This is a genomic window from Pseudomonas sp. NPDC089408, assembly GCF_044749445.1.
Classification (GTDB): domain Bacteria; phylum Pseudomonadota; class Gammaproteobacteria; order Pseudomonadales; family Pseudomonadaceae; genus Aquipseudomonas.
Window position 1 is genome coordinate 1 of the sequence record NZ_JBIVHY010000013.1, and the last position, 57,671, is coordinate 57,671.

Consider the following 57,671-nt stretch of genomic DNA (forward strand, 5'->3'; position numbering starts at 1 on the left):
CACAGGATGGACTGGCCCGAAACAAACGTAGGAGCGGCTTTAGCCGCGAAGCGCCGCGCGGGCGGCGCTCGATCTCATAGGCGCTGAATGTGTTGTGGCGGACACCTCTCAAACCCAACGCTATTTATAGACAGGCACACCGCCCCCCCACACCACAGCACCCGCAACAACCAAACCCAAACCCCAAAAACAAAACGGGGAGACCTCCCGGCCTCCCCGCTTCACCCTCAGGCCTTATTAAAGGCTAGGAAACGCAAACTGCGAAGCCTCATGACTGGCCCGCTGCGGCCAGCGCTGGGTAATCGCCTTGCGACGGGTATAGAAGCGCACCCCATCCGGCCCATAAGCATGCAGGTCACCAAACAGCGAACGCTTCCAGCCGCCGAAGCTGTGGTAAGCCACCGGCACCGGCAGCGGTACGTTCACACCCACCATGCCCACTTCGATCTCATCGCAGAACAGGCGCGCCGCCTCACCGTCACGGGTAAAGATGCAAGTGCCGTTGCCATACTCGTGATCATTGATCAGCTGCATGGCCTGCTCCAGGCTGTTCACCCGCACCACGCACAACACCGGGCCAAAGATCTCTTCTTTATAGATGCGCATTTCCGGGGTCACCTTGTCGAACAGGGTGCCACCGACAAAGTAGCCATCTTCATTACCGGCCACACGGAAACCGCGGCCATCGACCACCAGCTTGGCGCCTGCAGCAATACCGTCATCGATATAACCCACGACCTTGTCACGCGCAGCGGCAGTTACCAGTGGGCCCATGTCCAGGCCGCACGAGGTGCCAGCACCAATCTTCAACGCCTTGATCTGCGGTTCCAGCTTGGCAATCAGCGCATCTGCTACCTGGTCACCTACGCACACCGCCACCGAAATGGCCATGCAACGCTCACCGCACGAACCATAAGCCGCGCCCATCAGTGCGCTGACGGCGTTGTCCAGGTCGGCGTCCGGCATCAGTACCGCATGGTTCTTCGCACCACCCAGGGCCTGCACGCGCTTGCCGCGCTTGGTACCTTCGGCATAGATGTACTCGGCGATCGGGGTCGAACCCACGAAGCTCAGTGCTTTCACTTCCGGCGCTTCGATCAGCGCATCCACCGCTTCCTTGTCGCCGTGCACCACGTTGAGGATGCCCTTTGGCAGGCCGGCTTCCAGCAGCAGCTGGGCAATGTACAAGGTCGAGCTTGGGTCACGCTCGGATGGCTTGAGGATGAAGGCGTTGCCGCAGGCAATGGCCAGCGGGTACATCCACAGCGGCACCATGGCCGGGAAGTTGAACGGGGTGATACCTGCAACCACGCCCAGCGGCTGGAAGTCGGACCAGGCATCGATGTTCGGGCCGACGTTGCGGCTGTACTCACCTTTCAACACTTCAGGCGCGGCGCAGGCAAACTCGACGTTCTCGATGCCACGCTTCAATTCGCCAGCGGCGTCTTCCAGGGTCTTGCCGTGCTCTTCGCTGATCATCTGCGAGATCTTGGCTTCATTCTGCTCCAGCAGTTGCTTGAAGCGGAACATCACCTGGGCGCGCTTGGCCGGTGGGGTATTGCGCCAGGCCGGGAAGGCAGCCTTGGCGGAGTCGATCGCTGCCTGCACGGTCGCGCGGCTGGCCAGCTCGACCTTGCGTACCGCCTGGCCGGTGGACGGGTTGAAGACATCGGCGGTGCGCTCACCCTTGGTAACCAGTTCGCCGTGAATCAGGTGCTGAACAATGCTCATGCAAAACTCCAGATAAAGAAGGTAGAGGCCGACGCACGAGGTGATCACGCGCCGGGCATCAAAATCGGAAAGATCAGTCGATCAGGTTCAGGGTTTCGCCGACGGCATCGAACAGGCGGTCCAGTTCCTGCGGCGTGGTGTTGAAGGTTGGGCCGAACTGCAGGGTGTCGCCACCGAAGCGGACATAGAAGCCCGCCTTCCACAGTTTCATCGCCGCTTCGTACGGGCGGACGATGGCATCACCGTCACGGGCGGCGATCTGGATGGCACCGGCCAGGCCGTAGTTACGGATGTCGACGATGTTCTTGGTGCCCTTCACGCCGTGCAGCAAATGCTCGAAGTGTGGCGCCAGCTCGGCGGCGGACTGCACCAGGTTTTCCTTCTGCAGCAGGTCCAGTGCGGCGATACCGGCGGCACAGGCGACCGGGTGGGCCGAGTAGGTGTAGCCGTGGGGGAATTCGACGGCGTAATCCGGGGTCGGCTGGTTCATGAAGGTCTGGTAGATCTCGCTGCTGGCGATCACTGCGCCCATCGGGATGGCGCCGTTGGTCACCTGCTTGGCGATGCACATCAGGTCCGGGGTGACGCCGAAGGCTTCCGAGCCGGTCATTGCGCCCATGCGGCCGAAGCCGGTGATCACTTCGTCGAAAATCAGCAGGATATTGTGCTGGGTGCAGATTTCACGCAGGCGCTTCAGGTAGCCCTTCGGCGGCGGCAGTACACCGGCAGAACCTGCCAGCGGCTCGACAATCACCGCAGCAATGTTGGAAGCGTCGTGCAGCTCGATCAGCTTGAGCATCTCATCAGCCAGGGCAATACCGCCCTCTTCCGGCATGCCCTTGGAGAACGCGTTCACCGGCAGCACGGTATGAGGCAGGTGGTCGACATCGAGCAGCTGGCCGAACATCTTGCGGTTGCCGTTGACCCCACCCAGGCTGGTACCGGCAATGTTCACACCGTGGTAACCACGGGCACGGCCGATGATCTTGGTCTTGGTGGCCTGGCCTTTCAGGCGCCAGTAGGCACGCACCATCTTCAGCGCGGTGTCGGCGCACTCGGAACCGGAGTTGGTATAGAAGACGTGGTTCAGGTTGCCTGGCACCAGATCGGCAATCTTTTCTGCCAGCTGGAACGACAGCGGGTGGCCGAACTGGAACGCCGGGGAGTAGTCCAGGGTAGCCAGTTGGCGGGTCACCGCGTCGGTGATTTCCTTGCGGGTGTGCCCGGCGCCGCAGGTCCACAGGCCGGACAGGGCATCGAAGATCTTGCGCCCTTGGTCATCGACCAGGTAGTTGCTTTCGGCCGCCACGATCAGGCGCGGGTCGCGCTGGAAGTTACGGTTGGCGGTGTAGGGCATCCAGTGGGCATCCAGCTTGAGCTGGCTGGCGATACCGGCGGTAGCGGTTTCGGGCATGTTCATCGGCGGTTCCTCGAAAGACGATTAGGCAACGATGGATGTTGTTGCAGCTAAATTGGCACGCGGATAAAGTCTGAAAAAGCCTACATTTCTAATCTTCAGACAGGCCCTGACTAAACTAATGAGCCGACGCCCCGATCCACTTGCCCAAGTCAGCGATTTCGACATCCGCCTGCTGAAAATCTACCGCAGCGTGGTCGAGTGTGGTGGTTTCTCAGCCGCTGAGAACGTGCTGGGCATTGGCCGTTCGGCCATCAGCCAGCAGATGAACGACCTTGAGCAACGCTTGGGCCTGCGCCTGTGCCAGCGTGGCCGAGCCGGCTTTTCGCTGACCGAAGAAGGCCGCGAGGTCTACCATTCGGCGCTGCAACTGCTTAGCGCGCTGGAAAGCTTCCGCACCGAGGTCAACGGGCTGCACCAGCATTTGCGTGGCGAGCTGAACATTGGCCTGACCGATAACCTGGTGACCCTGCCGCACATGCGCATCACCCACGCCTTGGCCGAGCTCAAGGACCGCGGCCCCGATGTGCGCATCCAGATCCGCATGATCGCCCCCAGCCAGGTTGAACATGGCGTGCTCGACGGCAGCCTGCACGTTGGCGTGGTACCGCAGACCAGCCCGCTGTCGGGCCTGGAGTACCAGCCTTTGTACAGCGAGCGCTCATTGCTGTACTGCGCGGTTGGCCACCCGCTGTTCTACGCCGATGACCAGCAGATCGACGAAGACCGCCTCAACAGCCAGGAAGCCATCACCCCCACCTTCCGCCTGCCAGCGGAAATCCAGGCGCATTACCAGGCGCTGAACTGCACGGCCAGTGCTTCGGACCGCGAGGGCATGGCCTTCCTTATCCTTACCGGGCGCTACATCGGCTACCTGCCCGACCATTACGCTACCTTTTGGGTACAACAGGGCCGCTTGCGCGCACTCAAGCCACGGGAACGCTTTTATGACCTGAGCCTGAGCTGGGTAACGCGCAAAGGCCGGCGGCCCAACCTGGTGCTGGAAAGCTTCCTCGAAAGCCTGGCTGCGACACGTTGATGCCAGTCTCTGCCGCAAATGCTTGTCACTTGGGCACAGGCAGGTAATCTTGTCCGACAGCCGCAGCCACTGACCCGTACGGAATCGTCCATGACCCTAGAAGTCCCTGCGCACCGCCTCTCTGCCTCGGGCAAGCCCGCGGGCCGCATCCGCCAGAAAAACGAGCAGGCCATTATCCAGGCCGCCGAAGACGAGTTCGCCCGCCATGGCTTCAAGGGCACCAGCATGAACACCATCGCCCTCAAGGCGGGGTTGCCCAAGGCCAACCTGCATTACTACTTCACCAACAAGCTGGGCTTGTACATTGCCGTGCTCAGCAACATCATCGAGTTGTGGGACAGCACCTTCAACGCTCTGAGTGTCGAGGACGACCCCGGTGAAGCGCTAAGCCAGTACATCCGCACCAAGATGGAGTTCTCGCGGCGCAACCCGCAAGCCTCGCGGATTTTCGCCATGGAAGTGATCAGCGGCGGTACCTGCCTAACCGAATACTTCAGTGCCGACTACCGCGAATGGTTCCGCGGCCGAGCGGCGGTGTTCGAGGCCTGGATGGAGGCCGGCAAGATGGACCGGGTCGACCCGGTCCACCTGATTTTCCTGTTGTGGGGCAGCACCCAACACTATGCCGACTTCGCCACCCAGATCTGCCAGGTTACCGGCCGCAGCCGCCTGACCAAGCAGGACATGGAAGACGCGAGCAACAACCTTATCCACATCATTCTGAAGGGCTGCGGCATCAAGCCGGCTGCCTGACGGTCATTTATGCCTTCTACCTTGCTCGACCTGTGCGAATACCGCGAAGAAATCCGAAAGAGTCGCTTCATCACCTTGGCCGGGCCCATCAGCAGCCCCGCCGAAGCGATGAGTTTCATCGAACGCCACAGCGACCTGGCCGCTACCCACAACTGCTGGGCCTGGAAGCTCGGCGCGCAGTACCGCAGCAGCGACGACGGCGAGCCTGGTGGCACTGCCGGGCGGCCGATCCTGGCGGCCATCGAAGCGCAGGACTGCGACCAGGTGGTGGTGCTGGTGATCCGTTGGTACGGCGGCATCCAGCTCGGTACCGGCGGCCTGGCCAGGGCTTACGGTGGCGGCGCCAACAAATGCCTGCAACAGGCGCCCAAGCGGCTATTGGTGCAGCGAAGTGAATTTTCCTGCAGCTGCAGCTTCAGCGAGTTGGCGCTGGTGAAACTGCGCTTGGCCGAGGTTGATGGCCTGGTGCTGGATGAACAATTCACAGCCAACGGCGTAGACCTGCTGATTGCCTTGGGTGAGGCTCACCTGGCGCCATTGCAGCAACAACTGGCCGACCTGAGCCGTGGGCGCATTTTGCTGGAAGCACGCTGAACATTGCCCACAACAACTGTGGGCCTGGCTGTGGATAAGCTTGGGGCACTTGCTTGTAGGCCAATGGTTTCAAGGCCCGCAGAGCTTTGATCATTTTTTGATCACTGTTTGATGACAGCTGCAAACTGCTGAAAGGTGGAGAGTTATCCCCAGCACGAGGCCAGACGAGTCTGCCGGCCCCGCCAGGGCTTGCACACAATAACTGTGGACCAGCCTGTGGATAACCCGTGCGCTAACAGACGAATCGCCCGGGCGGACAAGGGCGCGGCACTGCTGATCGTTTTTTAGCCAAACAGTGGGCAAGGCTTGAAATCGCTGGGGCTGCTTTGCAGCCCATCGCGACACAAGGCCGCTCCTACATGGGATCGCGTACTTCTGTAGGAGCGGCCTTGTGTCGCGATGGGCCGCAAAGCGGCCCCCGATTGCACTATGCTCAATTCCTTTTTCCTGAATCGATAAAGGAATGTTGCTATGGCTAACTCAAAAACCGCACTCATCATCGGCGCCTCACGCGGGCTTGGCCTGGGCCTGGTACAGCGCCTGCACGAAGACGGCTGGAACATCACCGCCACCGTGCGCAACCCGCAGCAGCCTGGCGCCCTGGCGGATGTGGCAGGCGTGCGTATTGAACAACTGGAAATGAACGACACCGCCCAGCTCGATGGCCTCAAGCAACGCCTGCAAGGCCAGGTTTTCGACTTGGTGTTCGTTAACGCAGGCGTTATGGGCCCACTGCCGCAAGATCTGGAAACCGTACAGAACACAGACATCGGCGACCTGTTCATGACCAATGCCGTGGCACCTATTCGTGTGGCCCGCCGCTTGGTTGGCCAGGTACGCGAGGGCAGCGGCGTGCTGGCCTTCATGAGTTCGATCCTGGGCAGCGTGACCATCCCCGACGGCGGCGAGATCTGCCTGTACAAAGCCAGCAAGGCGGCGTTGAACTCGATGATCAACAGCTTTGTGGTCGAGCAGCAGCGCCCCGACCTGTGCGTGCTGGCCATGCACCCGGGTTGGGTGAAAACCGACATGGGTGGCGAAAACGCCGAGATCGACGTGCACACCAGCACCCGCGGCATGCTCGACCAGATCAATGCACAAAGCGGCAACGGCGGCCTGCGCTTCATCAACTACAAGGGCGAACCCTTGGTCTGGTGATTCACCCGGTCGCAGCCTGGTCGGGCGCAATGCCCGGCCAGCCCCTGTAGAATGGCGGCAACCGTACCTGATTGAGATAACCCCCTATGTATGACTGGTTGAACGCCCTGCCCAAGGCCGAACTGCACCTGCACCTTGAAGGCTCGCTGGAGCCCGAGCTGCTGTTCGCCCTGGCCGAGCGCAACAAGATCGCCCTGCCCTGGGCCGATGTAGAAGCCTTGCGCGGTGCCTACGCCTTCAACAACCTGCAGGAATTTCTCGACCTGTATTACCAGGGCGCCGACGTGCTGCGCACCGAGCAGGACTTCTACGACCTGACCTGGGCTTACCTGCAGCGCTGCAAGGCACAGAACGTGATTCATACCGAACCGTTCTTCGACCCGCAGACCCACACCGACCGCGGGATCCCATTCGAGGTGGTGCTCAACGGCATCAACCAGGCACTGAAGGATGGCCGCGAGCAACTGGGCATCAGCAGTGGCCTGATCCTCAGTTTCCTGCGCCACCTCAGCGAAGATGAAGCGCACAAGACGCTCGACCAGGCGTTGCCGTTCCGCGATGCATTCATTGCCGTAGGCCTGGACAGCTCGGAAATGGGCCACCCACCCAGCAAGTTCCAGCGCGTGTTCGACCGCGCCCGCAGCGAAGGCTTCGTCGCCGTTGCCCACGCTGGCGAAGAAGGCCCGCCCGAATACATCTGGGAAGCCCTCGACCTGCTGCAGATCAAACGCATCGACCACGGCGTACGCGCCATCGAGGACGAGCGCCTGATGCAGCGCATCATCGACGAGCAAATCCCGCTGACCGTGTGCCCGCTGTCCAACACCAAACTCTGCGTGTTCGACCACATGAGCCAGCACAACATCCTCGACATGCTAGAGCGTGGCGTGAAGGTTACAGTCAACTCGGACGACCCGGCCTACTTCGGCGGCTATGTCACAGAAAACTTCCACGCCCTGCACACCCACCTGGGCATGACCGAAGACCAGGCCCGCCGCCTGGCGCAGAACAGCCTGGACGCGCGGCTGGTCTGATTGATGCAGCGACGTTGCGTTCAACCGACCTGCAACGTCGCCACGCGGGCTATGCGATTGATCTGCTGGATGCCCAGCGCCGAGATATGCAATGCCCGTGTGTCCTCGGCCTCACGCATCCAGCCAGACTGCAGGAACAGCCTGAACAGGGCCTGGCCCAACACCCCTCCCAAATGCGGCGCCTGGTCATTCCACTCGGTGCAGCGGCAGATCACGCAACCGCGTTGCTGGTGTGGCGCCAACGCGTCGATGTAAACACCCACCAGGGCCAACTGCGCCCGCCCCTCATCACTGACCATCAACTGGCGGCCACTGCCTTCCAGCCAGCCGGCCACCACCATGCGGTGGTACAACTCACTGGCCAGTTCCCCGCCCAGATGATCGCCACAGCGACGCGCCCGGCGCATCGACATGGGCAGCGGTGATACCGGCGCCTTGGCCTGCTCGCCCCTGGCACTTTCCAGTTGCACGCTGGCCAGGGCCTCGACTGCCGCACCGACCTGCGGGGTGGCTAGGCGGAAGTAACGTTTGCGGCCACGTGCTTCGTGCCGGAGCAGGCCGGCCGATGACAGCAACGACAAGTGCGCACAGGCCGACGACGACGTCAGGCCGGTCATTATCGCGAGCTCATTGGCCAGCCGCGGCGTGCCATCGATCAATGCCCACAACATGGCACTGCGCTTGGGGTCGGCCATCAGGCTGGCGATCTGGCTGATACTGCTGGCTGCGTTCATGTCCCTGTAACTCCCTGCAAGTTCACTGAGTGGATGCGATGGCCAACCCTGGCAGGGAAACGCCTCTCGCTGGCACTGGCCTGGGTGGGCAGTATAAGCCGCAAAAAAGCCCATTCAGGCAGCGCCGCACTGCTACGCCCTGGCCGAAAAGCCACTGGGTATGCCTACCCATGGCATGTGCAGAAACAGTGCTTGCCGCCCGCCCAAAACCCAGCCAGCAAGCGCTGTGGCATACCCGGGCAGGGGCACAGGGAATTCGTCAGGAAAAAAACCTGCTGCAACTTCAGATGTGGCCGACAAGCACTTTCCTGAAGTAGCGCAAATCAAAGCGAAGGTTCTGCGTGCTTAGCGGCATTGCACCGCAAGCAGGAAAAGCGCTGAAACAGGTTACGTCAACCGTCAGTCAGAACGCCGACGTGGGGCATGGCAACCAGGAAGACCAGCGCTACACTTGAGCCGCTCCCCCCTTCTGGAGGTATGCCGCGATGAAAATTATCGTCAGTGCGTCGAGCCGAAACCCCGCCTGCCCCTGGCAGGTCCAGCTCGATCAACACGTGGTCAGTTTCCGCAGCGAGGCCGAGGCACGCGCCTTTGTCGCCACGCTGGAAACCCGCCTGCAGGCACCTCACCCGCTCACGCGGGAGCCTTGGCCTGCAAGCGTCGGGTCAACAGCGCGACACTGACCACCAGTGCCCCGCACAGGCTGATCACCAGCGCCATGGGTACCGCACTGCCATCGTGCAGCAGCCCGACCAAGGCCGCCGCACCTGCGGCAACGCTGAACTGTACGCAGCCCATCAGTGCCGAGGCACTGCCAGCCCGCGCCCCCTGCCCGCTCATGGCGCAGGCCGAGGCATTGGGGATGATGCAGCCAAGGCTGGCGATGCAGATGAACAGTGGCACCAGCAGCGGCCACAATTGCGCTGGTTTCAGCGCCGCCACAGCCAGCAGCACCAGGCCGGCCACCAGGTACAGCCACACTGCACGCGCCAGCAGGAAAGCCGGCCCGCGCTTGGCCAGCAAGCGGGCATTTACCTGTGCCACCAGGATAAACCCCGCCGCGTTGGTGCCAAACAGCCAGCCATAGTGCTCGGCCGGCACGTCATAGAGCTTGATGAACACGAAGGGCGAGCCGGCGATATAGGCGAACATGCCGGCAATGGCGATACCACCGGTCAAGGCATGGCCAAGGAATACCCGGTCAGCCAGCAGGCGCAGGTATTGGCGCAAGGCGCCGGACAGCGGCTGACGCGGCATGTGCTCAGGCAGGCTTTCCGGCAGGCCCAGGCTGACCGCCAGCAGGCAGCCGGCGCTGAACAGGCTCAAGGCAAGGAAAATTGACTGCCAGCCGGCCACGTTCACCAGCACGCCGCCCAGCATCGGGGCCAGAATCGGTGCCAGGCCCATGACCAGCATCAGTTGCGAAAACACCTTGGCCGAGGCCACCGGGTCGCACTTGTCGCTCACGATCGCCCGCGACAGCACCATACCGGCACAGCCACCCAGCGCCTGGACGAAACGCGCCAGCACCAGCGTATCGAGATTGGGGGCATAGGCGCAGGCCAGGGAGGCCAAGGTAAACAGGGTCACGCCGAACATCAGCGGTATACGCCGACCAAAGCGGTCAGCCACCGGCCCATAGGCCAGCTGGCCGATGGACAGGCCGAGGAAGTAGGCGGCCAATGTGGCCTGAACGTGTTTTTCATCGGTGGCGAACGCCTGCGCCATGGCCGGGAAGGCAGGCAGGTAAAAGTCGATCGCCAAGGGCCCGAACGCACTGAGTGCGCCCAGGATGAGTACCATTCGCAGGTTCATCAGGAATCCATAGCAGGCTAAGCAAGTGTGCAATACTACCTGCTGTGGACCCTATCGATGTGAAAACATTTGCAACAATCCCAACAGCTGGCGCGGTCCCTGTAGGAGCGGCCTTGTGTCGCGATGGGCCGCAACGCGGCCCCATATTCTTAGGGTTGCGCATGTATTGCAGAGGGCCGCGTTGCGGCCCATCGCGACACAAGGCCGCTCCTTCAGATCAGCGCAGGGTCAGGTCAAGCCACCTCAGCCTGATAACCTTCATCACGGATAGCCGTCAGAATCTGCTCCTGCGCCAATTCACTCTGCACCCGCACCTGCTTCGCCGCCAGATCGATCTCGACCTTGGCCGCTGCATCCTGCTCCTGCACTGCGCGGGTCACGGCTTTCACGCAATGGCCACAGGTCATGCCTTGTACGTTGAACACTTGCATGGGGTTGTCTCCTTCAGGTTTTCCACGAGTCTCAAGCTTGCCATCAGGGCAAGGTCAAGCCCTCCTGCAACACCCGGGGTGGAAATCCGCGCCCGCGTCGGCCAAGCTGCGCCTTTGGATGTCAGGCAAGCAGGAGATTCATCATGTTCAGGGCAGCATTGGGCGTCGTCGGGCTATTGAGCGCACTGGCTGCAGTGCCACCGGCCAGCGCCGAGGGCAACTCGGCCTACAGCGTACTGATCATTTCCCGGGAGCGCCTGGAGGTGGCCACCAGCTGCGAAATCGGCGTGTACCTCAACGACCAGCTTTCCGGGCGCGTGTTCCAGGAACAGTCCACCTCGTTCAACCTGCCGCCTGGCCCGGTGGATGTACGCCTGCGCCTGCTGCCTGGGCAAATGCCAGGTTGCGCTGCGGGTATCGAGGACCAACGCAGCACGCGTTTGAACCTGCAGGCGGGCCAGATCAACAAATACCGCATCGCCATGGGGCAATATGGGCTGGAGTTGAAGCGCGCCGATCTGGGCTATTGACCTTCCCTGCGTGGCAAGCTTGATGCTGGGGCCCTGTCCAAGGAGGAGAGCCATGCCCGCATCCACCACCTACGACCTGCCGATCTCCGGCATGACCTGCGCCAGCTGTGCTGGCCGGGTCGAGCGCGCCCTGCGCAAGGTCACCGGCGCTGAACAGGTCAGCGTCAACCTTACCACTGAAAAAGCCCGGGTCCAGGCCCCGGCCAACAGCCTGCCGGCCTTGGTCGACGCCGTACGCGAAGCCGGTTACGGCGTGCCTACCCGCACCGTCGAACTGCAGGTCGGCGGCATGACCTGCGCCAGTTGCGCGGGCCGTGTAGAGCGCGCCCTCGGCAAGTTGCCTGGGGTCGAGCAGGTTAGCGTCAACCTGGCCAGCGAGCGTGCGCACCTTGAGGTGCTCGCGGCCCTCGACGACAACCTGCTGATCGAAACGGTACATAAAGCCGGCTACAACGCCAGCCTGCCGCAAGCCGACAAAGACGACCAAGGTGCTGCCCAGCGCCGCTTGCGCAATGAGCGCCTGGCCGTCGGTGCCGCGTTGCTGCTGGCGCTGCCGCTGGTGCTGCCGATGCTGGTGCAGCCCTTCGGCCTGCACTGGATGCTACCCGCCTGGGCGCAATTCCTGCTGGCTACGCCCGTGCAATTCATTCTCGGCGCACGCTTCTATGTCGCTGCCTGGAAAGCCGTGCGCGCTGGTGCCGGCAACATGGACCTGCTGGTGGCCCTGGGCACCAGTGCCGGCTATGGCCTGAGCCTGTATCAATGGGCACAGGCCCCCGCCGGCATGGCCCCGCATTTGTATTTCGAAGCCTCGGCCGTGGTGATTGCCCTGGTGCTGCTGGGCAAGTACCTGGAAAGCCGCGCCAAACGCCAGACCGCCAGTGCCATTCGCGCCCTTGAGGCCCTGCGCCCGGAGCGCGCCGTACGCGTGGTCGACGGCCAGGAAGAAGACGTGGCCATCACCCAGCTGCGCCTCGGTGACCTGGTGCTGGTCAAACCCGGCGAGCGCTTCCCGGTCGATGGGGTGGTCGAGGACGGCAGCAGCCATGCCGATGAGGCCCTGATCAGCGGCGAGAGCCTGCCGGTGCCCAAGCAACCCGGCGACAGCGTCACCGGTGGCGCCATCAATGGCGAAGGCCGGTTGTTGGTTCGCACCGAAGCGCTGGGCACCGAGACCGTGCTGGCACGCATCATCCGCCTGGTCGAAGATGCCCAGGCCGCCAAGGCGCCGATCCAGAAGCTGGTCGACCGGGTCAGCCAGGTGTTCGTGCCGGCCGTGTTGGTACTGGCACTGATTACCCTGGTTGGCTGGTGGCTGGCCGGCGCGCCGCTGGAAACCGCACTGATCAACGCCGTCGCCGTGCTGGTCATCGCCTGCCCTTGTGCCCTCGGCCTGGCGACGCCTGCGGCGATCATGGCCGGCACCGGCGTCGCTGCCCGCCACGGCATTCTGATCAAGGACGCCGAAGCGCTGGAGCGTGCCCATGCCGTCAACCGCGTGGTGTTCGACAAGACCGGCACCCTCACTTCCGGCAGCCCACGGGTGGTCCACAGCCAGGCTCAGGATGGCAACAGCGCCGACCTGCACCGCCTGGCGGGTGCCCTGCAGCGTGGCAGTGAACACCCACTGGCCAAGGCCGTACTGGATGCCTGTGCCGAGCAAGGGCTGGACGTGCCTGATGTTACCGACAGCCATTCGCTGACCGGGCGCGGCATAGCCGGGCGCGTCGAAGGCCGCGAGCTGGCGCTGGGCAACCGCCGCCTGCTCGACGAAAGCGGGCTGCTTCCGGGCGACCTGGCCGCCAAGGCCCAGGCCTGGGAAGCCGAGGGGCGTACCCTGTCGTGGCTGATCGAACGCGGCAGACAACCCCGGGTGCTGGGCCTGTTCGCCTTTGGTGACAGCCTCAAGCCCGGCGCCGCTCAGGCCATCGATACCTTGCATGCGCAACACATCAGCAGCCATCTGCTAACCGGCGACAACCGCGGCAGTGCCAAGGTGGTGGCCGATGCCCTGGGCATCGACGATGTGTATGCCGAAGTGCTACCCGCCGACAAGGCCGCGACAGTGGCAGCACTCAAGCAGAACGGCGTGGTCGCCATGGTCGGCGACGGCATCAACGATGCACCAGCACTGGCTGCCGCCGACATCGGCATTGCCATGGGTGGCGGCACCGACGTGGCCATGCAGGCGGCCGGTATCACCCTGATGCGGGGCGACCCGCGCCTGGTGCCTGCCGCGCTGGAAATCAGCCGCAAGACCTACGCTAAAATCCGCCAGAACCTGTTCTGGGCATTCATCTACAACCTGATCGGTATCCCGCTGGCTGCGCTGGGCTACCTCAACCCGGTACTGGCTGGCGCCGCCATGGCCTTGTCCAGCGTCAGCGTGGTCAGCAATGCGCTGTGGCTGAAGACGTGGAAGCCCACCCGCAATACCCAGGAGACGCCATGAACATCGGCCAGGCCGCCCGCCGCAGCGGGCTCAGTACCAAGATGATCCGTTACTACGAATCCATCGGCCTGCTCAAGCCGGCCACGCGCAGCGACAGCGGCTACCGCCTGTACCGTGACGAAGACTTGCACAGCCTGGCGTTCATCAAGCGCTCTCGCGACCTGGGCTTTTCCCTTGAAGAGGTCGGCAAGCTGCTGACCCTGTGGCAGGACCGCCAGCGCGCCAGCGCCGACGTGAAGGCGCTGGCCATGCAGCACGTCGATGAGCTGAACCGGCGCATCGAAGAGTTGGTGAGCCTGCGCGATACCTTGAGCGAGCTGGTTTCACATTGCCAAGGCGACGACCGCCCCGACTGCCCGATACTGAAGGACCTGGCCAACGGCGCTGCGCGCAATTGCTGCCATTGAAGCGTTCGCCGTGTTTTGGTATGCCATATACGACCAAACGCGACCGATTAGTCACTAGCTGCGACTTTCTCCAACAAATAAGGGCGTTTTCCTACATAAAACCCGGAAGCTGCCGACACAAAAGCTACCTGCCTCGTGTGTCTACAAATAAAAAATTCCGGGAGCGTCGATGAACATCAAACAGAAACTGACCTGGGCATTCGCGGTCATCGCCGGCTTGCCCATCGTCCTTGTCGCCACGCTGGTAGTGGTCAACCTGCGCGGCGAAGCCCGCGATGGATTCCTTGACGGCAGCAGCCGGGAAATCCGCCAGGTGAGCAACGCGATGAACATCTTCTTCCAGGGTATCAACCAGAACGTCGAGTACATGGCAGCACAGCCGCTGGTGGCGGCTACCGGCGGCGAGCTGAACAAATACATGAGTGCTACGCCGGATTACCGGCTGGGTGACCATGCCAGCAAGCTGTTGGAGTTCATGACCCGGCTGGCCACTTCGCATCCCAGCTACGCCTACCTGTCCTACGGGGTGAGCGACGGCGGTTACGTCGGCTGGCCCGCCGGGCAGAAATTTGTCAGTTACGACCCACGCACCCGCCCCTGGTACCAACTGGCCATGGCCAACCCTGGCAAGACCTTGCGTACCGGCGCGTACTACTGGGCTGCCGATGACGCCGTGCTGGTCAGCACTGTGCGTACCGTCGCCAACCAGCTGGGCAACCCCGGCGGCGTAGTCAACGTCGACGTCTCGCTCAAAGGCCTCACCGAGATCGTTCAGCAGATCAAACTGGGTGAGAGCGGCTACGTGCTGCTGGTGGAAAAAAACGGCAATGTGCTGGTTGACCCACGAGACGCCAAGCATAACTTCAAACAGCTCGCCAGCTTTGGCGACGGTTATGCCGAACTGGCAAAGCAGGGTAAGGGGCTCGTCGAGGTGGAACTGGATGGCGTGCGCTACATGGCCAACATCTACCCCGATGAACAGCTGGGCTGGACCCTGATCGGCCTGATCGAACAAAGCGAAGTGATGCAGACCACCACCCGGCTGACCTGGCTGATCGGCATCATCGCTGTGGTCCTGGCGGCGCTGTTCGCCGTGGTCGGTGCGGCATTCGCCAAGCTGATCGTGCGCCCGATCAACAGCGTCACCCATGGCCTGGAAGACATTGCCCAGGGTGAGGGCGACCTGACGCGCAACCTGGAAATCCGTGGCCGTGACGAAACGGCGCAACTGGCCAGCTGGTTCAACCAGTTCCTTGGGGCCATTCGCAGCCTGATCCAGCACATTGGTGCGGCCGCCGGCAAGATCCTCAGCACCTCGACCAGCTCGACCCGCGTGTCCAGCGACATGGCCGAGGCCGCTGGCCGTCAACGCGAAGCCGTGGACATGGTGTCCACCGCCTTCCACGAAATGGTTGCCACCGCCAACGAGGTCGCCCGTTCCTGCAGCCAGGCGGCGCAATCCGCCGACAGCGGCCAGCAACAGGCCCGCGAAGGCCAGCAGCAGATCGATGCCGCGGTACACAGTGTCGACCGCCTGAGCCATGAGATCGAGCAGTCGGCGCAGTCGATCCAGCAGCTGGAACGCGACAGCAACGCCATCCAGTCGATCCTCGGCACTATCCGCTCGATTGCCGAGCAGACCAACCTGCTGGCACTGAACGCTGCCATCGAAGCGGCTCGCGCCGGTGAACAGGGCCGTGGCTTTGCCGTAGTGGCTGATGAAGTGCGGGCGCTGGCAAAGCGCACTGCCGACTCCACTGCAGAAATCGACGGGTTGCTGGGCAACCTGGCCAGCCGCACCGCTGAAGTGGCCGAGCAGATGCATGCCAGCCTGGAGGTTTCGCAGCAGTCGGTGAGCCGCATCGGCCTGGCACGCGACAGTTTCGGGCAGATCCGTGAGTCGGTGGATGTGATCCGCGACATGAACACGCAGATTGCAACGGCGGCGGAGGAGCAGCACCAGGTGGCCGAGGACATCAACCGCCACATCAGCCAGATTCACGGCGATGCGCAGCTGGTGGCCGAACTGGCCCAGGCGGCGCGCGTGGACTCGGAGAGCCTGGCGGGGTTATCCAATGAGCTGGATGCGCTGGTGCGCAGGTTCCGTACCTGATGTGTGGCCTGCGCTGGCCTCTTCGCGGCTAAAGCCGCTCCTACATGGGTTCGCGTTACCTTGTAGGAGCGGCTTTAGCCGCGAAGGGGCCGGCACAGGCAACCCATCCCTAAAGCTTCAACTCCCCAGGCGTCGCCCCAAACAACTGCTTGAACGCCGCAATATAGGCCGACGTGGAGTCATACCCACACCCTAACGCCGCTTCGGTCACATTCTCCCCCGCCTCCAGCAACGCCAGCGACGACAACAGCCGCATGCGCTGGCGCCAGTTGCGAAAGCTCAACCCCGTTTCACGCTGGAACAGCCGCATCAGCGTCTTTTCCGAACACCCCAGCTCCCGCGCCCATTGCTGCAAGGTCTGCGGCTGGTCCGGTGCGGCGATCAAACCATTGCACAGCGCCAGCAACCTTGGGTGGCGGGGCAACGGCAGCGAAAAGCCCACCTCCGGCAAGGTGCGCAACTGATCGAGCAACACCGCCACCAGGCGCGCCTCGGCGCTGTCGCCCTCCGGGTAGTCAGCTGGAAACAGGCAGAACTGCTTGATCAACTCACGCGCCAGCGGGGTCACTTCCAACACCCGGCATTGCTCTGCGGCCCATGGGCAGGCGTCACGGCGCACATACAGGCTGCGCATCTCGGCCTGCATCGAAGTGACCACTTCGTGTTCGGCATCAGCCGGGATCCACACCCCCCACTGCGGTGGTGCGAAGTAACTGCCTTCGTCGGTGTACACACCGAGTACGCCGCTGATGGCGTAGGAGAACTGCACCCAGTCATGCTGGTGGCGGGTGGTCCAAGACCCGGCGCCGAGGCTTTCGGCGCGGGCATACAGGGGCCTGGGCAGGTGGTCCAGTTCAGGGATGGGACGGGGCTGTCCGATGATCGGCATGGCGGTTTCTTGTAGTTCTGAGCAGACAAGCCTAACAGCTGGGGGTAAGCCTGCGAGATCTGTGTGGCCTTCTTCGCGGGCAAACCCGCTCCTACAAGTGAAGCGCCGACCTCAAGGACAGCGCAGTCCCTGTAGGAGCGGGTTCACCCGCGAAGAAGGCCACACAGATCTAACAGGCAATCAACGCTCAACGATGACAGTGACCCCCTGCCCGCCCGCCGCACAGACTGAAATCAGCCCCCGCCCCTTCCCCGCCGTAGCCAGCAACTTCGCCAGGTTGGCCAGTATCCGCCCCCCAGTCGCTGCAAATGGGTGCCCGGCCGCCAGCGAGCTGCCCTTGACGTTGAGCTTGTTGCGGTCAATCGCCCCAAGCGGTGCGTCCAGCCCCAATTTCTCCCGACAGTAATCAGCATCCTCCCAGGCCTTTAGCGTGCACAGCACCTGGGCAGCGAAGGCTTCATGAATTTCGTAGTAGTCAAAATCCTGCAACGTCAGGCCGTTGCGCGCCAGCAAACGCGGCACGGCATACACCGGCGCCATCAACAGCCCTTCGCGGCCAGAAACGAAGTCCACCGCTGCCGTTTCGCCATCGACCAGATAGGCCAACACCGGCAACCCTTGCTGTGCCGCCCATTCCTCACTGCCCAGCAGCACCAGCGAAGCACCATCGGTCAGCGGCGTAGAGTTGCCTGCAGTCAGCGTACCCAGGCCGCTTTTATCGAAAGCGGGCTTGAGTTTGGCCAACTGTTCAAGGGTCAGGTCCGGGCGCAGGTTGTTGTCGCGGGTCAGCGACAAGAACGGTGTCAGCAGGTCGTCCTGCCAACCCTCGGCATACGCAGCAGCCAGCTTCTGGTGGCTGTGCAACGCCAGTTCATCCTGCTCGGTGCGGCCTATGTGCCAGGCCTGGGCCATGCGCTCGCAATGCTCGCCCATCGATAGCCCGGTGCGCGGCTCACCGTTGCGGGGCAATTCGGGTTTCAAATGGTGCGGGCGCAGTTGCAGGAAGGGCTTGAGCCGCTCACCCAGGCTTTTGCCACGATTGGCCTGCAGCAGGATGTGACGCAGGCCTTCGTTGACCGCAATCGGCGCGTCGGAGGTGGTGTCGACACCGCCGGCAATACCACTGTCGATCTGCCCCAGGGCAATTTTGTTGGCCACCAGCAGCGCCGCCTCAAGGCCCGTGCCGCAGGCCTGCTGGATGTCGTAGGCGGGGGTCTGCGGCGCCAGGCGCGAACCCAGCACGCATTCACGGGTCAGGTTCATGTCACGCGAATGCTTGAGTACTGCGCCCGCCACCACCTCGCCCAGGCGCAGCCCATGCAGGCGATAGCGCTCGATCAGCCCTTCAAGGGTCACGGTCAGCATCGCCTGGTTGCTGGCCGTGGCGTAGGCACCATTGGCGCGGGCAAAAGGGATTCGGTTGCCGCCCAGGATCGCAACCCGGCGAAGTGAACGCATGTGCTTGTTCCTCCTGAAACAATTTGAACCGTACAGCCTAGGTGTTTTTACCCAGGGCGAACGACCTTGCCACAAAGTTGGTCCACACTTTCAAGCTTGCCTCTGCGGAGACCCACTCATGAGCGATCGCTACCTCGGCTTTGCCAACACCAACCTCGGCCGCCGCCTCGTGGATGCCCTTGGCCTGCCACACCTGGCGCCGCTGGAGCGCTGGCAGGCAGGCCGCCTGCGCCCGGTGGAAGGGGCACTGGTACTGGGCGGCGGACCACTGGCGGGCCAGGTAGAAGCCATCGCACAGCGCCTGACCGACGAGGTCTACCGTTTCAATACCGACAACCTGCAGGCCGAAGCCTGGGTGGCCGGCCTTGGGCCGAAGATCAAGGCAGCAGTGTTCGATGCCAGTCATCTTTCCGACAGCGATGCCTTGAAGCAGTTGCGCGAATTTTTCCAGCCGCTGCTGCGCAGCCTTGCCCCTTGCGCCCATGTCGTGGTGCTGGGCCGTGCGCCGGAAAGTCTCGACAACCCACTGGCCAGCATTGCTCAGCGCGCCCTTGAGGGCTTCAGCCGCTCGCTGGCCAAGGAACTGCGCAATGGCGCAACTGCCCAGCTACTGTATGTCGGCCAAGGCGCAGAAGAGCAACTGGAAGGTGCCTTGCGCTTCTTCCTCTCGCCCAAGAGTGCGTTTATCTCCGGCCAGGTGCTGCGCCTGCAAGCATGCGCCAACCAGGTCGAAGACTGGACTCGCCCGCTGGGTGGCCGCCGCGCCCTGGTCACCGGCGCTGCACGCGGTATCGGCGCAGCCATCGCGGAAACGCTGGCACGTGACGGTGCCGATGTGCTGCTGCTGGACGTGCCACAGGCCAGCCAGGACCTCGACGCACTCGCGGCCCGGCTAGGCGGTAAAGCGCTGCCGCTGGATATCTGCGCCAGCGACGCAGCCACACAATTGCTGGCTGCCCTGCCCGACGGCATCGACATCGTCGTGCACAACGCTGGCATCACACGAGACAAGACCCTGGCCAACATGACGCCGGAATACTGGGACGCGGTGCTGGCGGTGAACCTCAAGGCGCCGCAGGTGCTGACCCAGGCGCTGTATGACGGCGGCGCACTGGGCGAAAACGCGCGCATCACCCTGCTGGCTTCGGTCAGCGGCATCGCCGGTAACCGCGGGCAGGCCAACTATGCCGCAAGCAAGGCCGGGCTGATCGGCCTGGCGCAGGCTTGGGCGCCGCGCCTGGCCGAACGCGGTGGCAGCATCAATGCCGTGGCACCCGGCTTTATCGAAACCCACATGACCGCAGCCATGCCCATGGGCCTGCGCGAGGCAGGCCGACGCTTGAGCTCGCTGGGCCAGGGCGGTCGCCCGCAAGATGTCGCCGAAGCGATCGCCTGGCTCAGCCAACCGGGCTCCGGGGCGGTCAATGGCCAAGTGCTGCGGGTCTGCGGCCAGGCATTGATGGGGGCCTGAGCATGAGTCGACCATGGCACGACCTGCACAGCCCGGCGGACCGGGCCAGCCTGTACCTGCGTGCGGCCAGCAAGCGCAAGATAAGCGGTGACCGCTTGCCGGACGCAGGCCTGCGCTGCTTCATCCGGGTTCAACCGGATAACCTGGCGGCCTACCGCAAGCTCTGCCACTTCCCTGATGATGGACGCTTACCGGGTACTTATCCCCATGCCATGGCGTTCACCCTGCAGTTGCAGTTGATGACGGCGCACGACTTCCCCTTCCCGCTGCTGGGCCTGGTGCACCTGCACAACCGCACCGAGGTACTGCGACCGCTGGGCGCTGTCGAAGGGCTGCGCTTGGCGGTGTACGCACACAACCTGCAGCCACATGCCAAGGGGGGCACCTTCGACCTGGTGACCGAGGCCGAAGACGGTATCGGCCTGCTCTGGCGCGAAACCAGCCGCATGCTGGTACGTGGGCTGAAGCTGGATGGGGAGCCCGGTGGGCGTGCTGACGATGAGCCTGAAACCTTGCCAGAGGCCACCCGCTGGTACGCCGACAGTGACATCGGCCGGCGTTATGCCAAGGTGTGCGGGGACTACAACCCGATCCACCTCAGCGCTATGAGCGCACGGTTGTTTGGCTTCCCCACGGCCATTGCCCATGGCATGTGGACCAAGGCCATGGCCCTGGCAGCGTTGCGCGGGCACCTGCCGCACAGTGGTTATGCCTTTGAGGTGGATTTTCGCAAGCCGGTGAGGTTGCCGTCGGAGGTGGTGCTCAGTGCCAGTGAAGCGGGGCCTACGGGGGTGCTGCGGCTGGATGGGCATGGGGGGGTGTTGCATATGTCAGGAAAGTGGGAGCCCCTGTAGGAGCGCCTGTCATGGCAGCAGGCGCTTGCTTTGCATCGGGCCTGGGCAGAAGCTATGCAGCATTAGGAGACCCCGATGAACCTGCAAGAACTCACCCAACGCCTGCACCAGATACGTGACAACAATGACTGGCGCGGCTTCCACAGCCCGAAGAACCTGGCCATGGCCGCCAGCGTCGAAATGGCCGAACTGGTAGAAATCTTCCAGTGGCTGAGCGAAGACCAATCGCGCCAGCTACCTGCCGACAAACTGGCCCACGCTGGCCAGGAAGTCGGTGATGTGGTGCTCTACCTGTTGCTGCTGTGCAGCGAACTGGGCCTGGACATGGACCAGGTGGTGCGGGCCAAGCTGGCCGACAGCGAGAGGCGCTTCGCCCGATGAACGACCGTCATTTCGATGAGCTGGCCACCCGCTTTGCCGAGAAGATCTACGGCGGCGCCAAGGGTGCAATCCGCCTGGCCGTCCTGCAGGCCGACCTAGCCGAAGCACTGCCCGACCGCCCGTTGCGCATCCTCGACATCGGCGCTGGCTTGGGCCACATGGCCTTGTGGCTGGCCCAGCGCGGCCACCAGCTGACCCTGGCCGAACCCGCCGCACCCATGCTCGACGGCGCACGGGCACGCTTTGCCGAAGCCGGCCAAACGGCCACGTTCATCCAGGCCCCCTGGCAAGACCTGCTCGGCCAACTGACCGAGCCCTACGACCTGGTGCTGTGCCACGCCGTGCTCGAATGGCTGGCCGAACCCGAAAGCATCCTGCCCGTGCTGCACCAACTCACCGCCTCCGGTGGCTGGTTGTCGCTGGCCTTCTACAACCGCGATGCGCTGGTCTACCGCAACCTGCTCAAGGGCCATTTCCGCAAGTTGCGCAGCAACCGCCTGGAAGGTGAAAAGCAGAGCCTGACCCCGCAAAAACCGCTTGATCCACGCGAACTCAAGGCGCAACTTGAACCTATGTGGCAGGTAGAAAGTGAAAGCGGCGTGCGGGTGTTCCACGACTACATGCCCAAGGAATTCCAGGGCAAAGCCGAACTGCTCGACCTGCTGGAAATGGAATTGGCCCACCGCCGCCACCCCAGCTTCGCCGGGCTTGGCCGCTACTTGCACTGGGTTTGCCGCCCTCGTTGATCCACCCGCCGGGAGGAATACATGCCGTACCGTCTGTTGTGCCTGGCACTGCTGCCATTGGCACTGGCTGGCTGCCAGGGCAGCAACCCGTATGTGGCCAGCAGCCGGCCATTGCCACCGGCCCCTGCCCAGGCGGCTACTGCCTTCGATGCCAGCGCCTACCCGGCGCCAGCCCGTGACTACGGGCACTACCGCAGCTGGAGCTGGCGCGATAACCAACTGCCCACCGGCTCGGCCAATGCCGACCCCGCGCAGTTGGCCGATGCCGTCAGCGGCGTACTCGACCAGCACGGCCTGCGCCCCGCCCGCAGTGGCCCCGGCGATTTGCTGGTGAGCGCCGACATGCGCCTGGAAAAACGCTTGCGCCAGGTGCGTGACTACGACACCTACGACCCCTACTACGGGCCCTATGGCGGCGTTGGCTATGGCGGTTACCGCAATGGCTACGGCGGCTATGCCAGCGTGCCCATCGTGCGCACCTATGAAGTGGAAGTAATGGTGGTGCGTATCGACCTGTACGACGCGCGCAACGGCCAAGCGGTATGGAGCGCCAGCGCCGAAAGCGGCAGCGACAAGGACTCGCCGCGCGAACGCGAAAGTGCCTTGCGCGATTCTGTGCACAAGGCGCTCAGCGGCTATCCTCCCAGTTAACAGCTAACGGAGAACCATCATGTTGCGCCGTCTCGTTCTACTGTCATTCGCATTATTGCTGGCGGCCTGCTCCAGCAATAACGTCCAGCAGGATTTCGACGCCAGCCGCGATTTTGCCGCCTACCGCAGTTGGGCATGGCAAGAACCGGGCCTGCAGTACCGCCCGGATGACCCACGCATCAAGAGCGACCTCACCGAACAGCGCATTCGCCAGGCGGTCGCCGACCAGCTCGACCAGCGCGGCCTGCGCCCGGTGCAAGGCGGCGCGCGGCCTGACCTGACCGTACGCACCTACCTGATCGTCGAACAGCGCCAGCAGCAGATCACCACCAACTACGGCGGTGGCTGGGGTGGCTATTGGGGCGGCTACTGGGGCGGCCCGATGTACAACGAAACCCGCAGCGTCGACTACAAGGTCGCCACCATTCAGGTCGACATGTTCGATGGGCGTGACGGCAAGCTGGTATGGCGCGGCAGCGCCGAGCAGATCATGAACAACTACCCGCCAAGCCCCGAGGAGCGCAACAGCGCCATCCACAACACCGTGGCCAAGGTGTTGGGCAATTACCCGCCGGGTAGCAAGAAATAAGTTGTAACGCAGTTTCTGAAGGTGCTGCGCAAACTTGTGGGAGCGGGTTTACCCGCGAAGAAGGCCCCGCGTTGCATGGCACCGGCTTCGCCGGTGTTCGCGGGTGAACCCGCTCCCACAGGGAACGCGCAAAAAATTCAACCGCAAGAACCTGTGTCAGCTACGACAAAATCCATTCCGAGTACGCCTTTTTCCGTTGCAAGCCCTACTCCCTCGCACGTTCGCGTCTATCTTCAGTTAAGGAAACCTGACTGACCGGGTAGAAGTGTTCAACTTTTGGGAAAGGCGACCTGCCAATGCAAAGCATTGTTCTCCTGCTGTGGCTTGCCTTGTGCTCCGAACAGGATGTGCGCCAACGCCAGATCTCCGACATGCTCACCTTGGGGGTGGCCACCTGTGCCCTGGTCTGGCTGTTCGCCACCGGCCACAGCTGGATCGGCGCCGATGCCAGCGATGCCGGATGGGCGCTGGCGATTGTCATGCTGCTGACCCTGCCCGGCTACATGCTCGGCCGCTTCGGCGCCGATGACGTGAAGCTGATGGGCGCACTGGCCTTGGCCACCAGCCCGCAATACGTACTTGGCACGTTCATTGGGGCCGGTGTCAGTGTGCTGGCCTGGCTGCTTACCCGCCGGCGCCTGTGGCTGCTGCTCAACCCCAAGGTAAAGAAGCGTTTGCAGGCCCTGACCGAAGAAATGGGCGATAAGCAGGCGTTCGTACCCTATGTGCTCGCGGGCTTTCTTCTGACCGCCGTATGGATCCAATAACCCTTCCTGCGGTCCGATGCCTTGTACAGACCTTGTACATATCCGCTTCGTGCGTCTACTTTTAATACTGCCAGAGCGTCTGGCCCGGGAGCAGGGCCGCATACGAACAGGGAGTTGATCGTGTCGAGACCAGTGAGTGAAGTGAAGGTGTTGGTGGTGGATGACCAGACGGTCATCGTCGAACAACTGTGTGAATTCCTCGAAAACAAGGGCTATGCCTGCGTACCCGCACACTCTACTGACGAAGCCATCGAGCGCTACATGGCAGACCCGGCCATTGGTCTGGTCATCTGCGACCTGCACATGCCGGAGCGGGACGGCATTGAACTGGTGCGCGCCCTGAAAGAGGTCAACGGTAGCCAGCGCCTGTTCGAGGCCATCATGTTGACCGGGCGTGCCGAGAAACAGGACGTAATCCGCGCGCTGCGCGAGGGCTTTGCCGACTATTACCAAAAGCCGATGGACCTTGAGGAACTGCTCGAAGGCGTACGCCGACAGGAAGAAGCCTTGCTCGAGCGCAGGCGCAACTTCCGTGACCTGGGCGGGTTGAACCAGCGTTTGCAAGAGCTGGCGGATTCAGTGGACGAGTTGTACCAGGACCTGGAAAAAGCCCGTGGGCAGGGCATGCATCGTCGTGCCACCGATGTGGAGGAAAGCGAGAGTGAGCTGCCGGCGGCGTTCGAGAAGCTATCACCTCGGCAGTTGGAGGTGGCTCGCCTGGTGAGCAAGGGCAAGACCAATTACCAGATTGCCTGTGAGCTGGGGATTACCGAGAACACCGTGAAACTGTATGTATCGCAAGTGCTGCGCCTGACACATATGCATAACCGGACCCAGCTGGCACTGGCGCTGACGCCCAGCTCGTCGCCGGTGCATCAGCGTTTTACCACTCACTGAAGGGTTGGACATTTTGGGGCTGCTTTGCAGCCCGATCGCGACACAAGGCCGCTCCTACAGGAGACCGCGTACATTCTGTAGGAGCGGCCTTGCGTCGCGATTGGGGCGCAAAGCGCCCCCTACATTTGAAGACCAAAACTCAAGGTAAGCCGAGGCCCACGGTCCAGGCTGTCCAATGCCACATCCGCCAGCGGTTTGGCGAGCTCCAGCGCCACATTGAACCAGCGCTCATCCGCCACCCGCACACCCAGCGCCGCCGAAGCCAGGTGGGCATCCTGCACCGGCCCACGGTTATGCCAGGCCTGCGCCGTATCCACCACCGCATAGGGCTGCAATAGCCAGCGACCACGCACGCTGTAATTCACCTCGTAAGCCACACCCCAGCCCTTGTCCCCGTCCGCCTGGTCACGCGGGTAGCCTCGCCCGAAGTGCTGCCCGCCAAAGCCCGCCCGTTCGCTGTCGGGCAGCCGGTCATCACTCCAGTACAACGCCCCAGACACCACGCCCTGCCAGTTGTCCGCCAGCGCGTCGCTCTGTAAACCCGAAAGCCGCAGACGCAAGAAGTCCAAGTCGTAGTCGGCATCGCTGCGCGCCCCCAGGTACTCCAGGCCCTGATAGACCCCGGCACTGACGATGCGCAAACGCCCCGGCTCGACCTTACGCCAATCCCCTTCGAACGACAGCGCACGTACGTAGGTGTCGTAATCCTGATTCGAGGGCAAGTCCTCATCGTGCTCACTGACCGCATACACGTGCCCCTGCACCGCCAACCACTCATCCGCCTTGACGATCACCGGCTGGCGCAGGCCGATCGCATAGCGCTCGCTGTCGCGCTTGCGGGTGATGTCACGGCCATCGTCCAGGCGTATGCGCGTGCCAGGCTCGCTGCGGTAGCGCGAGGCCGACAGCAACAGCTGGCTAGCAGCGGCGTCCAGGTACTGGCTGTAGTCCAGCCGCTGGTATTTCACCTGGTCATCACCCGGTGGCAGCAACCAGCTGGCGGTGAGCTGTTCGCCGTAGCGGGTCTGGGCATTGCTGCTAGCCGTGAACAACGCCTGCACATCGTCGCGGTTGGCATCGGCTACAGTGAGAGCCGCGCTGAACGGCTTGCGCCGCACATGAAGGGTCAGTTGGGCAGCCCCCTCAGCCGCTTGTGCGGTAGTCAGTTCGGCGTCTATCGCCAAACCAGGCATACGTGCGGCCAGGCCCAGGTAGTGCTCCAGCGTTTCGCGGGTCAGTGGCCGCTCGGCCCCAAGACGCGCCAGCAACTGCTGCAGATACTCGCCGGCCGGGCCGATATCGCCGTCTACACGGTAATCACGGATGTACCCTTCGACCAGCACCACATTGGCCGTGCCGTCGGCCATATCTTGGACCGGCAGGTAGGCATACGACAGCAGGTAGCCCTCCTGCCGGTAGCGTTGGCTCAGGCGGTCAGTGTACTGCTGCAGTTCGCCCAGCGTGGTTTCACGCCCGATCAGTGGTTGGTAGTGCTCGCGCAGGTCGCTCAGGGGAAATACCGTGCCGCCCTCGAAGCGCACCTTGTGCAGCACCAGCCGGGTCTGGGCGGGCAACCCACCGGAGGCATCGAGGCTCGCGCCGGCCAACCGCAAGCTGGGATCAAGCGGGCGATAGGTGTCTATGGGCAAGTTGTCGCCGGGCAGGCGCCGTTCATACTCATGGCTGTCGAAAAAGCCCGGCAACGGCCCGGCCTGGGCCGCAAGCACCCAGGGCAACAACAGCAGGGGCACGGCCAGAGGACGCATAGGGCGCTCCATGTTCCCATGGGTTGCGCGGCATCGGCCGGCCACACCCGTTACTGGCAAGCGTAGGTGCTGGCCCGGCTGCCGTCGAACGCCTACTCGCTGACCTGGAATGCCACCCGCGCCGTCTCGCCGCTTTCGTCCAGTGCACTGAGTTCGGCCTGCCCGACCTGCGGCAAACGCAGCAGCAGGCTGTCCTGCCCCTGGGTTTCGCCCAGCGGCTGGCCGTTCAGGAACCACCAGCGTCGCCCACCGCCACCCAGCGCCGAGACATGCAATTGCAAAGGCTCGCTGCTGGTAGCCGGGCGCCGCAGGTTGTCGCCTGGGCGCACGCCAACAATAGACAGCGGTGGAGCGCTGGCGGGTACCTGCGGCGCGCAGCCCGGGTCGATGGCCGGCAAGCGCGCTGCACGTCGCTCGACACGTGGCAGCCAAGGTTCCAGCGGTGCCGGCCACAGGGCAACATCACGGGCCGTTGCGCCCGGGCAGCCACCCTCCACGCGCAGTCCCTGCCGGTTTACCCACACACGTTCGCGCAAACCCAGGCCCAGCGGCTGATCGGCAGCCTGCAAGGTGGGTGGTGTGGTGCCGTCCAGGGTCCAGGCAAAGCGCTGACGTCGACAGTTGGGGTCTTGCTTGTTCAGTGGCTGGCCCAGCGGCCAACAGATCGCTGCCACGCCGACATTCGACGGCACCCGCTCCACCGGCACGCTGATGCCACGCTGGCTGTCGCGGTTACTGAGCAGGTCATGCACCTGCAGCATCAACGGCGCTGCCGAAGCCAGGCCGAACTGCCCGGGCACCGGCGTGCCGTCGGGGCGGCCGATCCATACGCCGATCAGGTAGCGCGGGCCCACGCCGATCGACCAGGCATCGCGAAAGCCATAACTGGTGCCGGTCTTCCAGGCCAGTTGCGGGCGCTGCACCAGCTCGGCATGTGGGTCGCGGTCGGGCCGCGCCTGGCCACTGAGGATGCGCCGGATGATCCATGCCGCGCCCGGCGACAACAGGCGCCGCTCTACCAGCGGGTCCTGCGGCTGCAAGCGTACCCGTGCACTGTTGCCGCCCCGTGCAAAGGCCGCATAGCCGCCAACCAGCTCTTCCAGGCGGCTGCCGGCGCCCCCCAGAATCAACGACAGGTTGGGCTCGGCCAGTGGCGGCAATATCAGCGGCATGCCTGCCATGCGCAGTTGCGCGGCAAAGCGTTTCGGGCCGTAGGCCTCCAGCAACTGCACCGCCGGCAGGTTGAGTGACAGCGCCAGCGCCGAGCTGGCCGACACCGGCCCGCTGAAACCCATGGAGAAGTTGCCGGGGCGGTAGTCGCCATAGCGGCGCGGCACATCTTGCAGCAGCGATTCGGAATGGATCAGGCCATCGTCCAGCGCCATGCCGTACAGGAACGGCTTGAGGGTGGAACCCGGCGAGCGCAGCGAACGCACCATGTCGACATGGCCAAAGCGGCGCTCGTCGGCCAGGTCGATCGAGCCCAGGTAGGCACGCACCGCCATGGTTTGCGCCTCGACGACCAGAATGGCCGCGGAGGTGCGCTCCGGCAGCCGTGCGCGCCAGCCCAGCAGCAAGTCTTCGAGGCGCCGTTGCAGTGCCGCATCGAGCGTGGTGCGGATCAGTGGCGGGCTGTTAGCGCTGTTCAGGCGCCGCGCCAGCAGTGGCGCCAGCGCCGGCTCCTGACGGGGTGCCAGCACCAGCGGCTCCTCGGCGGCTTCACGAATTTGCCGTGCCGGCCATACCTGATACTCGGCCAGGCGCTGCAACACCTTGTCGCGGGCACGCTGGGCACGCTCGGGGTGGCGGTCCGGGCGCAGGCGGCTGGGTGCCTGGGGCAATACCGCCAGCAGCGCCGCTTCGGCGGGGGTCAGGTGCAGCGGCGACTTGCCCAGGTACGCCCAGCTGGCCGCCGCTACGCCCTGCAGCGTGCCGCCGAAAGGCGCGCGGTCCAGGTAGATTTGCAGGATCTCGCGCTTGGACAGATGCCACTCCAGCTGCAGGGTGCGCCAAAGCTGGCGCAGTTTGCCCGCCAGCGTGCGGTCATGCGGGTCAAGCAGACGGGCCACCTGCATCGACAACGTGCTGCCGCCCGACACCACGCGCCCGCCGCGCAGGTTCAGCCAGGCCGCGCGCGCCAGGGCCAGCGGGTTGACCCCGGGGTGGCGGTAGAACCAGCGGTCCTCGTAGGTCAGCAATGCTTGCAGGTACAGCGGCGACACCTCATCGGGGCTGACCGGGTAGCGCCACACGCCATCGGCATCGGCAAAGCGCCACAACGGCGTGCCATCCTCGGCCAGCACTACCCGGGCCAGATCATCGCCCGGCATGGGCAGCGGCCAGATGCGGTCCGCCAGCCACAACAGCCCGCACAGCACCAGCAGGCCAAGCACTGTGGTGCGCAACAACCTGCCCGCGCGGCTACGTGGCCGCGCTAAGCTTGGCATCGGGAACCGACCTGGCCAGCTAATGGCCAAAGGCTTTGGGACGGCAACCTCGCCGATTCGTACATCAGGAAGCAACTATGCATGTAGAAGGTTTTTTCGAGTGGCTGGGCCAGGCACTGGGGGCTGTGATCCGCTTCATCGTCGACGCATTGAGCGGGCTGTTCAACCTGTTGGCCAATGCCGGTGGCAATTTCATCGATGGCCTGGCCCGCACCTTGGGCATGGATACCTCGCTGCTGAGCATCCTGGCCCTGATCATCGGCCTGATGCTGCTGTACTCGGCAATCCGCGCGTTCATGCGGGCGTCGATCATCCTCGGGATTATCTGGCTGGTGCTGGGGTTGTGGGTGATGAGCTGGGTGATTCACTAAATTCTCAAGCCGCCTTGCGCAGTCCTTGTAGGAGCGGCCTTGTGTCGCGATCGGGCCGCAAGGCGGCCCCAGCAATTCCAGCGGCGGAGCTGAAAACTTGGGGCCGCTGTGCGGCCCGATCGCGACACAAGGCCGCTCCTACAACAAACCGCGTGGGTTAGCGGGCTTTTACGGTCATCTCGCCTTGCCCATCGCCCACCGCCTGCAGGTTTGGCCGGTACATCGACTCGACCTGCGGCGGCGGCACGCGGTAGGTGCCCGGGGTCACAGCCCGCGCCAGGTACAGCAGGTGCGTGGTGCCGTAGCCGTCGAGCTTGAGCGCGGCGACATAACGGTCATCACGGTATTCCTGGTGCACCACACTGGCGTTCTGCATCGACTCGCGCCACTCCTTCACCGCACTGCTGGCGTTGTCCAGGCTGGCTGCACTTTGCGCCAGGTTCTGGTTTTCCAGCTCCAGGCCCGCCGGCAGCAAGTCCACCACCAACGCGTCCGGCACGCGGTCTTCAGCCTTGAGCGCCAGATGCACCAGTACCAGGTCGCCACTGCGCAAGTTGTGCAGGTCCAGCGGCTGGCCATTCATGCCCAGGTACTCACGGCGAATCTGCATGCCATTGCCACCGGCTGCTGGCGCCTGGCGCGGGTATCCGGACAAGGTCATCTGCTGGTAAAGCATCTCGCTGCCTTCGTTCTGCACAGTCAGCGGTGAGGCCAGTAACGGGCCTTCGAGCTTCATGCCAGACTCGGCGTTATTGAATTCACGCACTTCACCCGCACTGTCCAGGCGTGCTTGCCACTTGCCTTCCGGCTTGCCCAGCAGGCCACGGCCGGCGAGGAACAAGGCGTTACGCTCCTGGGTCGACAGCCAGCGGTTGGCCGCCAGTTCATCCGACAAGGCGAACAGACGCTGGTCGACCTGGCTGCTGGCCAGGTTGCTTTCCTGCAACAGCGCCAGGATCAGCGCCTGGTCACGCAGGGCGCTGCCGTAGTCGGCCATCCAGCCTTTGCCACGGCTGATGCCCAGGCCCGCCTGCAAGGCCTGCTCGGCTCGCGGCTTGTCGCCCATCTTGTCCAGTGCCACCGCCAGTTGCACCAGCGGCAAGCCAGAGCGTGCGTCGGCGCGGCGGTCGAACACACCACGCAGGGCACCCAGCGGCGCCTGCTGGCTGCGCGACAGCACCAGGGCCGCATAGGCCTGCACGGCAAAGCGCGTGTGGTCGGCGTTTTCGCTGTAGTCGACTTCGATCAGGTTGCGCTCTTGCAGGTAGCGCAGCAGGCGCTCGCTGGCTTTTTTCAGTGCTTCGGCAGGCACGCCGTAACCTTGGTCGCGGGCACGCAGCAGGAAGTCGGTGACGTAGGCGGTCAGCCAGTATTCTTCTTCGCTGTCCGAACTCCACAGGCCAAAACTGCCGTTGTAGCGCTGCATGCCCAGCAAGTGCTCGATGCCCATCTCGATCTTGCGCTTGCGCACGTCCGCCGGCTCGCCCTTGATGCCCAGGCGTTTGAGGCTGTCGGCATCGGCGTACAGCGACGGATACAGGCCGCTGGTGGTCTGCTCCAGGCAACCGTAAGGGTAGGCTTCAAGGGCGCGAATCTGTTCGGCCAGGTTCAGCGGCGGCCGGCTCGACAAGGCCAGGCTGGCTTCCAGGCCAGCCGGCTCGAAGGCAGCCAGGTCAGCATCGGGCAGGGTCCATGGCTGGTCCTTCAAGGCCACGCGGTAGTGCTTGAGCATCGCCGGGTAGGCCGGGCGCACACCCAGTGTCCACTCCCGCTCGAACCCGGTGGCGGGCTCGTTCGGCAGTTGCAGGCCGGTAACCCGTACATGCACCTTGCCCTGCCCCAGCCCACCTTGGGCCTGGACCGGGATTAGCAGCGTCGCGCGCTGGCCTTCGGCCAAGGCGACGGTCTGCACGGCATTGGCGGCCAGGCTCAGTTGGCCTTCGCTGCTGATTTCAACATTCAGTTGCTGGGCACGCCCAGACAGGTTGGCCAGGTCCAGCGCCAGGCTGGTACGGTCGCCACCGGCCAGGAAGCGCGGCGCCGACAGCTCGGCAATCAACGGCGCGGCCACCACGGTCTTGCCTTCGGCCATGCCGAAGTGTTCCTCGGTCCAGGCCTGGGCCATCAGCCGCAGTTCGCCATTGAAGTCTGGGATATCGACCGTTACCTGGCCCTCGCCCTTGTCATCCAAGGTTACCGGCAGGCTCTGCTGGGCAACGATAGTCACCGTGGTATTGGGGCGTTTGCCACCTTTGGCCATGGCCGCGTCACCACCAAACGCCAGGCTGGCCAGGCGGCCCTGCCCGGCTTCGATCAACTGGCCGTAGATGTCCAGCTGGTCGGCGCCATAGGCCTTGCGCCCGAACAGGCTGGCAAACGGGTCGGGAGTCTTGAAGTCGGTGATGTTGAGGATGCCCACGTCCACGGCCGACAACAGCACGTGCACCTGCCTGGGCACGCTGCCATCGGCATTGGCAGCTTTCACCTTCACGGTCAGCGGCTGTTTCGGGCGCATCTTCTCGGGTGCTTGCAGGCTCACGGCCAGCTTGCGCTCGGCACGGTCCAGCGGCAGGTGCAGCACACCTACCGAACGCTTGGGCGTGGCATTGGCCTTGCGCTCACCGGGGCGGATCACCAGCGCACTGATGTACAGGTCGTGGCGGGCCCAGGCCTTGTCCAGCTGCACGTCGAAGGTCTTGCCCTCGGCGGGCACGTCGATTTCCTGCCACCACAGCGGGCCATCGCTGGACTCGATCATCAGGTAGCCGCTGCCGGCGGCAGGCGGGGTAACGGTAACCTTGGCCGTGGCGCCGTCGGCATAGGACGGCTTGTCCAGCGCCAGCTTGACCTGGTCCGGGCGCACCGCGCCGCCTTCGGCGTTGTCCTGGGCGCGGTAACCGGCCCAGAAGCGCTCGCTGGACACCAGGCCGGTCTGCGGGTCTTCCACCTCGACGCGGTACGGGCCCCATTCCACCTGGAAGCTCAGTTTGGCGGTAGAGCCGGCCTTGACGCTGACGGTCTCTTCGTTCTGGGTGAGGAACTTCTCGTTGTAGGCGTAGCTCCAGCCGTCGCTCTGCGAGTAGTTCCAGTAGTAGTCGCGGCGCTCGCGCACCAGCCGCACCTTGAGGTCGTTGGCCGCCAGTTTGTTGCCGTCGCGGTCGGCGACCAGGAACTCGAACTCCACGGGGCCGTCGCTATCCGTTTCTTCGCCATCGAACAGGCCGCGCAGGCCCGGCAGGCGCTCGGCTGGCCAGATCGGTTGTTCCAGGCGCCGGGTAATGGGTCGGCCACCGGACTCCTGCAAGCTGGCCTGCACAGTCAGTTGCAGCGGCGAGCGGGCTTCGGCCCAGCGGCTTTCGATATCGACTACGGCCTTGCCGGCCTGGTCGAGGGTGACTTCGTCCAGCTCCAGGTCCTGGTTCAGTTCGGTTTCGGTGACCGAGCCAAACTGGTAGCCCGGCAACGTCGGCACGGCCTCGCGCAGCGGGCGCACATAAGCCTGGCCGCTCAGGCGATTGCCGGCAGCCGGGGCGCCGTACAGGTAACGGCCATTGACCTGAATGCGTGCATCTTCATCTGGTGCCAGCGGCTTACTGCTGCCCTTCAGCTCCAGCGCCAGGCGCTCGGGCAAGAAGTCTTCGACGAGGAATTCATAAACCTGCTTGCGCCCGCCGCCGAGGTCGAGCAACAGCTGCCAGCGACCGGTCGGGGCCTCGGTGGCCAACTGCAACGGGTACTGGTACAGGCCATTGGCATCGGCTTCCCAGACGAACTTGCGGCTGACCTGCTCATCGGGGCGACGTACTTCCACACTCACCGGCTGGGCCTTGACCGGTTTGCCGTCCTGGTCACGCAGCAGGCCATTGAGCAGCACGGTCTCACCCGGGCGATACAGGTCACGCGGGCCGAAGATAAAGAACTGCAACGGGTTGGCCTGTGGCCCGGCGATGTCGAACTCGGCCAGGTCCAGCGCCGCGGTGTTCAGGCGCAGCAGCGTGGTGTGCACGCCTTGGGTGGCGATCAGGGTGTCGGCCTTGGGCGTGATCGGCAGTTGGGCGTGGCCCTTGCCATCGGTTGTGCCCTGGGCCAGCAGCTTGCCCTTGTCGTCATGGATTTCCAGGTTGACGCCGTTCATCGCCTTGCCGCCTTCCAGCGCCTGGGCGAACACGTCGAGGCGGTCGCGGTAGCGGTGGGCAGACACACCGATGTCACTGAGGGTGAACAGGGTTGCCGGCTGCGAATAGTCGTAGGTGCCCGAGGCACGCATGACCGCCAGGTACACGCCAGGTTCCTGCAGCGGCTTGATGCCGGCAATCGGCAGCAGCACGGTCTCGCGGGTGTTGCGCGCCGGGTTGAGGTCGAAGCGGCCGCTGTAGACCAGCCCTGCCATGTCCAGGGTTTCCTTGGACTGGTAGTAGTACAGGCTGCTGTTGCGCCCCCAACTGGCCAGGAAGCTCGAGAGCATCTCCGGCTTGACCCGGAAGAACTCGACATCGACCTTGTCAACGTTCAGGGCAATCACCGGCAGGCCTTCGGCCAGGCGCGTGGGCAGCAGCGAACCACGGCTGGCAAAGCCGATGGTCGGCTGCATGTCGCGGGTTTCCAGGCGGGTGACGGACTCGCTGTCGAGCTGCTTGCCGTTGACTGCCAGCAGGCCCTTGTCGACAGTCAGCACCGGCTTGCGCTGCGGTTCCAGGTGGCGCAGGCGCAGCTCCATCTGGTTGTCGGAGAGTTCCCAGGCGCCGTCGAGCTTGCCCTTCACGGTGTCGACCAGGTGCACTTTGCTGGCGAAGTCCTGCTTGGCATCCAGCGGTGCCGAGAAGCTGACCGACAGCGTCGCGGCGCCGTCGAGTTGCACTTCGGAGACGTCGAGCACTGTCAGCTCGCGGCCCTCGTAGCGCTTGGCGAGCACGGCAGGGTCTTCGCGTTTGGCAGCGGGAGCCTCGGCGGGCGCGGTGGCTGCCGGTTTCTCGGCCGGCGCCGGTTTGTCCGGCGTGGAAGAGTCACAGGCACTGAGCAAGGCCAGCGCGCAGGCCAGCAACAATCCTTTGTTGAACATGGAGTAGGGACTCTTTGGCAGCGGGTACTTGAGGGCAGCAACTATAGCGCAATGTGGCGCGCCAGCTCAGACCCTGGTCGCGCCAATTGGTTGCTTGGCCGTTACACTGTGGCCATTCAGAAAAGCAGGGGGCGCTTTGCGCCCCTTTCGCGACGCAAGCCGCACCTACAGGGACCGCATTCTCATGTAGGAGCGGCCTTGTGTCGCGATAGGGCTGCGCAGCAGCCCCAGGTTCCCAAGGACTAAAATGACTGCACTGACCACCGACTGGCGCCACCGCCCCACCCACCACAAGGTCTGGGCCCTGGCCGCGCCGATGATCCTCTCCAATATCTCCGTGCCGCTGGTAGCCCTGGTCGACAGCACCGTCATCGGCCACCTGCCCCACGCCCACCAACTGGGCGCCGTGGCCGTGGGCGCCACCTTGTTCACCTTCATGGTCGGCCTGATGGGCTTCCTGCGCATGGGCTCCACCGGCTTCGCCGCCCAGGCTGCGGGCCGCGGCGACGGCGCAGCGTTGCGCCAGGTGCTGGTGCAAGGGCTGCTGCTGGCCGTCGGCTTCGCCTTGTTGATCGGCCTGCTGGCCATTCCCTTCAGCCAAATGGCGCTGCACGCGATGCAACCCAGTGCCGCCCTGCAGCAATCCACCGAAGACTTCTTCCATACCCGCCTGCTTGGCCTGCCTGCAGCATTGGCCAGCTACGCCCTCGTCGGCTGGTTCCTCGGCACACAGAATGCCCGGGCGCCGCTGGCCATCCTGCTGACCACCAACCTGCTGAACATCGCCTTGAACCTGTGGTTCGTGCTGGGCCTGGACTGGGGTGAGCTGGGTTCGGCACGGGCTTCGGTGATTGCCGAATGGAGCGCCGCTCTGCTCGGCCTGGCCCTGACCCGCCCGGCCCTGCGCGCCTACCCGGGGCAAGTCGTGTGGGCGGCGCTCAAGCGCTGGCAGGCCTGGCGGCCGCTGCTGGCGGTGAACCGCGATATCTTCCTGCGCAGCCTGGCGCTGCAGCTGGTGTTTCTGCTGATTACCGTGCAAGGCGCACGCCTGGGCGAAGCCACGGTGGCGGCCAACGCCCTGCTGCTCAATGGCCTGCTGCTGACCGCCTATGCGCTCGATGGGCTTGCGCATGCGGTGGAGGCGTTGTGCGGCCATGCCATCGGTGCCCGTGACCGCAATACCCTGCGCCGCTCGCTGGTAGTGGCCTGTGGCTGGTCGCTGATTACCAGCGTGGGGTTTGCCGGGTTGTTCCTGCTGGGTGGGCACCTGTTCATCGACTTGCAGACTGATATCGACAGTGTGCGGGCGGCGGCTTACCCGTACTTGCCGTACCTGGCGTTGCTGCCGTTGATTGCGGTGTGGAGTTACTTGCTGGATGGGTTGTTCATTGGCGCTACGCGGGCGCGGGAGATGCGCAATGCGATGCTGGTTTCGGTGCTGATTGCGCTGCCGGTGGCGGTGGCCATGAGCGGGTTTGGCAACCATGGGTTGTGGTTGGCGTTCCTGGGGTTCATGGGGTTACGGGCGGTGACATTGGGGTGGGTGGGGTGGCGGTTGCAGCAGAGAGGTCTGTGGGTTGGCTGATTGGGGCCGCTTTGCGGCCCATCGCGACGCAAGGCCGCTCCTACATTGATCGGCGTGTGCAGGTCTGTGTAGGAGCGGCCTTGTGTCGCGAAATGAGGGCAAAGCCCTCACCTGCGATCTCACAGCCAAACACAATCCCAATGTGGATACTCGCCAGCCCGCCGCACCAGGCCGGCCCGAATGGGGTTGGCGATGATGTAGCGGGCAGCAGCCCTGACATCCTCGTCCTTACGCAATGCCCGGTCATAAAAGCCTGGCTGCCAGATGTGCTTTCGCTCCGCACCTTTACGATAAAGCGCGCAACTGCTTCGCGACTTGAAGGCACACATGAGTTTGTCCAGGCTGGTCGGCCCAAGCTCGATCAGCCAATGCACGTGGTTTGGCATCAAGACCCAGGCAAGAGAGCGGCAATTCCCTTCTTGTTCACTCAGGCGCAATTGATGGATGGCCGCTCGTGCAAACCAGAGATTGTGGAACAGGGGTAGGCGCTGGCAGGTAATAGTGGTTAGCAGGTAGAGCCTGCCTGGCTCTGAATAGCGCCCTTGGCGCAAGCGATGATTGCCGTGACGATCCATGTCGACTTCCTTTGAACATTGCATTCTCAGGATAAGTGTCGTGACGAGAGGTGGCGTGGGCGGATCATTACCGGGTATGACGTGGTGAGGGCTGCGCCCTCAGATCGCGACACAAGGCCGCTCCTACAACAGATCGCGATCCCATGTTGCATCGCGGTCATCTGTAGGAGCGGCCTTGCGTCGCGATGGGCCGCAAAGCGGCCCCGTTAATTCAGGAAGACAAGTACGAAGACCGGGTCAACCCAAGCCGCAACGCATCCAGATACTGCGTCCGCTCGCGCGCAGTGATCTTGGCGCTGGCGACCTTGTCGCGGTAATGGGTCATCAACTCCTCCGGCGACAGGTGCACGTAGCGCAGCATGTCTTCGATGGTGTCGTGGGTCTCGATGCCGGCGTGGTACACGCTGCCATCGGCGTTCTGGTAGATGTTCACCGAGTCGGTATCACCGAACAGGTTGTGCATGTCACCGAGGATTTCCTGGTAGGCACCGACCAGGAACACGCCCAGCAGGTAGTCCTCGCCTTCCTTCACCGCATGCACCGGCATGCTGGTCTCGATGCTCTGCTCGTCGACGTACTGGTTGATCTTGCCGTCAGAGTCGCAGGTCAGGTCCTGTAGCACCGCACGGCGCATCGGCTCTTCGTCCAGGCGGTGCAGCGGGATGATCGGCAGTACCTGGCCGATGGCCCAGGTGTCCGGCAGGCTCTGGAACACCGAGAAGTTGCAGATGTACTTGTCGGCCAGCTTGTCATTCAGCTCATCCAGCACTTGGCGGTGCGAACGCTGGCGGGCTTTCAGCGAGTTGTGCAGGCGGCGGCAAACGGCGAAGTAGCACTGCTCGGCCAGGGCCTTCTCACCCAAAGTGAGTTTGCCATCGGCATACTGCGCGGCCACGTCACCCATGTAGTGGGTGGCGCGCCAGTAGGTTTCGGTGACCATTTCGATATCGGTCGGGCCAAGCAGGTCCACCAGCCACTGCACGGTCTCGGGCAGGGCTTCCTTGTTCTCGATGGTCGGCACGTCGTCGTTGTGCCTTTCGACGTCGGTTACCTGGATCACCAGCATGGCGTGGTGCGCAGTCAGCGAACGGCCGCTCTCCGAGAAGATGTGCGGGTGCGGCAGGCCCTGTGCGTCGCAGAATTCCTTGAGCATGCCCACCACCACGCCGGCGTAGTCGTCCATGTCGTAGTTGATCGAGCTGGCATTGCGCGAGTGGGTACCGTCGTAGTCCACGCCCAGGCCACCACCTACATCGATGTGGTCGACCGGCAGGCCCAGCGCACGCAGCTCGCCGTAGTAACGGATGGCTTCCTTGAAGCCGTGCTGGTAGTCGGCCAGGTTGGCGATCTGCGAGCCCATGTGGAAGTGCAGCAGGCGAATGCCCTGGTCCAGGCCGGCATCGCGGAAGCGCTGCACCACGGAAAGCAGCTGGGCGGCAGACAAGCCGAACTTGGACTTCTCGCCACCGGTGTCGGCCCATTTGCTCGACGCCAGCGACGACAGACGCACGCGCAGGCCAACCTGCGGCTTCACCTTCAGCTCGGCGGCCTCTTCGATCACCAGGGCCACTTCCGACTCTTTCTCGATGACGATGAACACGTTGTGGCCGAGTTTCTGGCCCATCAGCGCCAGGCGAATGAACTCGCGGTCTTTGTAGCCGTTGCAGACGATGGTGCCACCTTTCGGGGCCAGCGCCAGCACGGCCAGCAGCTCAGGCTTGGAGCCAGCTTCCAGGCCGATCGACACGTTTTGCGTGGCGATGATGTTTTCCACCACCGCTTCTTGCTGGTTGACCTTGATCGGGTACAGCGCGGTGTACTGGCTCTGGTATTCCAGGCGCGCGATGTTGGCGTCGAAAGCGCCGGTCAGCTGACGTACGCGGTCCTGCAGAATGTCGGGGAAGCGCACCAGCAAGGGCAGCGACAGGCCGCTCTGGCGCAGCTCGTCGACCTGCTCATACAGGTCGATCGGCGCGCTGTCGGGGCCGTTGGGGCGCACTTCGACGCGCCCGGCTTCATTGATGGCGAAATAACCAGCGCCCCAATGGCGGATGCCATAAACACTGCGGCTGTCGGCCACGGTCCATTGGCTACCATCGTCTTTGCGTGTGCGTCGTACGGACATTCAAGTCCCCTATAGATAAGTCGAAGACACTGCCCCGCAAGGAGGCGGGCGCAGTGTAAAAGCCAAAAATGACGATTCGTCCGTGCCCAGCGAATAGACCCTGGTCACGGCAACGAGTTTAGAAAGCACTGGGCAAAAAAGCGCGCGGGTGAATCAGCCGCCGGACTTTTTCGCCTTGAAGCCCTGCTTGATCAGCTCGGCGATCAGCAGCTCGACATGGTCGCCCTGGATTTCGATGACCCCATCCTTCAGCGCGCCGCCGGTACCGCAACGGCGCTTGAGGGTGGTGGCCAGCTCTTTGAGCTGGTCGAGCGGCAGCGGCACACCGGTGACAGTCGTCACGGTCTTGCCGCCACGGCCTTTGCTTTCACGGCGCACACGGGCAATGCCATCGCCTTCGGGGATAACCTGCTGCTTGCAGGCACAGGCCTCCACCGGCTGGCCACAGTCGGGGCAGTGCCGACCGGCGTCGGTGGAGTAAACGAGACCGCCAAGGGCGGAGAATGAAGAAGCTTTCTTGGCCACTTTTGTTCCTCGGTGCTGAGGACAAAAACTGGTCGTGCCTTGGGGATGAGGCCGACCGCGAAGCCCCACTCTGGCAGGGGCGGCGCTACTGCTGCAAGAATTGCGGCAGCCCGAAAAGGGCGCGCAGTGTAACGATAAATGCGGCGGTTGTGTAGGAGCGGGTTTACCCGCGAACAAGGGCAGAGCCCTTGCCATGCGACGCGGGTGTCTGGGTCGGTATTTCGCGGGCACGCACGCCCTACAAAGTGGCTTTATACCGCTGCAACGCCGCCAACGAGTCCGGGCAATACGGCTTCGTCAGGCTCTCTTTCTCAGCCTGCTCCAACCCAATAAACCGCGCCTCAATCACCTCTTCCGGCTGCAACCGCAGCGGCGCATCCGACACCGCCGAGTACACCGCACACCACAAGCGGTTATCCGGCTGGTCAAAGTAGAACCGCTCATGAAAGCGCAACTCGGCGCCTTCAATTCCCAGTTCCTCGGCCAACTCGCGCGCCGCCGACTCGGCATACGCCTCCCCGGCCGCGACCATGCCACCCGCCGCCACATCCCAGTACCCCGGGTACAGCGCCTTGCTCAAGGTACGTTGGTGCACACACAACTCACCGGCACTGTTGAACAACAGAATGAACGTGCAACGGCCAATCAGGCCACGTTCGCGCAACTCGGCCCGGGGCAAGGCGCCCAGCACCTGGTCGGCTTCGTCCACCCAGGTGACCAGCTCGCGGTCGGAAGCCGCCCGGTGGGCGGCCTCGCTCTGGCTGATAGCCATCATCAACCCTGCGACAACAGCTGACGCAGGTCGATAACTGCAGCGTTGGCCCGGGAAATGTAGTTGGCCATGACCAGCGAGTGGTTGGCCCACATGCCAAAGCCGCTGCCGTTCAGCACCATCGGGCTCCACAGCGGTTCTTGCGAGGCCTCCAGCTCACGAATGATCTGGCGCACACTGACCGTGGCGTTCTTCTTCGCCAGCACGTCGGCAAAGTCCACCTCGATGGCGCGCAGCAGGTGCGACAGCGCCCAGGCCTGACCACGGGCTTCGTAGAACACGTTGTCGATCTGCAGCCATGGGGTTTCCACCAGCTCTTCATCCACCTGCGGCGCCTGGCCGGCAACTACCGACTCGGTCTTCAGGTTGGAATTGAGCTTGACCCGGCCAACGCTGGCCGACAGGCGCTGCGACAGCGAACCCAGGCGGGTGGCAACGTCACCCAGCCAGTTGTTCAGGTTGTCGGCGCGGGTGTAGAAGATCGCGCCCTTGTCACCGGCGGCCAGACGGGTCTGGTAGCGGGTCAACGACTTGATGCCCTCCTCGAATTCCGACTCGCTCGATGGCAGGATCCAGCTCTTGTTGTCGAAGTTGAAGCGCGGCTCGGCCTTGGCCAGGTCGGCGTCTTCGGTGGACTGCGACTGCGAACGAGCGAAGTCCTTGCGCAGGGCACGGGACAAGTCACGCACTTGCACCAGCACGCCGTATTCCCAACTTGGCATGTTGTCCATCCACAGCCCTGGCGGGAAGCGGTCGTTGGAAATATAGCCACCTGGCTTGTTCAGCAGGGTGCCGGCCACGGTCTTGAGGGTTTCGATGGTGGTGTAGCCTACGACCATCTGCTGGCCATTGTGCTCGGCGGCAGTTTGGGCGTTCTGCTGCACCGGGAACAGCGCAGGCTCCTGGCTCCAGTACCAGCCCAGGCCGATACACACCAGCAGGTACAACCCGATCAGGGTCCCCAGGGCACGGCTCCAAAGGCCGCCAAGGTAACTACGAGCGGCAGCACCGCGGCCATCGACACGCTCGCGGGGCTCGGCTTTGGCCTCGCGGTTTTTCCAGTCCAGCATGGCTTTTGTCCTTAATCAGTCACGACGGTTCAGGGCTTGGACCACAGGCCTGCGCCAGGGTGCCACGGCAAGCCCGCGTGGCAGCACTATAAAGCAGACACCGCCTTACGCATAAGCGACCATTCAGTCAGCAACTGAATATTCGTTCAGAACGCATTGTTGATGCAGGGCACTCATGCTGTGTGAAAGAGCTGCTAGCATAGAGCCATCATTGCCCCTGCATATCCCAACCTATAAGTAGCCAGGACATGAGCCAAGCCGTCGAGCCAAGCCCGCAGTGCCCCGACCCGCATCTGTCGCGTAGCGGCCTGCGCAAGGACGACCCACTGGACCAGGTACTGCTACCCCTGCGCAGGCCGGTGTACATCCTGTTGCAGGATCACGGGCGCGCCCAGCGCCTGGCCCAGCAGTTGGAGTTCTTTGGCATGATCGTGCAGGCACTGCCCAGTGCCACAGCGTTTCTGGCGTCTATCAGCGAGTATCCGCCCTCGGCGATCATCATGGATGTCGACTTCACCGGCGCCGGCCAGGGTCTGCTGCTGGCCGCCCGGGTGCAGCAGGGCCTGACGCAGCACATTCCGCTGCTGTTCTTCAGCCACCACGAAGCCGACACCCCAACCCGCCTGGCCGCCGTGCGCGCTGGCGGCCAGGACTTCCTCACCGGCAGCCTGGAAGCTTCCAGCCTGCTGGAAAAGGTCGAACTGCTGACCAATGCCGCCCAGCACGACCCTTTGCGCGTGCTGATCATCGACGACTCGCGCACCCAGGCCCTGTACACCGAACGCGTGCTGGCCAGCGCCGGCATGGTCACCCGCAGCCTGACCGACCCGATCCGCACCATGGCCGAACTGGCCGATTTCCAGCCCGACCTGATCATCCTCGACCTGTACATGCCGGCCTGCACCGGCCCGGAACTGGCCAAGGTGATCCGCCACAGTGACCGCTACGTGAGCGTGCCGATCATCTATCTGTCTGCCGAAGACGACCTGGACAAGCAGCTGGATGCCATGAGCGAAGGCGGCGATGATTTCCTGACCAAGCCGTTTCGCTCACGCCACCTGGTCACCACCGTACGCAACCGCGCCGCCCGCGCCCGCCACCTGAAGGCGCGCATGGTGCGCGACAGCCTGACCGGGCTGTACAACCACACCCACATCCTGCAACTGCTGGAAGACTGCAGCTTCCGCGCCCGCCGTGAGCAACAGCCGTTGAGTTTTGCCATGCTCGACATCGACCATTTCAAGAAGATCAACGACCGTCACGGCCACCCCATGGGCGACCGGGTGATCAAGAGCCTGGCGCTGTTTCTCAAGCAGCGCTTGCGCAAGACCGACTTCATTGGCCGCTATGGCGGCGAGGAATTCGCCATCGTCATGCCCAATACCGCGCTGGAGGCAGCGCACAAGGTGCTGGACGACATTCGTCGGCGCTTTGCCGAGATTCTCTACCCGGCGCAACCGCGAGATTTACAGTGCACCTTCAGTGCCGGGGTGGTGCAACTGGATGACGGGCTGGATGCATTGACCATGGCCAGTGCGGCGGATGAAGCGTTGTACCGGGCCAAGCATGCCGGGCGTAATTGTGTGGTGCGCGTAGAGCCCTGAGATTGTTATCGCCCGCGAAGAGGCAGCACAAGCAACCCAGATACCGGCACTGTGCCACTTTTTTTCTGGCACCAACCCTTCGACGTCATCACCCGGTCACAAAATCGCAATAACTTCAGGCGCCTACCCCCACTCCCCTCCGCAGGAAGTTCGCGGCTATGCGCCTGAAGTGGCTGACCAATTTCAACACCCTGTTGCTGGTGACCGTGTGCCTCGCCCTGGGCGTTACCCTGTGGTGGTCGCAACGGGCCCTGGAACGCCCCTACCAGATGATGGAGCGCTACCTGGGCCTGTCCCAGCAGTTTCAGAACCAGACAGCGCGCAACATTCAGGCGTACCTGCGCAGTGGCGATGCCCTGCGCCACGCCGCCGCCATGGAGGCCAACCAGCATCTGCAGGCGGCACTGGCCGCCTGGCCCGTCGGGCTGGCCGACAAGCTGCGCCCCAGCCTCGACAGCCTGCAAGCCTTCACCGCCAATGAACTGCTGGCCGCCGGCAAGCTGGCTGGCGACCCGCAAGCCCTGCTGCTGCAAGCGGAACGGGAGTTGGGGGCCAACTTCGAGCAACTGGCCGGCTACGCCCGCGACAGCGGTAATGCCGAGGCCAACCGCTATGTGCTACCCCTGCTCGACGCCAGCGTGCACCTGGGCCGGTTGTCACTGGCCCGCGACAAGCTGGTCAGCAGCGGTCGCCCGGAGCTTGCTGACGAAGTGGAGCGCGAGTTGCAACTGATCCGCGCCCAGGCCCAGGCCATCGACGCCCTGCCCTTGCTTGGCGTAACCCGTGCTGCCGAATCCGGCGCCGACGACTTCGCCGCCATGATGGGCCTGGAAACCCAAGCCCGCGCCCAGCAAGAAGACATTGCCGTGGGCCTCAAGCGTGAGCTGCAAAGCCTGCTGGGCCGCTACCCGGCCGAACTGCAGCGCACCCGCGAACAGATCGAACGCCGCGCGGCCCTGGCCGCCAGTACCGGCCAGCGCCTGGAAGCCGTACAGCAAGCCATTGCTGCGCTGGAACCGGAAGTGCGCGGTCAGCATGCAAAAATTGCCGCCGAAGTGCGCATCATCCAAGGCCTGATGATCGGGCTGATCCTGCTCATCGCCCTGTTGATCGATACCTTGCAGCGGCGCCTGGCGCGTACCCTGACCGGCCTGGCCCCGGCACTGTCGCGCTGGGCGGAAGGCGACTTCGCCCAAGTGATCGCCCTGGGCAAGACCAACCGCGAACTGCATGACATCCAGGAGTCGCTCAATCGCCTGCGCCAGTACCTGGTCGAACTGGTTGGCACTATTCGCCACAACGCCGAAAAGGTCGCCGGCAGCAGCCACGCCCTGGCCGGCATGAGCGCCGCCCTGCATGACGGTGCCGAACGCCAGGCCGGCGATACCGGGCAGATCCGCGATGCGTTAGGCGAACTGGAAGCGACCATCCAGCAAGTGGCCGGCGATGCCAGCGCCGCCGCCGACGCCAGCCGTGATGCCGGCCGCGCGGTGGAACAAGGCCAGGCAGTGATTGGCCAGAGCCTGTCGGGCTTGCGTGAACTGGTCGATGAAGTGCAGGGCAATGCGCGCATGATCGAGCAACTGGCGGAGGAGTCGGCCACTATCGGCGGGGTGCTGACAGTGATCCGCTCGATTGCCGAACAGACCAACCTGCTGGCGTTGAACGCCGCGATCGAAGCGGCCCGGGCGGGCGAGATGGGCCGTGGCTTTGCCGTGGTGGCTGATGAAGTGCGTTCGCTGGCGCAGCGTACCACTGGAGCCACTGGCGAGATTCAGGTCCTGATCGACCGCTTGCAGCAGGCAGCCAAAGGCTCGGTGGCCGGCATGCGTGCACAGCTGGAGCATGCCGAAGCCACGGCCAGCCGGGCGCAGGCAGCGGATGGTGCGTTGGACGAGATTGTCTGTGCCATTCGGACCATCTCGGATACCGCCGTGCGGATTGCCGATATCACGGCGCAGCAGAGTGGCGCGGTGAGTGAGATTCGGGATCACAGCGAACGGATTCATGAGCTGGGTGAGGATAATTTGCAGCGCATTGGTGAGGGGCGTGAGCAAGGGGAGCAGTTGCTAAACCTGGGGGGTGAGTTGAACCGGGCGGTGCGGGCGTTCAGGGTTTGATTGGGCCTGTGAAAACTTCAAGGTATGCGCTGTCCCTGTAGGAGCGGCCTTGTGTCGCGAAAGGGGTGCGAAGCGCCCCCGGGATCTGTGCATCACAGAAGACGTTGCTGGGGCCGCGTTGCGGCCCTTTCGCGACACAAGGCCGCTCCTACAGGGACGGTGCAACCTTGAAGATAGCGAAGGCCATGTGTCGCCCGCTCACCCGCATGGCCCCAACCCGCAGCACTTCCGCTATCATGCCCACCAAGTTCCACCTCGCGAGTCCGCCATGCGCCGCCTGTTTTTCCTGCTGTTCCTGCTGCTGGCCAGCCCTGCCTTTGCCACGGGCCTGCTCGACAACCGTCCCAGCGCCACCCTCGGCGCCGCTTCGCTGGCCAATAACGCCGACTTCCTGCCGGTACACGAGGCCTTCAAGCTCAACCTGATCCAGGCCGATGCGCAAACCATCAAGTTGCGCTTCATCGCCACCGATGGCTATTACCTCTACCGCCACCGTTTCCAGTTCCGCACGGAACCGGCCGACATCGCCCTGGGCACGCCAGACATTCCCAAGGGCGAAGCCAAGCACGATGAATTCTTCGGCGACGTGGAGGTGTACCACGGCGTGCTCGACATCGAGCTACCACGCAAAGACCCGCGCGCCTTTACCCTGCTGGTGGGCTACCAGGGTTGTGCCGACAAAGGCCTGTGCTACCCACCAGAAACCGCGCGCCTGAGCATCGATGGCGAAGGCGGCACAAACACGCCGGGTACAACCGAACACGCCTGGAGCTGGAAATCGCTGCTGCTGTTCTTCCTCGCCGGGGTCGGCCTGACTTTCACCCCCTGCGTGCTGCCCATGCTGCCGATCCTCTCCGGCGTGGTACTGCGCGGCCAGGTTGGCGGCCTGCGCGGGCTGGCGCTGTCGCTGGCCTACGTGCTGCCAATGGCCGCCAGCTTCGCGGCACTCGGCGCACTGATGGGGCTGTTTGGCGCCGGCCTGAACCTGCAGGCGCGCCTGCAATCGGCCTGGGTGCTGGTGCCCTTCGCGCTGTTCTTCGTGGTGTTTGCGCTGGCCATGTTCGGCCTGTTCGAACTGAAACTGCCGCAAGCGCTGAACAACCGCCTGAACAACGTCGCCAACCACACCAAGGGCGGTTCACTGTTGGGTGCGGCAGTGCTTGGGGTGCTCTCCAGCCTGTTGGTTTCACCCTGCGTATCGGCGCCGCTGGCCGGTGCCCTGCTGTATATCAGTGCCAGCGGCGATGCCTTGGGTGGTGCGCTCAAGCTGTTCGCCCTGGGCCTGGGCATGGGCGCACCATTGCTGCTGGTAGCCACCGGTGGCGCGGCCTGGCTACCCAAAAGCGGCCCTTGGATGAATACGGTAAAGAACGCCATCGGCGTGCTGCTGCTGGGGCTGGCTATCGGCTTGCTCAGCCGTGTACTGCCGGGCCAGGTGACGTTGCTGCTGGTCGGCTTCCTCGCCGCTGGCGTGGCCCTGTTTCTCGGCGCCCTGGAATTCGGGGTCAAGACTGCGCGCCAGCGCTTGGCGCAACTGCTCGGCCTGGCTTTGCTGGTGTACGCGCTGGCCTGTTGGTACGGCGCCCTCAGCGGCCAGGGCGACCCGCTGCGGCCACTGCCGGTGGCAACGGTTGCGGCCAGCGGCAGCGGCACGGCGGCAAAGGTGGATACCTGGCAAACCATCACAACACCTGAGGCGCTGGACGCCGCCCTGGCCCAAGCCAAGGCGGCTGGCCAGCCGGTATTGCTGGACTGGTACGCCGACTGGTGCATCAGCTGCAAGGTGATCGAACACGACGTACTCAATGCGCCCCAGGTGCAACCGCAACTGGTGGCCTTCAAGCTGCTGCGTTTCGACATCACCGAGAGCAATGCCGAGCAACGCAAGCTACTCGATCGCTATCAGTTGTTCGGCCCACCTGCCCTGTTGTTCTTTGCCGCGAACGGCAGCGAAATTACCGCTGATCGGGTGATTGGCGAGATAAACGCCGGTGAATTTGCGCAAATTCTGACACGCGTGCGCGGCAAACTCGGTCTATAACTTCCCGCGTGCCGGGAAAATTCCTCAATTCGGTGACCAGATTTAATTATTTGGTCACATACTTCGCGCGAACCTCGGACAACGTGCTGGCTATTGCCGGGAACTGGACACTTGCCGTCGCTTTACGGCACACTCGCCGCGCTGTGTCGAATTGCCCTACAAATCCAAGGAATCCGCAGATGGCAACGCTACTGGTGCTCCACGGCCCAAACCTCAACCTGCTCGGTACCCGCGAGCCAGGCCACTACGGCGCCGTGACCCTGGCCCAGATCAACCAGGACCTGGAGCAACGTGCCCGCGCCGCAGGCCACCATCTGCAGTACCTGCAGAGCAATGCCGAATACGAACTGATCGACCGCATTCACGCGGCACGCAACGAGGGTGTGGACTTCATCCTGATCAATCCGGCGGCTTTCACCCACACAAGCGTCGCATTACGTGACGCATTGCTTGCGGTGAGCATCCCATTCATCGAAGTGCACCTGTCCAACGTGCACAAACGCGAACCGTTCCGTCACCACTCCTACTTTTCCGATGTTGCCGTAGGGGTGATTTGCGGTCTGGGCGCCAGCGGTTATCGCCTGGCCCTGGAGTCCGCACTGGAACAACTGGCTGCCAACGCACAGCCCAAATGATGAAAACCCTGGCCTAAGTGGGCCGGGGTTCGAGAGAAACGTTTCAGATACGTTTTTTTGTATTTCGCCCCCTGACCGAACCTTTGGGAGTTGATGATTAATGGATATCCGTAAAGTCAAGAAACTGATCGAGCTGCTGGAAGAGTCTGGCATCGACGAACTGGAGATCAAGGAAGGCGAAGAGTCGGTCCGTATCAGCCGTCACAGCAAGACCCCAGCTGCCCAGCAGTTCTACGCACCGGCGCCGATGGCCGCTGCCCCGGTCGCTGCCCCGGTTGCCGCTGCTGCTCCAGCCGCCGAAGCCGCTGCTGCTGCCCCGGCCCTGAAAGGCACCGTGGTTCGTTCGCCAATGGTCGGTACCTTCTACCGCAAGCCATCGCCGACCTCGCCGAACTTCGCTGAAGTTGGCCAGAGCGTGAAGAAAGGCGACACCCTGTGCATCGTCGAAGCCATGAAGATGATGAACCACATCGAAGCCGAAATCGGCGGTGTGATCGACGCCATCCTGGTAGAAGACGGCCAGCCGGTTGAGTTCGACCAGCCGCTGTTCACCATCGTTTGAATCGCGGAGAGCCAACGATGTCTGGGAAGCTCGAAAAAGTCCTGATCGCCAACCGCGGGGAAATTGCCCTGCGGATCCTGCGTGCCTGCAAAGAGCTGGGCATCAAGACCGTCGCCGTGCACTCCACTGCCGACCGTGAACTGATGCACCTGGGCCTGGCAGACGAATCAGTCTGCATCGGTCCCGCGCCATCCAAGGATTCCTACCTGCACATCCCGGCAATCATCGCTGCCGCCGAAGTCACCGGCGCCACCGCGATTCACCCGGGCTACGGCTTCCTGGCGGAAAACGCCGACTTCGCCGAGCAGGTGGAAAAATCCGGTTTCGCCTTCATCGGCCCGAAAGCCGACACCATTCGCCTGATGGGCGACAAGGTTTCGGCCAAGGACGCGATGATCAAGTCGGGCGTACCGACCGTACCGGGCTCCGATGGCCCGCTGCCGGAAGACGAAGAAGTCGCCCTGGCGATTGCCCGTGACGTCGGCTACCCGGTGATCATCAAGGCCGCCGGTGGCGGTGGTGGTCGCGGCATGCGCGTGGTGCACAAGGAAGAGGACCTGATTTCCTCGGCCAAGCTCACCCGTACCGAAGCCGGTGCTGCCTTCGGCAACCCGATGGTCTACCTGGAGAAGTTCCTGACCAACCCACGTCACGTGGAAGTGCAGGTACTGTCCGACGGCCAGGGTAACGCCATCCACCTGGGTGACCGTGACTGCTCGCTGCAGCGTCGTCACCAGAAAGTGCTGGAAGAAGCGCCAGCCCCGGGCATCGATGAAAAAGCCCGTCAGGAAGTGTACAAGCGCTGCGTCGATGCGTGCATCGAGATCGGCTACCGTGGTGCCGGTACTTTTGAGTTCCTGTACGAGAACGGCCGCTTCTACTTCATCGAGATGAACACCCGTGTGCAGGTTGAGCACCCGGTATCGGAAATGGTCACCGGCATCGATATCGTCAAGGAGATGCTGAGCATCGCCGCTGGCAACAAGCTGTCGTTCCGCCAGGAAGACGTTGTCATCCGTGGCCACTCGCTGGAATGCCGGATCAACGCCGAAGACCCGAAGAAGTTCATCCCGAGCCCAGGCAAGGTCAAGCACTTCCATGCTCCGGGTGGCAACGGCGTTCGCGTCGATTCGCACTTGTACAGCGGTTATTCGGTCCCGCCGAACTACGACTCGCTGATCGGCAAGCTGATCACCTACGGCAAGGACCGCGACGAAGCCATGGCACGCATGCGCAATGCCCTGGACGAGATCGTCGTCGACGGCATCAAGACCAACATCCCACTGCACCGCGACCTGGTGCGTGATGAAGGTTTCTGCAAAGGCGGCGTCAACATTCACTACCTCGAGCACAAACTGGCCAGCCAGGAGTAATCGTGTAGTGTGATGTACCAGAACCCCGGCCATGTGCCGGGGTTTTTTATTGCCTGCCAGGCCCTCGTCACGGTCCCTGTAGGAGCGGCCTTGCGTCGCGATGGGGCGCTATTGCCGGGGCCGCTTTGCGGCCCTTTCGCGACGCAAGGCCGCTCCTACAGGGACCGCGGCGAGGCTTATCCTTTCATCCGTGGCATCTCGATGTGATGCTCATGCACCCGCCGATACAAGGTCGCCCGCGAAATGCCCAGCGCCCGGGCCGCATCGGCCGGCTTCCAGCGATGGCGGATCAGTGCATCCAACAACAGCTGCCGCGCCGGGCACGACACCGCGCTTTCAGTTGCACCAACCACCTCACCCCGCACCTCCTGCGGCAAATCCTGCACCCGCACCTGCCCGCCCTCGCTCACCGCGCAGGCATAGCGCAACACCTGCCGCAGCTGGCGCAGATTCCCCGGCCAGCGATAAACCAGCAGCGCCTGCAAGGCATCATCCGCCAACACCACATCTACCCCGCAGGCCTCAGCTTCTTCAACCAGCAACTGGTGAATCAGCCCCAAACGGTCCTCACGCTCACGCAGCGGTGGCAGTTCGAAGCGGGCATTGGCCAGGCGGAAGTACAAATCTTCGCGAAAACGCCCTGCCTCCACCATCGCCGCCAAATCACGGTGGGTGGCGCAGATCACCTGGATATCCACCCGCTCCCGCCGCGCCGCGCCCAACGGCGCCACCTCGCCCTCAGCCAGCACCCGCAACAGGCGGGTCTGCAGGTTCAGCGGCATGTCGCCGATCTCGTCGAGAAACAGCGTGCCACCATCGGCTTGCTGCAACAGCCCTTGCATGCCTTTGCTGGAAGCCCCGGTAAAAGCCCCGGCCACGTAACCAAACAGCTCGCTCTCGATCAGGCTTTCCGGAATGGCCGCACAGTTCAGCGTGACAAACGGGCCATCGCGGCGCTGGCTCTGCTGGTGCAGCTGACGGGCGAATACCTCCTTGCCGGCCCCGGTTTCGCCCAGCACCAACACCGCCAGGTTGCAGTCCTTGACCCGCGTGGCCAACCGCAGGTGCTGCTCGATGCGGGCGTCCTGGGGCTGGCGCACGGGCTGCGCCCGCTGGCGTTGCTGCGGTGCGCTGACCCGGCCATACAACCCGCCCAACCCCGGCAAGCGCTGAGCCGACGACGCGCTTACCCGGCGCAACTGGTCGATGTCAAACAGTTCGCCAATGTGCTCGGGCAAACGCCCCAGGCGTTGCACCAGCCGTTGTCGCGCCAGGCTGTTGATCGCCAGCAGGCGGCCATCGGCATCCCAGGCCAGCAGGTAGTCGGGCTGGCTTTCCACATAACCCGGTGTGCCGTGGGCGCGCATCACCCAATGGCCTTGGGCACTGTGCATGAAGAAGGCGTTTTCGATTTCGCGGGCGGTCTGTTCGACCAGCTGGCGAATCAGGTGCTGGCTACGGCGGTCGTCCGGCGACTGCAAGGCCGACACATCGACCACGCCCAGCAACTCGCCCAGCGGGTCGAACACTGGCGCTGCGGTGCAGGTCAGGCCGATGAACGCGGCGCGGAAGTGGTCGCGCTTGTGCACCGTGACCGGCGCCTTGCTGGTCAGCACCGCCGCCACGCCACAGGTGCCCTCTTCGCCCTCCGACCAGCAGGTACCCAGGTACAGCCCGGCCTTGCGGCAGTCGTTGCGGATGGCCGACTCGACCCGGTAATCGATGGTGCGCCCCTGAGCGTCGGTCAACAGCACGCAGTAGTCGGCGCCACGCACTCGCTCGTGCAGGCGCGCCACGGCATCGCTGGCAATGCGCAGAAACAGCTCGGCGCGTTCGCGGCATTCGTTGAGCAGGCTTTGGGACAGGATGCGCGGCCCCTGCTGGGACCCGGGGTCGAGGCGGTACAGCTCCATGGATCGGCGCCATGAATCGAGGATCAGCGGTGGCACCGGCGCCTGCGGCAGGCGGTCGGCGTTCTTCAGCACCCTGCTGACGCAGTCGACATGGGATCGGGAGTTCGCGGCAAGCATTCAGGCCCTCCGGTTCTCGTTGCTGTTTTTGTCGTTGTGCGGCCATTAAGCGCTTCCCGGCATCCCCCGACAAGCACTGTGTGATTACCGGCTGGCTTGAGACGCAGCGTCTCAGCGTCTCGGCCAAGGCGGCGCCGCGCTGGCACCCGGCGTCTCACCGCCATCGCTGAACGGGCACGCTCAAGCAGCGCCAAAGCGCTCTGTTCCGGCCATTTCAACCCTTGCGATAAAAGCTGGCACCGCGCTTGCTCCTGCCTTGGCAAACAACAATACGAGGTGCGCCATGCCGCTACCCGCCCCGATTGTCGGGATTATTGCCAACCCTGCCTCCGGCCGCGACCTGCGCCGCCTGACCGCCAACGCCGGGCTGTATTCGAGTACCGACAAGGCCTCGGCGATCCAGCGCCTGCTGGCGGCCTTCGGCGCCACCGGCATCGGCCGGGTGCTGCTGCCCAGCGACATGACCGGTATCGCCGCCGCCGTGCTCAAGGCCAGCCAGGGCCCGGGGGCCCGTGACCAGCACTGGCCGGCCATCGAGATACTCGACCTGCCGCTGACCCAGACCGTGGCCGATACCCGCCTGGCCACCCGGCGCATGGTCGAACGCGGCGTGGCGATGATCGCCGTGCTCGGAGGCGATGGCACCCACAAGGCAGTCGCCGCAGAAGCCGGTGACGTGCCGCTGCTGACCCTGTCCACCGGCACCAACAATGCCTTCCCCGAACTGCGTGAAGCCACCAGCGCAGGCCTTGCCGGCGGCCTGCTCGCCAGTGGCCAGGTCCCAGCCAGCATCGGCCTGCGCCGCAACAAGCGCCTGCTGGTGAAAGTGCCTGAACAACAACTGGCCGAATGGGCCTTGGTGGAAGTGGCGGTGTCACCCCAGCGCTTCATCGGTGCCCGCGCACTTAGCCGTAGCGAAGACCTCTGCGAGGTCTTCGCCTGTTTCGCCGAGCCGCATGCCATCGGCCTGTCGGCGCTGTGCGGCCTGTGGTGCCCAGTGTCGCGCCAAGACCCGCACGGCGCCTGGATACGCCTGAACCCCGGCGCCGAACAGGCCCTGCTCGCACCGCTGGCACCCGGCCTGCTGCAAGCCTGCGGCATCACCGCCAGCGGCACGCTGACGCCCGGCGTTGACCATCGCCTGAGCCTTTTCAGCGGCACCCTGGCCCTGGATGGCGAACGTGAAATCGAATTCGCCGAACGCGATACCCCCACCATCACCCTCGACCACCAAGGCCCGCTCAGCGTGGACGTCGAGGCCGTGCTGGCGCACGCCGCCCGTCATCACCTGCTGGTCGTACCACGCGGCCACCGGCTGCACCCTGCAAACCCGTGTTGAGACAACCCTGGAGAACAACAAGATGTCCAATCAGCTCAGTACCGAACAACTGCTGCACGCCTATGAAGTGATGCGCACCATCCGCGCCTTCGAAGAACGCTTGCACGTGGAGTTCGCCACCGGCGAAATCCCCGGCTTCGTCCACCTGTATGCCGGTGAGGAGGCTTCCGCTGCCGGGGTCATGGCCCACCTGCGCGACAGCGACTGCATCGCCTCTACCCACCGCGGCCATGGCCATTGCATCGCCAAGGGCGTGGATGTGTACGGCATGATGGCCGAGATCTATGGCAAGAAGACCGGTGTGTGCGGCGGCAAGGGCGGCTCGATGCACATTGCCGACCTGGAAAAAGGCATGCTCGGTGCCAACGGCATTGTCGGTGCCGGCGCACCACTGGTGGCCGGGGCGGCGCTGGCGGCCAAGCTCAAGGGCCGCGACGATGTGTCGGTGGCCTTCTTCGGCGACGGCGCCTCCAACGAAGGCGCGGTGTTCGAGGCCATGAACATGGCGTCGATCATGAACCTGCCGTGCATCTTTGTCGCCGAGAACAACGGCTACGCCGAAGCCACCGCCTCCAACTGGTCGGTGGCCTGTGACCACATTGCCGACCGTGCTGCCGGCTTCGGCATGCCTGGGGTAACCATCGACGGCTTCGACTTCTTTGCCGTGTACGAGGCAGCTGGCGCCGCCATCGAGCGCGCCCGCTCAGGGCAAGGGCCGTCTCTGGTCGAGGTCAAGCTCAGCCGCTACTACGGCCACTTCGAAGGCGATGCGCAAACCTACCGCGCCCCCGATGAAGTGAAGAACCTGCGCGAGTCGCGTGACTGCCTGATGCAGTTCCGCAACAAAACCACCCGCGCCGGCCTGCTCACGGCCGAGCAACTGGACGCCGTCGATGCCCGCGTCGAAGACCTGATCGAAGACGCCGTGCGCCGCGCCAAATCCGATCCCAAGCCACAGCCCGCCGACCTGCTCACCGACGTCTACGTCAGCTACCCCTGAGCCGCGGATTACAAGAACAACAGGAGAACCACCATGGCAAGAAAGATCAGCTACCAGCAGGCAATCAACGAAGCCCTGGCCCAGGAAATGCGCCGCGACGACAGCGTGTTCATCATTGGCGAAGACGTTGCCGGCGGTGCCGGTGCACCCGGCGAGGATGACGCCTGGGGTGGCGTACTGGGCGTGACCAAGGGCCTGTATCACCAGTTCCCGGGCCGCGTACTCGACGCGCCACTGTCGGAAATCGGCTATGTCGGCGCTGCAGTCGGTGCCGCCACCCAGGGCCTGCGCCCGGTGTGCGAGCTGATGTTCGTCGACTTTGCCGGCTGCTGCCTGGACCAGATACTCAACCAGGCGGCCAAGTTCCGCTACATGTTCGGCGGCAAGGCGGTCACCCCGCTGGTGATGCGCACCATGTACGGCGCCGGCCTGCGTGCGGCGGCGCAGCACTCGCAGATGCTCACTTCGCTGTGGACGCACATCCCAGGCCTGAAGGTGGTCTGCCCCTCTTCGCCGTACGACGCCAAGGGCCTGTTGATCCAGGCGATCCGCGACAATGACCCGGTGATCTTCTGCGAGCACAAGCTGCTGTACAGCATGCAGGGTGAAGTGCCGGAAGAGGTGTACACCGTGCCGTTCGGCGAAGCCAATTTCCTGCGTGATGGCGACGATGTCACCCTGGTGACCTACGGGCGCATGGTGCACGTGGCGCTGGAGGCTGCCAACAACCTGGCCCGCCAGGGCATCGACTGCGAAGTGCTGGACCTGCGTACCACCAGCCCGCTGGACGAAGACAGCATCCTTGAAAGCGTGGAAAAGACCGGCCGCCTGGTGGTGATCGACGAAGCCAACCCGCGTTGTTCGATGGCCACCGACATCAGCGCACTGGTGGCGCAAAAAGCCTTTGGCGCGCTCAAGGGCCCGATCGAAATGGTTACCGCGCCGCACACCCCGGTGCCGTTTTCCGACGCCCTGGAAGACCTGTACATCCCTGACGCGGCAAAGATCGAGGCTGCCGTGCGCAAGGTGATCGAAGCCGCAAGGAGTGCCGCATGAGCCAGATCCATACCCTGACCATGCCCAAGTGGGGCCTGTCGATGACCGAAGGCCGGGTAGACACCTGGTTGAAGCAGGAAGGTGACGAGATCAACAAAGGCGACGAGGTGCTGGACGTCGAGACCGACAAGATCAGCAGCAGCGTCGAAGCGCCGTTCAGCGGCGTGTTGCGCCGCCAGGTGGCCAAGCCCGACGAAACCCTGCCGGTGGGCGCGCTGCTGGCGGTGGTCGTCGAGGGTGAAGCCGAAGAATCCGAGATCGATGCCGTGGTGCAGCGCTTCCAGGCCGAGTTTGTCGCCGAGGGTGGCGCCGATCAGGCCCAGGGCCCGGCCCCGCAGAAGGCAGAAGTGGGCGGTCGGCTGCTGCGCTGGTTCGAACTGGGCGAAGGCGGCACGCCGCTGGTGCTGGTGCACGGCTTTGGTGGCGATCTTAACAACTGGCTGTTCAACCACCCGGCGCTGGCGGCCGAGCGGCGGGTGATCGCCCTCGACCTGCCGGGGCATGGCGAGTCGGCCAAGGCCCTGCAACGCGGCGATCTGGATGAACTGAGCGAAACCGTGCTGGCGCTGCTCGATCACCTGGACATCGCCAAGGCGCACCTGGCCGGCCATTCCATGGGCGGCGCAGTCAGCCTGAATGTGGCACGTCTTGCTCCGCAGCGGGTGGCCAGCCTGAGCCTGGTGGCCAGTGCCGGGTTGGGCGAGGTGATCAACGGGCAGTACCTGCAAGGCTTCGCCAGCGCCGCCAACCGCAATGCCCTGAAACCGCAAATGGTGCAGCTGTTTGCCGACCCGGCGCTGGTCACCCGGCAGATGCTGGAAGACATGCTCAAGTTCAAGCGCCTGGAAGGCGTGGATCAGGCCCTGCAACAGCTGGCGGCGGCGCTGGCCGACGGTGACCGGCAGCGCCACGACTTGCGCGGGGTGCTGGGGCAACACCCGGCCCTGGTGGTGTGGGGCGGCAAGGACGCGATCATCCCGGCTAGCCATGCCGAAGGGCTGGAGGCAGAAGTGCTGGTGCTGCCTGAGGTCGGGCACATGGTGCAGATGGAGGCGGCCGAACAGGTCAACCAGCAATTGCTCGCCTTCCTGCGCAAGCACTAAACCCATTCCGTGAGCCTGGAGAACAACAATGAATGACCTGAGCCACACCCACATGCGCGCCGCCGTCTGGCATGGCCGCAACGACATTCGCGTCGAACAGGTACCCCTGCCGGCTGACCCGGCGCCAGGTTGGGTGCAGATCAAGGTGGACTGGTGCGGCATCTGCGGCTCCGACCTGCACGAGTACGTCGCCGGGCCGGTATTCATCCCGGTGGAGGCACCACACCCGCTGACCGGCATTCAGGGCCAGTGCATCCTCGGCCACGAATTCTGCGGCCAGATCGCCAAGCTGGGCGAAGGCGTGGAAGGTTTTGCGGTCGGTGACCCGGTGGCCGCGGACGCCTGCCAGCATTGCGGCACCTGCTACTACTGCACCCATGGTTTGTACAACATCTGCGAACGCCTGGCCTTTACCGGCCTGATGAACAACGGCGCCTTCGCCGAGCTGGTCAATGTGCCTGCCAACCTGCTGTACCGCTTGCCGCAGGGCTTTCCGGCAGAGGCTGGCGCGCTGATCGAGCCGTTGGCGGTAGGCATGCATGCGGTGAAGAAGGCCGGCAGTTTGCTGGGCCAGACCGTGGTTGTGGTGGGCGCCGGCACTATCGGCCTGTGCACCATCATGTGCGCCAAGGCTGCGGGTGCGGCGCAGGTAATTGCGCTTGAAATGTCATCTGCGCGCAAGGCCAAGGCCAGGGAAGTCGGCGCCAGCGTGGTACTCGACCCAAGCCAGTGCGATGCCTTGGCGGAGATTCGCGCTCTCACTGCCGGGCTAGGTGCGGATGTGAGTTTTGAATGCATCGGCAACAAGCACACGGCCAAGCTGGCCATCGACACCATCCGCAAGGCCGGCAAGTGCGTGCTGGTGGGCATTTTTGAAGAGCCCAGCGAATTCAATTTCTTCGAACTGGTATCCACCGAGAAGCAGCTACTGGGGGCATTGGCCTACAACGGCGAATTTGCCGATGTGATTGCCTTTATTGCGGACGGCCGACTGGACATTCGCCCGCTGGTAACAGGGCGGATCGGACTGGAGCAGATTGTCGAGTTGGGGTTTGAGGAACTGGTGAACAACAAGGAGGAGAACGTGAAGATCATCGTCTCACCGGGCGGGCGCTAATTTCACCTCAAAGGCAACGTGCATTCTGTGGGAGCGGGCGTGCCCGCGAAGCAGGCGACTCGGTGTATGGCACCGACTTCGCCGGTGTACCCGGGCATGCCCGCTCCCACAGAGACCGCGCCAGCTTTTAGTGTTTTGGCAAGACCGGTACCCCCCAGGTACTGCAAAAGGCCCAAGGGCTGCACAAATCCTGTAGGAGCGGCCTTGTGTCGCGATGGGGCGCGAAGCGGCCCCGGCGATATCTGCGGCGAAGCTGAAATAGTGGGGCCGCTGCGCGCCCCATCGCGACGCAAGGCCGCTCTTACAGGGGTATGCGTCAGCACATGCGCTCGCTGTTTCAGGATCGCATTCTGCGTCATACTCGGCAGACCTATTGCCCGGTCCTCGCCATGCGTCCACTGCTCCCCATTACCTTGGTCCTGCTGCTCGCCGCCTGTGGCGATGGCGAATCGCTACTGCCGCCGGATGCGCGCCTTCCTGACGGA

General features: G+C 63.8%; 48 protein-coding genes and 1 pseudogene (1 of these 49 running past the window's edge). 33 read left to right on the top strand and 16 right to left on the bottom strand.

Translation table 11 applies throughout. The features are described 5' to 3' along the window. Positions 1-237: 237 nt before the first annotated feature. A complete protein-coding gene (locus ACIP02_RS19545; protein ID WP_400619408.1) occupies positions 238-1,731 on the bottom strand; it encodes a CoA-acylating methylmalonate-semialdehyde dehydrogenase in 1,494 nt (497 codons plus the stop codon). A 73-nt stretch (positions 1,732-1,804) separates the two neighbouring features. After that, positions 1,805-3,151 (bottom strand): aspartate aminotransferase family protein, encoded by a 1,347-nt coding sequence (locus tag ACIP02_RS19550; protein ID WP_400619410.1) that lies wholly within the window; start codon positions 3,149-3,151, stop codon positions 1,805-1,807. 118 nt (positions 3,152-3,269) lie between these two features. On the opposite strand from ACIP02_RS19550, the gene ACIP02_RS19555 reads away from it, so the two are divergent. The 5 genes from ACIP02_RS19555 to ACIP02_RS19575 all read left to right on the top strand — a co-directional run bounded on the left by ACIP02_RS19555 (position 3,270) and on the right by ACIP02_RS19575 (position 7,726). After that, the gene (locus tag ACIP02_RS19555; protein ID WP_400619413.1) at positions 3,270-4,187 is read left to right on the top strand and encodes a LysR family transcriptional regulator; all 918 of its coding nucleotides are present in this window, start codon (positions 3,270-3,272) and stop codon (positions 4,185-4,187) included. Between the two features lie 90 nt (positions 4,188-4,277). Continuing rightward, positions 4,278-4,940: a TetR/AcrR family transcriptional regulator gene (locus ACIP02_RS19560; protein WP_400619416.1), complete on the top strand. Its 663-nt coding sequence runs from the start codon at positions 4,278-4,280 to the stop codon at positions 4,938-4,940. 9 nt (positions 4,941-4,949) lie between these two features. Then, positions 4,950-5,534, top strand: a complete 585-nt coding sequence (locus ACIP02_RS19565) for an IMPACT family protein (protein WP_400619419.1) — start codon at positions 4,950-4,952, stop codon at positions 5,532-5,534. A 471-nt stretch (positions 5,535-6,005) separates the two neighbouring features. After that, positions 6,006-6,692 carry an SDR family oxidoreductase gene (locus ACIP02_RS19570; RefSeq protein WP_400619422.1) on the top strand — a complete coding sequence of 229 codons (687 nt, stop codon included), beginning with the start codon at positions 6,006-6,008 and terminating at the stop codon, positions 6,690-6,692. An 86-nt stretch (positions 6,693-6,778) separates the two neighbouring features. Further along, positions 6,779-7,726, top strand: a complete 948-nt coding sequence (locus ACIP02_RS19575; RefSeq protein ID WP_400619425.1) for an adenosine deaminase — start codon at positions 6,779-6,781, stop codon at positions 7,724-7,726. A 20-nt stretch (positions 7,727-7,746) separates the two neighbouring features. Here the strand turns inward: ACIP02_RS19575 and ACIP02_RS19580 are convergent, their stop codons facing one another. Next, on the bottom strand, positions 7,747-8,460 hold the full coding sequence (locus tag ACIP02_RS19580; RefSeq protein ID WP_400619428.1) for a transcriptional regulator: 714 nt from the start codon (positions 8,458-8,460) through the stop codon (positions 7,747-7,749). Positions 8,461-8,945: 485 nt separating this feature from the next. On the opposite strand from ACIP02_RS19580, the gene ACIP02_RS19585 reads away from it, so the two are divergent. Further along, on the top strand, positions 8,946-9,143 hold the full coding sequence (locus ACIP02_RS19585; protein WP_400619431.1) for a hypothetical protein: 198 nt from the start codon (positions 8,946-8,948) through the stop codon (positions 9,141-9,143). On the opposite strand, the gene ACIP02_RS19590 is transcribed toward ACIP02_RS19585, so the two are convergent. Together ACIP02_RS19590 and ACIP02_RS19595 are read right to left on the bottom strand one after the other, a co-directional pair. Then, a complete protein-coding gene (locus ACIP02_RS19590) occupies positions 9,094-10,275 on the bottom strand; it encodes a multidrug effflux MFS transporter (protein WP_400619433.1) in 1,182 nt (393 codons plus the stop codon). The two genes, ACIP02_RS19585 and ACIP02_RS19590, sit on opposite strands and share 50 nt — an antisense overlap. 233 nt (positions 10,276-10,508) lie before the next feature. Continuing rightward, complete coding sequence (locus ACIP02_RS19595; RefSeq protein ID WP_198751471.1) at positions 10,509-10,706, bottom strand: heavy-metal-associated domain-containing protein; 198 nt, start codon at positions 10,704-10,706, stop codon at positions 10,509-10,511. Positions 10,707-10,849: 143 nt separating this feature from the next. Here ACIP02_RS19595 and ACIP02_RS19600 point away from each other — a divergent pair, with 143 nt between their 5' ends. From ACIP02_RS19600 to ACIP02_RS19620, 5 genes and pseudogenes are all read left to right on the top strand, one after another. Beyond that, positions 10,850-11,236, top strand: a complete 387-nt coding sequence (locus ACIP02_RS19600; RefSeq protein ID WP_400619436.1) for a hypothetical protein — start codon at positions 10,850-10,852, stop codon at positions 11,234-11,236. 52 nt (positions 11,237-11,288) lie between these two features. Beyond that, the gene (locus ACIP02_RS19605) at positions 11,289-13,688 is read left to right on the top strand and encodes a heavy metal translocating P-type ATPase (protein ID WP_400619438.1); all 2,400 of its coding nucleotides are present in this window, start codon (positions 11,289-11,291) and stop codon (positions 13,686-13,688) included. Beyond that, the gene (cueR, locus tag ACIP02_RS19610) at positions 13,685-14,095 is read left to right on the top strand and encodes a Cu(I)-responsive transcriptional regulator (protein WP_400619441.1); all 411 of its coding nucleotides are present in this window, start codon (positions 13,685-13,687) and stop codon (positions 14,093-14,095) included. The genes ACIP02_RS19605 and cueR overlap by 4 nt, the downstream gene beginning before the upstream one ends. Positions 14,096-14,462: 367 nt before the next feature. Further along, a pseudogene (locus ACIP02_RS19615) lies at positions 14,463-15,350 on the top strand (sensor histidine kinase); the annotation flags it as partial. A gap of 129 nt (positions 15,351-15,479) precedes the next feature. Then, entirely contained in the window at positions 15,480-16,208 is a 729-nt protein-coding gene (locus ACIP02_RS19620; RefSeq protein WP_400619738.1) for a methyl-accepting chemotaxis protein, read from the top strand. 109 nt (positions 16,209-16,317) lie between these two features. On the opposite strand, the gene ACIP02_RS19625 is transcribed toward ACIP02_RS19620, so the two are convergent. Beyond that, complete coding sequence (locus tag ACIP02_RS19625) at positions 16,318-17,097, bottom strand: AraC family transcriptional regulator (protein ID WP_400619444.1); 780 nt, start codon at positions 17,095-17,097, stop codon at positions 16,318-16,320. 180 nt (positions 17,098-17,277) lie between these two features. Next, entirely contained in the window at positions 17,278-18,555 is a 1,278-nt protein-coding gene (locus tag ACIP02_RS19630) for an acetyl-CoA C-acetyltransferase (RefSeq protein ID WP_400619447.1), read from the bottom strand. A gap of 118 nt (positions 18,556-18,673) precedes the next feature. On the opposite strand from ACIP02_RS19630, the gene ACIP02_RS19635 reads away from it, so the two are divergent. From ACIP02_RS19635 to ACIP02_RS19670, 8 genes are all read left to right on the top strand, one after another. After that, the gene (locus ACIP02_RS19635; protein WP_400619450.1) at positions 18,674-20,026 is read left to right on the top strand and encodes a 3-oxoacyl-ACP reductase; all 1,353 of its coding nucleotides are present in this window, start codon (positions 18,674-18,676) and stop codon (positions 20,024-20,026) included. 2 nt (positions 20,027-20,028) lie between these two features. Further along, positions 20,029-20,880, top strand: coding sequence for a MaoC family dehydratase (locus ACIP02_RS19640; RefSeq protein WP_400619453.1), 852 nt, complete (start codon positions 20,029-20,031; stop codon positions 20,878-20,880). 75 nt (positions 20,881-20,955) lie between these two features. Next, positions 20,956-21,261 (top strand): MazG-like family protein, encoded by a 306-nt coding sequence (locus tag ACIP02_RS19645; RefSeq protein ID WP_019470373.1) that lies wholly within the window; start codon positions 20,956-20,958, stop codon positions 21,259-21,261. Beyond that, positions 21,258-22,007, top strand: a complete 750-nt coding sequence (locus tag ACIP02_RS19650) for a methyltransferase domain-containing protein (RefSeq protein ID WP_400619456.1) — start codon at positions 21,258-21,260, stop codon at positions 22,005-22,007. The genes ACIP02_RS19645 and ACIP02_RS19650 overlap by 4 nt, the downstream gene beginning before the upstream one ends. Positions 22,008-22,028: 21 nt before the next feature. Next, a complete protein-coding gene (locus ACIP02_RS19655; RefSeq protein WP_400619460.1) occupies positions 22,029-22,658 on the top strand; it encodes a DUF4136 domain-containing protein in 630 nt (209 codons plus the stop codon). A 19-nt stretch (positions 22,659-22,677) separates the two neighbouring features. Beyond that, positions 22,678-23,247, top strand: a complete 570-nt coding sequence (locus ACIP02_RS19660) for a DUF4136 domain-containing protein (protein WP_201207754.1) — start codon at positions 22,678-22,680, stop codon at positions 23,245-23,247. 296 nt (positions 23,248-23,543) lie between these two features. After that, positions 23,544-24,014 carry an A24 family peptidase gene (locus ACIP02_RS19665; protein ID WP_400619464.1) on the top strand — a complete coding sequence of 157 codons (471 nt, stop codon included), beginning with the start codon at positions 23,544-23,546 and terminating at the stop codon, positions 24,012-24,014. A 120-nt stretch (positions 24,015-24,134) separates the two neighbouring features. Next, entirely contained in the window at positions 24,135-24,911 is a 777-nt protein-coding gene (locus ACIP02_RS19670; RefSeq protein ID WP_400619467.1) for a response regulator transcription factor, read from the top strand. Positions 24,912-25,030: 119 nt separating this feature from the next. Here the strand turns inward: ACIP02_RS19670 and ACIP02_RS19675 are convergent, their stop codons facing one another. Together ACIP02_RS19675 and pbpC are read right to left on the bottom strand one after the other, a co-directional pair. After that, positions 25,031-26,677, bottom strand: a complete 1,647-nt coding sequence (locus ACIP02_RS19675) for a ShlB/FhaC/HecB family hemolysin secretion/activation protein (RefSeq protein WP_400619470.1) — start codon at positions 26,675-26,677, stop codon at positions 25,031-25,033. Positions 26,678-26,769: 92 nt separating this feature from the next. Further along, positions 26,770-29,124, bottom strand: a complete 2,355-nt coding sequence (gene pbpC / locus ACIP02_RS19680) for a peptidoglycan glycosyltransferase PbpC (protein WP_400619473.1) — start codon at positions 29,122-29,124, stop codon at positions 26,770-26,772. 77 nt (positions 29,125-29,201) lie between these two features. Between pbpC and ACIP02_RS19685 the strand changes: the two genes are divergently transcribed. Further along, positions 29,202-29,495 (top strand): hypothetical protein, encoded by a 294-nt coding sequence (locus ACIP02_RS19685; protein WP_201207759.1) that lies wholly within the window; start codon positions 29,202-29,204, stop codon positions 29,493-29,495. 157 nt (positions 29,496-29,652) lie between these two features. Here ACIP02_RS19685 and ACIP02_RS19690 read toward each other — a convergent pair whose 3' ends face one another. Then, the gene (locus ACIP02_RS19690; RefSeq protein WP_400619476.1) at positions 29,653-34,554 is read right to left on the bottom strand and encodes an alpha-2-macroglobulin family protein; all 4,902 of its coding nucleotides are present in this window, start codon (positions 34,552-34,554) and stop codon (positions 29,653-29,655) included. 247 nt (positions 34,555-34,801) lie between these two features. Here ACIP02_RS19690 and ACIP02_RS19695 point away from each other — a divergent pair, with 247 nt between their 5' ends. Further along, the gene (locus ACIP02_RS19695; RefSeq protein ID WP_400619479.1) at positions 34,802-36,139 is read left to right on the top strand and encodes an MATE family efflux transporter; all 1,338 of its coding nucleotides are present in this window, start codon (positions 34,802-34,804) and stop codon (positions 36,137-36,139) included. A gap of 119 nt (positions 36,140-36,258) precedes the next feature. Here ACIP02_RS19695 and ACIP02_RS19700 read toward each other — a convergent pair whose 3' ends face one another. The 5 genes from ACIP02_RS19700 to ACIP02_RS19720 all read right to left on the bottom strand — a co-directional run bounded on the left by ACIP02_RS19700 (position 36,259) and on the right by ACIP02_RS19720 (position 41,206). Beyond that, positions 36,259-36,714, bottom strand: a complete 456-nt coding sequence (locus ACIP02_RS19700; RefSeq protein WP_400619482.1) for an REP-associated tyrosine transposase — start codon at positions 36,712-36,714, stop codon at positions 36,259-36,261. A 211-nt stretch (positions 36,715-36,925) separates the two neighbouring features. Next, positions 36,926-38,839, bottom strand: a complete 1,914-nt coding sequence (speA, locus tag ACIP02_RS19705; RefSeq protein ID WP_201201814.1) for an arginine decarboxylase — start codon at positions 38,837-38,839, stop codon at positions 36,926-36,928. 153 nt (positions 38,840-38,992) lie between these two features. After that, positions 38,993-39,364: a translation initiation factor Sui1 gene (locus ACIP02_RS19710; RefSeq protein WP_400619485.1), complete on the bottom strand. Its 372-nt coding sequence runs from the start codon at positions 39,362-39,364 to the stop codon at positions 38,993-38,995. Positions 39,365-39,602: 238 nt separating this feature from the next. Then, positions 39,603-40,136, bottom strand: a complete 534-nt coding sequence (locus ACIP02_RS19715) for an NUDIX hydrolase (protein WP_400619487.1) — start codon at positions 40,134-40,136, stop codon at positions 39,603-39,605. Between the two features lie 2 nt (positions 40,137-40,138). Next, positions 40,139-41,206: a DUF2333 family protein gene (locus ACIP02_RS19720; protein ID WP_400619490.1), complete on the bottom strand. Its 1,068-nt coding sequence runs from the start codon at positions 41,204-41,206 to the stop codon at positions 40,139-40,141. 248 nt (positions 41,207-41,454) lie between these two features. Between ACIP02_RS19720 and ACIP02_RS19725 the strand changes: the two genes are divergently transcribed. The 6 genes from ACIP02_RS19725 (at position 41,455) to accC (ending at position 49,541) form a co-directional block, all read left to right on the top strand. Continuing rightward, on the top strand, positions 41,455-42,810 hold the full coding sequence (locus tag ACIP02_RS19725; RefSeq protein ID WP_400619493.1) for a diguanylate cyclase: 1,356 nt from the start codon (positions 41,455-41,457) through the stop codon (positions 42,808-42,810). Positions 42,811-44,150: 1,340 nt separating this feature from the next. Next, positions 44,151-44,930: a methyl-accepting chemotaxis protein gene (locus tag ACIP02_RS19730; protein WP_400619741.1), complete on the top strand. Its 780-nt coding sequence runs from the start codon at positions 44,151-44,153 to the stop codon at positions 44,928-44,930. A gap of 268 nt (positions 44,931-45,198) precedes the next feature. Then, a complete protein-coding gene (locus tag ACIP02_RS19735) occupies positions 45,199-46,971 on the top strand; it encodes a protein-disulfide reductase DsbD (protein WP_400619496.1) in 1,773 nt (590 codons plus the stop codon). Positions 46,972-47,150: 179 nt separating this feature from the next. Continuing rightward, entirely contained in the window at positions 47,151-47,606 is a 456-nt protein-coding gene (aroQ, locus tag ACIP02_RS19740) for a type II 3-dehydroquinate dehydratase (RefSeq protein ID WP_003255330.1), read from the top strand. A gap of 100 nt (positions 47,607-47,706) precedes the next feature. Next, on the top strand, positions 47,707-48,168 hold the full coding sequence (accB, locus tag ACIP02_RS19745; RefSeq protein ID WP_056807100.1) for an acetyl-CoA carboxylase biotin carboxyl carrier protein: 462 nt from the start codon (positions 47,707-47,709) through the stop codon (positions 48,166-48,168). A 17-nt stretch (positions 48,169-48,185) separates the two neighbouring features. Then, positions 48,186-49,541, top strand: a complete 1,356-nt coding sequence (gene accC / locus ACIP02_RS19750) for an acetyl-CoA carboxylase biotin carboxylase subunit (RefSeq protein ID WP_400619500.1) — start codon at positions 48,186-48,188, stop codon at positions 49,539-49,541. Between the two features lie 176 nt (positions 49,542-49,717). Here accC and ACIP02_RS19755 read toward each other — a convergent pair whose 3' ends face one another. Further along, a complete protein-coding gene (locus ACIP02_RS19755) occupies positions 49,718-51,571 on the bottom strand; it encodes a sigma-54-dependent Fis family transcriptional regulator (protein WP_400619503.1) in 1,854 nt (617 codons plus the stop codon). Between the two features lie 283 nt (positions 51,572-51,854). Between ACIP02_RS19755 and ACIP02_RS19760 the strand changes: the two genes are divergently transcribed. The 6 genes from ACIP02_RS19760 to ACIP02_RS19785 form a co-directional block, all read left to right on the top strand. Further along, positions 51,855-52,910, top strand: coding sequence for an ATP-NAD kinase family protein (locus ACIP02_RS19760; protein ID WP_400619505.1), 1,056 nt, complete (start codon positions 51,855-51,857; stop codon positions 52,908-52,910). Between the two features lie 22 nt (positions 52,911-52,932). Next, a complete protein-coding gene (locus ACIP02_RS19765) occupies positions 52,933-53,910 on the top strand; it encodes a thiamine pyrophosphate-dependent dehydrogenase E1 component subunit alpha (protein ID WP_400619507.1) in 978 nt (325 codons plus the stop codon). Positions 53,911-53,943: 33 nt separating this feature from the next. Beyond that, positions 53,944-54,966, top strand: coding sequence for an alpha-ketoacid dehydrogenase subunit beta (locus tag ACIP02_RS19770; RefSeq protein WP_400619510.1), 1,023 nt, complete (start codon positions 53,944-53,946; stop codon positions 54,964-54,966). Beyond that, positions 54,963-56,069 (top strand): acetoin dehydrogenase dihydrolipoyllysine-residue acetyltransferase subunit, encoded by a 1,107-nt coding sequence (locus tag ACIP02_RS19775; RefSeq protein ID WP_400619512.1) that lies wholly within the window; start codon positions 54,963-54,965, stop codon positions 56,067-56,069. The genes ACIP02_RS19770 and ACIP02_RS19775 overlap by 4 nt, the downstream gene beginning before the upstream one ends. Before the next feature lie 52 nt (positions 56,070-56,121). Further along, positions 56,122-57,186: a 2,3-butanediol dehydrogenase gene (locus ACIP02_RS19780; protein ID WP_400619744.1), complete on the top strand. Its 1,065-nt coding sequence runs from the start codon at positions 56,122-56,124 to the stop codon at positions 57,184-57,186. A 389-nt stretch (positions 57,187-57,575) separates the two neighbouring features. Beyond that, positions 57,576-57,671: the start of a C13 family peptidase gene (locus tag ACIP02_RS19785; RefSeq protein WP_400619515.1), read on the top strand. The gene runs 1,638 nt beyond the window's last position; only the first 96 of its 1,734 coding nucleotides appear in the window; the start codon lies at positions 57,576-57,578; its stop codon lies off the right edge, out of view.

Bases quoted from the DNA above. Each gene is read 5' to 3' on its own strand.
- ACIP02_RS19565 (WP_400619419.1), top strand. From the start codon at position 4,950: ATGCCTTCTACCTTGCTCGACCTGTGCGAATACCGCGAAGAAATCCGA.
- ACIP02_RS19735 (WP_400619496.1), top strand. From the start codon at position 45,199: ATGCGCCGCCTGTTTTTCCTGCTGTTCCTGCTGCTGGCCAGCCCTGCC.
- ACIP02_RS19645 (WP_019470373.1), top strand. From the start codon at position 20,956: ATGAACCTGCAAGAACTCACCCAACGCCTGCACCAGATACGTGACAAC.
- ACIP02_RS19665 (WP_400619464.1), top strand. From the start codon at position 23,544: ATGCAAAGCATTGTTCTCCTGCTGTGGCTTGCCTTGTGCTCCGAACAG.
- ACIP02_RS19580 (WP_400619428.1), bottom strand. From the start codon at position 8,460: ATGAACGCAGCCAGCAGTATCAGCCAGATCGCCAGCCTGATGGCCGAC.
- ACIP02_RS19685 (WP_201207759.1), top strand. From the start codon at position 29,202: ATGCATGTAGAAGGTTTTTTCGAGTGGCTGGGCCAGGCACTGGGGGCT.
- ACIP02_RS19755 (WP_400619503.1), bottom strand. From the start codon at position 51,571: ATGCTTGCCGCGAACTCCCGATCCCATGTCGACTGCGTCAGCAGGGTG.
- ACIP02_RS19730 (WP_400619741.1), top strand. From the start codon at position 44,151: ATGAGCGCCGCCCTGCATGACGGTGCCGAACGCCAGGCCGGCGATACC.
- ACIP02_RS19555 (WP_400619413.1), top strand. From the start codon at position 3,270: ATGAGCCGACGCCCCGATCCACTTGCCCAAGTCAGCGATTTCGACATC.
- aroQ (WP_003255330.1), top strand. From the start codon at position 47,151: ATGGCAACGCTACTGGTGCTCCACGGCCCAAACCTCAACCTGCTCGGT.
- ACIP02_RS19725 (WP_400619493.1), top strand. From the start codon at position 41,455: ATGAGCCAAGCCGTCGAGCCAAGCCCGCAGTGCCCCGACCCGCATCTG.
- ACIP02_RS19720 (WP_400619490.1), bottom strand. From the start codon at position 41,206: ATGCTGGACTGGAAAAACCGCGAGGCCAAAGCCGAGCCCCGCGAGCGT.
- ACIP02_RS19605 (WP_400619438.1), top strand. From the start codon at position 11,289: ATGCCCGCATCCACCACCTACGACCTGCCGATCTCCGGCATGACCTGC.
- ACIP02_RS19760 (WP_400619505.1), top strand. From the start codon at position 51,855: ATGCCGCTACCCGCCCCGATTGTCGGGATTATTGCCAACCCTGCCTCC.
- ACIP02_RS19715 (WP_400619487.1), bottom strand. From the start codon at position 40,136: ATGGCTATCAGCCAGAGCGAGGCCGCCCACCGGGCGGCTTCCGACCGC.
- ACIP02_RS19630 (WP_400619447.1), bottom strand. From the start codon at position 18,555: ATGCGTTCACTTCGCCGGGTTGCGATCCTGGGCGGCAACCGAATCCCT.
- ACIP02_RS19780 (WP_400619744.1), top strand. From the start codon at position 56,122: ATGCGCGCCGCCGTCTGGCATGGCCGCAACGACATTCGCGTCGAACAG.
- ACIP02_RS19690 (WP_400619476.1), bottom strand. From the start codon at position 34,554: ATGTTCAACAAAGGATTGTTGCTGGCCTGCGCGCTGGCCTTGCTCAGT.
- ACIP02_RS19585 (WP_400619431.1), top strand. From the start codon at position 8,946: ATGAAAATTATCGTCAGTGCGTCGAGCCGAAACCCCGCCTGCCCCTGG.
- ACIP02_RS19675 (WP_400619470.1), bottom strand. From the start codon at position 26,677: ATGCGTCCTCTGGCCGTGCCCCTGCTGTTGTTGCCCTGGGTGCTTGCG.
- pbpC (WP_400619473.1), bottom strand. From the start codon at position 29,124: ATGCCAAGCTTAGCGCGGCCACGTAGCCGCGCGGGCAGGTTGTTGCGC.
- speA (WP_201201814.1), bottom strand. From the start codon at position 38,839: ATGTCCGTACGACGCACACGCAAAGACGATGGTAGCCAATGGACCGTG.
- ACIP02_RS19625 (WP_400619444.1), bottom strand. From the start codon at position 17,097: ATGCCGATCATCGGACAGCCCCGTCCCATCCCTGAACTGGACCACCTG.
- ACIP02_RS19620 (WP_400619738.1), top strand. From the start codon at position 15,480: ATGGTGTCCACCGCCTTCCACGAAATGGTTGCCACCGCCAACGAGGTC.
- ACIP02_RS19650 (WP_400619456.1), top strand. From the start codon at position 21,258: ATGAACGACCGTCATTTCGATGAGCTGGCCACCCGCTTTGCCGAGAAG.
- ACIP02_RS19700 (WP_400619482.1), bottom strand. From the start codon at position 36,714: ATGGATCGTCACGGCAATCATCGCTTGCGCCAAGGGCGCTATTCAGAG.
- cueR (WP_400619441.1), top strand. From the start codon at position 13,685: ATGAACATCGGCCAGGCCGCCCGCCGCAGCGGGCTCAGTACCAAGATG.
- ACIP02_RS19545 (WP_400619408.1), bottom strand. From the start codon at position 1,731: ATGAGCATTGTTCAGCACCTGATTCACGGCGAACTGGTTACCAAGGGT.
- ACIP02_RS19590 (WP_400619433.1), bottom strand. From the start codon at position 10,275: ATGAACCTGCGAATGGTACTCATCCTGGGCGCACTCAGTGCGTTCGGG.
- ACIP02_RS19770 (WP_400619510.1), top strand. From the start codon at position 53,944: ATGGCAAGAAAGATCAGCTACCAGCAGGCAATCAACGAAGCCCTGGCC.
- ACIP02_RS19635 (WP_400619450.1), top strand. From the start codon at position 18,674: ATGAGCGATCGCTACCTCGGCTTTGCCAACACCAACCTCGGCCGCCGC.
- ACIP02_RS19775 (WP_400619512.1), top strand. From the start codon at position 54,963: ATGAGCCAGATCCATACCCTGACCATGCCCAAGTGGGGCCTGTCGATG.
- ACIP02_RS19695 (WP_400619479.1), top strand. From the start codon at position 34,802: ATGACTGCACTGACCACCGACTGGCGCCACCGCCCCACCCACCACAAG.
- accB (WP_056807100.1), top strand. From the start codon at position 47,707: ATGGATATCCGTAAAGTCAAGAAACTGATCGAGCTGCTGGAAGAGTCT.
- ACIP02_RS19595 (WP_198751471.1), bottom strand. From the start codon at position 10,706: ATGCAAGTGTTCAACGTACAAGGCATGACCTGTGGCCATTGCGTGAAA.
- ACIP02_RS19575 (WP_400619425.1), top strand. From the start codon at position 6,779: ATGTATGACTGGTTGAACGCCCTGCCCAAGGCCGAACTGCACCTGCAC.
- ACIP02_RS19600 (WP_400619436.1), top strand. From the start codon at position 10,850: ATGTTCAGGGCAGCATTGGGCGTCGTCGGGCTATTGAGCGCACTGGCT.
- ACIP02_RS19640 (WP_400619453.1), top strand. From the start codon at position 20,029: ATGAGTCGACCATGGCACGACCTGCACAGCCCGGCGGACCGGGCCAGC.
- ACIP02_RS19550 (WP_400619410.1), bottom strand. From the start codon at position 3,151: ATGAACATGCCCGAAACCGCTACCGCCGGTATCGCCAGCCAGCTCAAG.
- ACIP02_RS19765 (WP_400619507.1), top strand. From the start codon at position 52,933: ATGTCCAATCAGCTCAGTACCGAACAACTGCTGCACGCCTATGAAGTG.
- ACIP02_RS19570 (WP_400619422.1), top strand. From the start codon at position 6,006: ATGGCTAACTCAAAAACCGCACTCATCATCGGCGCCTCACGCGGGCTT.
- accC (WP_400619500.1), top strand. From the start codon at position 48,186: ATGTCTGGGAAGCTCGAAAAAGTCCTGATCGCCAACCGCGGGGAAATT.
- ACIP02_RS19660 (WP_201207754.1), top strand. From the start codon at position 22,678: ATGTTGCGCCGTCTCGTTCTACTGTCATTCGCATTATTGCTGGCGGCC.
- ACIP02_RS19560 (WP_400619416.1), top strand. From the start codon at position 4,278: ATGACCCTAGAAGTCCCTGCGCACCGCCTCTCTGCCTCGGGCAAGCCC.
- ACIP02_RS19655 (WP_400619460.1), top strand. From the start codon at position 22,029: ATGCCGTACCGTCTGTTGTGCCTGGCACTGCTGCCATTGGCACTGGCT.